This is a genomic window from Olleya namhaensis (assembly GCF_900114005.1).
Lineage (GTDB): Bacteria > Bacteroidota > Bacteroidia > Flavobacteriales > Flavobacteriaceae > Olleya > Olleya namhaensis.
Window position 1 is genome coordinate 1 of the sequence record NZ_FORM01000010.1, and the last position, 57671, is coordinate 57671.

At 32.3% G+C, this 57671-nt stretch carries 50 protein-coding genes and 2 tRNA genes (1 of these 52 running past the window's edge); 36 read left to right on the plus strand and 16 right to left on the minus strand.

Translation table 11 applies throughout. The features are described 5' to 3' along the window. Both BMZ09_RS14165 and BMZ09_RS14170 read right to left on the minus strand, forming a co-directional pair. Window positions 1–159: dodecin family protein (locus BMZ09_RS14165; RefSeq protein ID WP_090841975.1), on the minus strand; the 159-nt coding region annotated here is incomplete at its 3' end. 122 nt (window positions 160–281) lie between these two features. Continuing rightward, window positions 282–1184 (minus strand): NifU family protein, encoded by a 903-nt coding sequence (locus BMZ09_RS14170; RefSeq protein ID WP_090841797.1) that lies wholly within the window; start codon window positions 1182–1184, stop codon window positions 282–284. A 258-nt stretch (window positions 1185–1442) separates the two neighbouring features. Here BMZ09_RS14170 and BMZ09_RS14175 point away from each other — a divergent pair, with 258 nt between their 5' ends. From BMZ09_RS14175 to BMZ09_RS14195, 5 genes are all read left to right on the plus strand, one after another. Beyond that, window positions 1443–2453: a PorP/SprF family type IX secretion system membrane protein gene (locus BMZ09_RS14175; protein WP_090841799.1), complete on the plus strand. Its 1011-nt coding sequence runs from the start codon at window positions 1443–1445 to the stop codon at window positions 2451–2453. Between the two features lie 241 nt (window positions 2454–2694). Then, entirely contained in the window at window positions 2695–4857 is a 2163-nt protein-coding gene (locus BMZ09_RS14180; RefSeq protein ID WP_090841801.1) for a histidine kinase, read from the plus strand. 2 nt (window positions 4858–4859) lie between these two features. Continuing rightward, on the plus strand, window positions 4860–5231 hold the full coding sequence (locus BMZ09_RS14185; RefSeq protein ID WP_090841803.1) for a hypothetical protein: 372 nt from the start codon (window positions 4860–4862) through the stop codon (window positions 5229–5231). 1 nt (window position 5232) lies between these two features. After that, a complete protein-coding gene (locus tag BMZ09_RS14190; RefSeq protein ID WP_090841805.1) occupies window positions 5233–5967 on the plus strand; it encodes a LytR/AlgR family response regulator transcription factor in 735 nt (244 codons plus the stop codon). Window positions 5968–6037: 70 nt separating this feature from the next. Beyond that, a complete protein-coding gene (locus BMZ09_RS14195; protein ID WP_090841807.1) occupies window positions 6038–6553 on the plus strand; it encodes a gamma carbonic anhydrase family protein in 516 nt (171 codons plus the stop codon). Between the two features lie 134 nt (window positions 6554–6687). Here BMZ09_RS14195 and BMZ09_RS14200 read toward each other — a convergent pair whose 3' ends face one another. Both BMZ09_RS14200 and BMZ09_RS14205 read right to left on the minus strand, forming a co-directional pair. After that, window positions 6688–7053, minus strand: a complete 366-nt coding sequence (locus BMZ09_RS14200) for a hypothetical protein (RefSeq protein ID WP_090841809.1) — start codon at window positions 7051–7053, stop codon at window positions 6688–6690. Between the two features lie 30 nt (window positions 7054–7083). Next, window positions 7084–7878 carry a DUF2797 domain-containing protein gene (locus BMZ09_RS14205; protein ID WP_090841811.1) on the minus strand — a complete coding sequence of 265 codons (795 nt, stop codon included), beginning with the start codon at window positions 7876–7878 and terminating at the stop codon, window positions 7084–7086. 42 nt (window positions 7879–7920) lie between these two features. Here BMZ09_RS14205 and BMZ09_RS14210 point away from each other — a divergent pair, with 42 nt between their 5' ends. Both BMZ09_RS14210 and BMZ09_RS14215 read left to right on the plus strand, forming a co-directional pair. Further along, window positions 7921–9435 (plus strand): GH3 auxin-responsive promoter family protein, encoded by a 1515-nt coding sequence (locus BMZ09_RS14210; RefSeq protein ID WP_090841813.1) that lies wholly within the window; start codon window positions 7921–7923, stop codon window positions 9433–9435. Window positions 9436–9709: 274 nt separating this feature from the next. Then, entirely contained in the window at window positions 9710–10303 is a 594-nt protein-coding gene (locus BMZ09_RS14215; protein WP_143067833.1) for a hypothetical protein, read from the plus strand. 80 nt (window positions 10304–10383) lie between these two features. On the opposite strand, the gene clpX is transcribed toward BMZ09_RS14215, so the two are convergent. The 6 genes from clpX to BMZ09_RS14245 all read right to left on the minus strand — a co-directional run bounded on the left by clpX (window position 10384) and on the right by BMZ09_RS14245 (window position 15825). Then, entirely contained in the window at window positions 10384–11616 is a 1233-nt protein-coding gene (gene clpX, locus BMZ09_RS14220; RefSeq protein ID WP_090841817.1) for an ATP-dependent Clp protease ATP-binding subunit ClpX, read from the minus strand. 74 nt (window positions 11617–11690) lie between these two features. Next, window positions 11691–12365 (minus strand): ATP-dependent Clp endopeptidase proteolytic subunit ClpP, encoded by a 675-nt coding sequence (gene clpP / locus BMZ09_RS14225; protein ID WP_090841819.1) that lies wholly within the window; start codon window positions 12363–12365, stop codon window positions 11691–11693. 140 nt (window positions 12366–12505) lie between these two features. Beyond that, window positions 12506–13834 (minus strand): trigger factor, encoded by a 1329-nt coding sequence (gene tig / locus BMZ09_RS14230; protein ID WP_090841821.1) that lies wholly within the window; start codon window positions 13832–13834, stop codon window positions 12506–12508. Between the two features lie 131 nt (window positions 13835–13965). After that, window positions 13966–14319 carry a phage holin family protein gene (locus tag BMZ09_RS14235; protein WP_090841823.1) on the minus strand — a complete coding sequence of 118 codons (354 nt, stop codon included), beginning with the start codon at window positions 14317–14319 and terminating at the stop codon, window positions 13966–13968. Window positions 14320–14343: 24 nt separating this feature from the next. Continuing rightward, on the minus strand, window positions 14344–15105 hold the full coding sequence (locus BMZ09_RS14240; RefSeq protein WP_090841825.1) for an alpha/beta fold hydrolase: 762 nt from the start codon (window positions 15103–15105) through the stop codon (window positions 14344–14346). Window positions 15106–15111: 6 nt separating this feature from the next. Then, a complete protein-coding gene (locus BMZ09_RS14245) occupies window positions 15112–15825 on the minus strand; it encodes a pyridoxine 5'-phosphate synthase (RefSeq protein WP_090841827.1) in 714 nt (237 codons plus the stop codon). A 93-nt stretch (window positions 15826–15918) separates the two neighbouring features. Here BMZ09_RS14245 and BMZ09_RS14250 point away from each other — a divergent pair, with 93 nt between their 5' ends. The 8 genes from BMZ09_RS14250 to murI all read left to right on the plus strand — a co-directional run bounded on the left by BMZ09_RS14250 (window position 15919) and on the right by murI (window position 24206). Beyond that, on the plus strand, window positions 15919–16578 hold the full coding sequence (locus BMZ09_RS14250) for a CBS domain-containing protein (RefSeq protein WP_090841829.1): 660 nt from the start codon (window positions 15919–15921) through the stop codon (window positions 16576–16578). A 2-nt stretch (window positions 16579–16580) separates the two neighbouring features. Further along, window positions 16581–17450, plus strand: coding sequence for an NAD kinase (locus BMZ09_RS14255; protein WP_232782613.1), 870 nt, complete (start codon window positions 16581–16583; stop codon window positions 17448–17450). 98 nt (window positions 17451–17548) lie between these two features. After that, a complete protein-coding gene (porG, locus tag BMZ09_RS14260; protein ID WP_090841833.1) occupies window positions 17549–18238 on the plus strand; it encodes a type IX secretion system protein PorG in 690 nt (229 codons plus the stop codon). Between the two features lie 58 nt (window positions 18239–18296). Next, on the plus strand, window positions 18297–18980 hold the full coding sequence (locus tag BMZ09_RS14265) for an isoprenyl transferase (RefSeq protein ID WP_394364791.1): 684 nt from the start codon (window positions 18297–18299) through the stop codon (window positions 18978–18980). Beyond that, window positions 18913–21567, plus strand: a complete 2655-nt coding sequence (locus tag BMZ09_RS14270; RefSeq protein WP_090841835.1) for a BamA/OMP85 family outer membrane protein — start codon at window positions 18913–18915, stop codon at window positions 21565–21567. The genes BMZ09_RS14265 and BMZ09_RS14270 overlap by 68 nt, the downstream gene beginning before the upstream one ends. A gap of 232 nt (window positions 21568–21799) precedes the next feature. Next, a complete protein-coding gene (locus BMZ09_RS14275; protein WP_090841837.1) occupies window positions 21800–22807 on the plus strand; it encodes an OmpH family outer membrane protein in 1008 nt (335 codons plus the stop codon). Between the two features lie 43 nt (window positions 22808–22850). Further along, a complete protein-coding gene (locus BMZ09_RS14280) occupies window positions 22851–23360 on the plus strand; it encodes an OmpH/Skp family outer membrane protein (RefSeq protein ID WP_090841839.1) in 510 nt (169 codons plus the stop codon). 66 nt (window positions 23361–23426) lie between these two features. Next, complete coding sequence (gene murI / locus BMZ09_RS14285) at window positions 23427–24206, plus strand: glutamate racemase (RefSeq protein WP_090841840.1); 780 nt, start codon at window positions 23427–23429, stop codon at window positions 24204–24206. Window positions 24207–24414: 208 nt separating this feature from the next. Here murI and rpsU read toward each other — a convergent pair whose 3' ends face one another. From rpsU to BMZ09_RS14305, 4 genes are all read right to left on the minus strand, one after another. Continuing rightward, window positions 24415–24609 (minus strand): 30S ribosomal protein S21, encoded by a 195-nt coding sequence (gene rpsU / locus BMZ09_RS14290; protein ID WP_090841842.1) that lies wholly within the window; start codon window positions 24607–24609, stop codon window positions 24415–24417. A gap of 103 nt (window positions 24610–24712) precedes the next feature. Then, the gene (locus tag BMZ09_RS14295; protein ID WP_090841843.1) at window positions 24713–25576 is read right to left on the minus strand and encodes a sigma-70 family RNA polymerase sigma factor; all 864 of its coding nucleotides are present in this window, start codon (window positions 25574–25576) and stop codon (window positions 24713–24715) included. Between the two features lie 161 nt (window positions 25577–25737). Beyond that, window positions 25738–28401 carry an AsmA family protein gene (locus BMZ09_RS14300; RefSeq protein ID WP_090841845.1) on the minus strand — a complete coding sequence of 888 codons (2664 nt, stop codon included), beginning with the start codon at window positions 28399–28401 and terminating at the stop codon, window positions 25738–25740. A gap of 89 nt (window positions 28402–28490) precedes the next feature. After that, window positions 28491–29195 carry a queuosine precursor transporter gene (locus tag BMZ09_RS14305; protein WP_090841848.1) on the minus strand — a complete coding sequence of 235 codons (705 nt, stop codon included), beginning with the start codon at window positions 29193–29195 and terminating at the stop codon, window positions 28491–28493. 72 nt (window positions 29196–29267) lie between these two features. Here BMZ09_RS14305 and folK point away from each other — a divergent pair, with 72 nt between their 5' ends. Beyond that, window positions 29268–30404, plus strand: coding sequence for a 2-amino-4-hydroxy-6-hydroxymethyldihydropteridine diphosphokinase (gene folK / locus BMZ09_RS14310; RefSeq protein ID WP_090841849.1), 1137 nt, complete (start codon window positions 29268–29270; stop codon window positions 30402–30404). Beyond that, window positions 30394–30876, plus strand: coding sequence for a GyrI-like domain-containing protein (locus BMZ09_RS14315; RefSeq protein WP_090841851.1), 483 nt, complete (start codon window positions 30394–30396; stop codon window positions 30874–30876). The genes folK and BMZ09_RS14315 overlap by 11 nt, the downstream gene beginning before the upstream one ends. A gap of 78 nt (window positions 30877–30954) precedes the next feature. Here the strand turns inward: BMZ09_RS14315 and BMZ09_RS14320 are convergent, their stop codons facing one another. Beyond that, window positions 30955–31491 (minus strand): RNA methyltransferase, encoded by a 537-nt coding sequence (locus tag BMZ09_RS14320; protein ID WP_090841853.1) that lies wholly within the window; start codon window positions 31489–31491, stop codon window positions 30955–30957. Between the two features lie 99 nt (window positions 31492–31590). On the opposite strand from BMZ09_RS14320, the gene mutS reads away from it, so the two are divergent. The 3 genes from mutS to BMZ09_RS14335 all read left to right on the plus strand — a co-directional run bounded on the left by mutS (window position 31591) and on the right by BMZ09_RS14335 (window position 34481). Continuing rightward, window positions 31591–34203, plus strand: coding sequence for a DNA mismatch repair protein MutS (gene mutS / locus BMZ09_RS14325; RefSeq protein WP_090841855.1), 2613 nt, complete (start codon window positions 31591–31593; stop codon window positions 34201–34203). Between the two features lie 95 nt (window positions 34204–34298). Then, a tRNA-Gly gene (locus BMZ09_RS14330) sits at window positions 34299–34370 on the plus strand. 27 nt (window positions 34371–34397) lie between these two features. After that, window positions 34398–34481, plus strand: a tRNA-Leu gene (locus BMZ09_RS14335). Between the two features lie 175 nt (window positions 34482–34656). On the opposite strand, the gene BMZ09_RS16215 is transcribed toward BMZ09_RS14335, so the two are convergent. After that, window positions 34657–35145, minus strand: coding sequence for a hypothetical protein (locus tag BMZ09_RS16215; protein ID WP_177183546.1), 489 nt, complete (start codon window positions 35143–35145; stop codon window positions 34657–34659). A 408-nt stretch (window positions 35146–35553) separates the two neighbouring features. Between BMZ09_RS16215 and BMZ09_RS14345 the strand changes: the two genes are divergently transcribed. From BMZ09_RS14345 to BMZ09_RS14420, 16 genes are all read left to right on the plus strand, one after another. Beyond that, window positions 35554–36483: a polysaccharide lyase family 7 protein gene (locus BMZ09_RS14345; RefSeq protein ID WP_090841857.1), complete on the plus strand. Its 930-nt coding sequence runs from the start codon at window positions 35554–35556 to the stop codon at window positions 36481–36483. A gap of 79 nt (window positions 36484–36562) precedes the next feature. Then, window positions 36563–38869 (plus strand): chondroitinase-B domain-containing protein, encoded by a 2307-nt coding sequence (locus tag BMZ09_RS14350; protein ID WP_090841859.1) that lies wholly within the window; start codon window positions 36563–36565, stop codon window positions 38867–38869. 26 nt (window positions 38870–38895) lie between these two features. Continuing rightward, window positions 38896–39915 (plus strand): polysaccharide lyase family 7 protein, encoded by a 1020-nt coding sequence (locus BMZ09_RS14355; protein WP_090841861.1) that lies wholly within the window; start codon window positions 38896–38898, stop codon window positions 39913–39915. Between the two features lie 178 nt (window positions 39916–40093). Further along, window positions 40094–41977: an NADP-dependent phosphogluconate dehydrogenase gene (gene gndA / locus BMZ09_RS14360; protein WP_090841863.1), complete on the plus strand. Its 1884-nt coding sequence runs from the start codon at window positions 40094–40096 to the stop codon at window positions 41975–41977. 37 nt (window positions 41978–42014) lie between these two features. Beyond that, on the plus strand, window positions 42015–43289 hold the full coding sequence (locus BMZ09_RS14365; RefSeq protein WP_090841865.1) for an Nramp family divalent metal transporter: 1275 nt from the start codon (window positions 42015–42017) through the stop codon (window positions 43287–43289). A 271-nt stretch (window positions 43290–43560) separates the two neighbouring features. Further along, window positions 43561–45840, plus strand: a complete 2280-nt coding sequence (locus BMZ09_RS14370) for an alginate lyase family protein (RefSeq protein WP_090841867.1) — start codon at window positions 43561–43563, stop codon at window positions 45838–45840. Between the two features lie 59 nt (window positions 45841–45899). Next, window positions 45900–46271, plus strand: coding sequence for a cupin domain-containing protein (locus BMZ09_RS14375; RefSeq protein WP_090841869.1), 372 nt, complete (start codon window positions 45900–45902; stop codon window positions 46269–46271). Between the two features lie 378 nt (window positions 46272–46649). Further along, the gene (locus tag BMZ09_RS14380; RefSeq protein WP_090841871.1) at window positions 46650–49712 is read left to right on the plus strand and encodes a SusC/RagA family TonB-linked outer membrane protein; all 3063 of its coding nucleotides are present in this window, start codon (window positions 46650–46652) and stop codon (window positions 49710–49712) included. Between the two features lie 17 nt (window positions 49713–49729). Continuing rightward, complete coding sequence (locus tag BMZ09_RS14385) at window positions 49730–51157, plus strand: RagB/SusD family nutrient uptake outer membrane protein (RefSeq protein WP_090841874.1); 1428 nt, start codon at window positions 49730–49732, stop codon at window positions 51155–51157. An 18-nt stretch (window positions 51158–51175) separates the two neighbouring features. Further along, window positions 51176–52048 carry a PKD domain-containing protein gene (locus BMZ09_RS14390; protein WP_090841875.1) on the plus strand — a complete coding sequence of 291 codons (873 nt, stop codon included), beginning with the start codon at window positions 51176–51178 and terminating at the stop codon, window positions 52046–52048. Between the two features lie 32 nt (window positions 52049–52080). Then, the gene (locus tag BMZ09_RS14395) at window positions 52081–52986 is read left to right on the plus strand and encodes a polysaccharide lyase family 7 protein (RefSeq protein ID WP_090841878.1); all 906 of its coding nucleotides are present in this window, start codon (window positions 52081–52083) and stop codon (window positions 52984–52986) included. Between the two features lie 147 nt (window positions 52987–53133). Further along, window positions 53134–53835 carry a FadR/GntR family transcriptional regulator gene (locus BMZ09_RS14400; RefSeq protein WP_090841880.1) on the plus strand — a complete coding sequence of 234 codons (702 nt, stop codon included), beginning with the start codon at window positions 53134–53136 and terminating at the stop codon, window positions 53833–53835. Window positions 53836–53977: 142 nt separating this feature from the next. After that, window positions 53978–55279 (plus strand): MFS transporter, encoded by a 1302-nt coding sequence (locus BMZ09_RS14405; RefSeq protein WP_090841882.1) that lies wholly within the window; start codon window positions 53978–53980, stop codon window positions 55277–55279. 64 nt (window positions 55280–55343) lie between these two features. After that, window positions 55344–56108 (plus strand): SDR family NAD(P)-dependent oxidoreductase, encoded by a 765-nt coding sequence (locus BMZ09_RS14410; RefSeq protein ID WP_090841884.1) that lies wholly within the window; start codon window positions 55344–55346, stop codon window positions 56106–56108. 214 nt (window positions 56109–56322) lie between these two features. Then, window positions 56323–57345: a sugar kinase gene (locus BMZ09_RS14415; protein WP_090841886.1), complete on the plus strand. Its 1023-nt coding sequence runs from the start codon at window positions 56323–56325 to the stop codon at window positions 57343–57345. 10 nt (window positions 57346–57355) lie between these two features. Continuing rightward, window positions 57356–57671, plus strand: partial view of a bifunctional 4-hydroxy-2-oxoglutarate aldolase/2-dehydro-3-deoxy-phosphogluconate aldolase gene (locus BMZ09_RS14420; RefSeq protein ID WP_090841888.1) — the 5' end (the start) only. 350 nt of this gene lie beyond the right edge of the window; only the first 316 of its 666 coding nucleotides appear in the window; the start codon lies at window positions 57356–57358; the stop codon falls past the right edge of the window.

The window sequence follows — 57671 nt, forward strand, 5'->3', positions numbered from 1 at the left end:
AACAACTTCGCCATCTTTAACACTAGCACTTTGATCTTGTACATATACAGATCTAATGTTTTTAACGCTTTTAGAAGCATGCTTTACTGCTTTTTTAGTTGCGTCTTCCCAGCTTTTTTCTGAGTTTGATAATACTTCAATTACTTTTAATACTGCCATGATATTGTTTTTTTAAATTATTGATTCTTCCTTAAAATTACAAATATTAATACAATTATCAATAATTTGTGTGGGATAATAATTTAAAACAATAGATAAACAGTTTGTTTTATAGGTTGAAATTAACCATTTATAGCAACAACCGAATCAACTTTACCTGCTAACATTTCTTTTAGCATGTTTTCGATTCCGCTTTTTAAAGTATAAGTAGATGATGGACAACCACTACAAGCACCTTGTAAAATTACTTTCACAGTTTTTGTTGCTTCATCATAAGATTCAAATTGAATATTTCCTCCGTCACTAGCAACTGCAGGCTTAACATACTCTTCTAAAATGTTAATGATCTCTTTAGAGGTGTCATCAAGTGTTTCAAAATGTGCTTCAACTTTTTCAATCGATTTTTCTACAACTTCAGGAGCGTCTGGAGAAACAATTTCTTTTGCATCTTCAATATAAGTTCTTATAAATTCTCTTAGTTCAAAAGAGATATCACTCCATTCAGCGATATCATATTTTGTAATGGATACAAAGTTTTCATCAAAAAACACGCTTTTTACAAACGGGAAATGAAACAAAGCAGTTGCCATTGGTGATGGTTTCGCAGTTTCGATAGATGTAAATTCGTAAGATGCAGTAACTAATTTTTTGTTAGCCACAAATTTTAATACTGAAGGGTTTGGCGTGCTTTCCGTGTAAACGGTAACCGCAACTTTTTTAGTTTCAGCAGAATCAGACACAACCGATCCGCCTTCATTTAAATAAGATTCTATTTGTTCTGATACTTCATTTTTAACTGCATCCCATTCCACGATATTAAAGCGTTCAATAGCAATAAAATTACTAGAGATATATACTTTTTTTACAAATGGTAAATAGAACAGTTGTTGGGCTAAAGGAGAATCCTTTGCTTCGTCAATGTTGTTAAATTCAAAACTTTGATGTTTAGTTATAAACTGATTAAGTTCAAATTTAATTATAGTTGGATTTGAGGTTTCTTGAATTGAAACTTTGAAATTGCTCATAGTAACTTTTTTTTTGCAAAAATACTAAAGAAAAGTGTAGGTGTCTACTATATTTGAATTTTATAGAACTGTCAATTTTTAAAATTTTTATAGTTTATTTAAGAAAACATTTTTATCTTGAACCTTTAACTTTTAGGAGTGACGATTTAAGCAGTAAATTTATATATTTGAGACTGATTTGTACTTTTTAAGTTAAAAATGAGTTATAACCATAATAGCATTGCTATTTATTGACCGACCGACCTCGAAATAAGAATTATGAGATTAAAAAATGTATTTTTAATAGCAATTGTTGCTTTATTTAGCAGTCAATTTTCCACAGCCCAAGAGGGATTACCTATCTACTCTGATTATTTAACGGATAATTACTATTTAATTCACCCTTCTATGGCTGGTGCAGCAAATTGCGCCAAAATTAGAATAACGGGTAGACAGCAGTGGTTTGGAGATGATGATGCTCCTAAACTTGTTACAGCTAGTGTTAACGGTAGGATTGGTGATACACAATCAGGAATTGGAGCTATTGTTTATAGCGATAAAAATGGGTACCACTCGCAAACGGGAGCATACTTTACGTACGCACACCATTTAATGTTTTCTAGAAGTACGACGGATTTAAACCAATTATCTTTTGGTTTAAGTGCGGGAGCAATACAATATAAATTAGACGAAACTAGCTTTTTAGCTGATGGATTTGATCCAATAATTTCTGGAATAGAGCAATCTGCAACTAATTTTAATGTAGACTTAGGATTTTCTTATTTCTTATATAACTTTTATGCGCATGCAACTGTTAAAAACCTTTTGAAAAATGAAGGAGTTAATTTTAACGAGCAAGGGTTAAGTTATGATAATTTAAGAACGTACATTGTATCTGTAGGTAATACGTTTCAATTGGCAGGTAGCGATTGGAGTTTTGAACCGTCTGCAATGTTTATGTATAGAGATGCTACAGAAGAATCTTCTTTTGATTTAAACGTAAAAGCATACAAGCCAATGGATTTTGGTAAAGTTTGGGGAGGGTTGTCTTACAGACGTTCTTTAGATGGTGCCGAATTTGTTGATGGATCAGGAATTAGTAGTCAAAAATTACAATACATTACACCAATTTTAGGTGTAGAGGTTAATAACTTTATGTTTGCATATACTTATAGCTACCAATCTAACTCAGTAGTATTTAATAATGGTGGTTTCCATCAATTAACATTGGGGTATAATTTTAATTGTGGTAAAGCAAGATACAGTTGTGATTGTCCTGCGATCAACTAGTATAATCCTTATATAAAAAAAGCCTCGATTGTATCGAGGCTTTTTTTATGCCCAAAAGTTAAGCATGCTTTTTATTTTTTTGCTAACAATCTATAATGAGTGAACGGGTATGATAAATGAGTCAGTTTGGAATGTAAATGAGTTAAGTCTACTATTTAGTTCTATTTGATGGTTGTATCAGAAAAACGCATTTTATTTAATGATTTAAAGTGCGTAAGTTTATGTTTTATAAATATATTAAATGAAAAACCTTAAGTTATTACTTGCGCTTTTACTAGGTCTTATATCTCAGTTGGGAGTAGTTGCACAACAAGAGTTGGGTAAGCCCTTAGATGCCTCTTTTGAGGTGAAAGGGGTCGTGGTAGAAAGTAATAGTTTTAATCCTATATCTGGTGTTAATGTGCAAGTTAACGGAGGTGCTTATACTAGTACAACTATAAGTGGTCGGTTTAAGATTAAGGTTAAATATGAAGACGAAATCATGATAAGTCATAAAGACTTTCAAACCATTTACTATACTGTAAAAAGCAATGATGATATTAGGGTAGAGGTGGAAACGGTTGGTGATGATTCTGTGTCTTCCAAAATAGCAATTAAAGAAAGTAGTTTTAAAACAGCAATAGACTCAGCTTTATATTATAAGAAAATTTCAGCTGAAAAAAGTATTCAATTTATAGCTGATGGTCTCCCAAAAAGTAATTCGGTACAACAAAACGCAGAAGCTTTTCAGGTTTTAGGAGATGTTTATATGTATTGGAAACAATACGATTTGGCAATTACCAATTATAGGATTAGTTTAAATAATGTAAGCACTACTGATGTTAATTTAAAACTAGCAAAAGCTTATTTTTATAATAACAACCATCAAGAAAGTTTAGTAATATATGATCAATTAAAGACTAATAATTTATCCGAAAATCAAAAGGTAATACGCTACGAAGGTTTAGGAGATGTCTATGCTATGATTAACGAAAACAGTAAAGCTACAAAAGCCTATACTGAAGGTTTAAAAATAGCAACAACCAATAAAATTCAATTCAAAATAACCGATTTAAATTCTAAATTAGGTACCGTTTATAATACGGAAGGTGAAAAGAGAAAAGCAGAAGTGTTATTGGAAAACTCTGTTGTTATGGCTGCTCAGGAAAATAAAACTAGAGAAGTAGAACAGAAAGTTAAGTTTGCAGATTTCCAAAATGTAAATCAATCTTATGATGAGGAAATTGCAACTAGAAAAGAAATTATTAAAGATATAGATGTCATAGAAAAGGATTCTATTATTGCTAATGAAAGTAGTATTACCAAACAAAAGCAAAACTATAAAATTGGGAATGCTTATTTTTTGCAAAAAGACTATAAAGAAGCGATTCCGTATTTAGAAAAAAGTATAGAAGAAGCGGATAAAAAAGAAGATCTAACAGTTAAAAAGGATGCAACTAAAAAGTTGACTGATGCCTATGTGGAATCCGGTAATTTTAGTGAAGCTAAAAAAACCTTTGACGAATATGTAAAAACGGTTGATCAACTTTATATTAAAAAGGAACAGGAAATATCTCAAGCAGCGCGCTTTAATAAAAGCATTACAGAAAAGCAAAACCGAATTACAACACTAGAAACCGATCGTAAATTAACGCTAAGTCAAGTCGAGTTATCCGAAGAAAAAAACAAGAGACAACAGTTAATTATTTATTCTTTAATAGGTGGTTTATTCTTGCTAGCTTTAACTGCGTATTTAATGTACAAGTATATTAAACAGCAAAAATTGGCCAACAATTTATTAGCTTTAAAGTCTTTAAGAAGTCAAATGAATCCGCATTTTATCTTCAATGCATTAAACTCGGTTAATAGTTTTATTTCTACTAATGACGAGCGTACAGCAAATAAATACCTTTCAGATTTTTCAAAATTAATGCGCGCTGTTTTAGAGAATTCTGAAGAAGATTTTATTCCGCTTCAAAAAGAAATCGAATTGATAGAATTATATACCAAACTAGAGCATTTTAGGTTTAAGGATAAGTTTGAATATACAATAGACGTTGATAAAACTATAGATATCGAAGCATATCAGATTCCGCCTATGTTACTTCAGCCTTATATAGAAAATGCAGTCTGGCATGGACTACGTTATAAAGAAGACATGGGGTTATTACATATTTCGATAACCAAAAAGCAAAAAGGTGTTATTGCAATTACTATTGCAGATAATGGTATTGGACGTAAAAAGTCTAAAAGTTTAAAGACCGAAAATCAACAAAAGCACAACTCTAAAGGCTTAGGTAATATTAAAAAACGAGTATCTATTTTAAATCAGATGTATAAAGACAAAGTAGATGTGCTTATAGATGATAATGGGACTGAAGGAGATGTGGGAACTAAGGTGGTAGTAATTATAAAGAAGGATTAAAAATGAAAATTATAATACTAATTTCTAGTTTCTGTTTTTTGTTACTAGGTTGTAAATCTACCTATCAAAAAAAATGTCAAGAAACAGCATTAAGTCCACCTATTAGTATTAATTCTTATGAAGAGTTAATTAACTATGGTGATAATTTAAACAGAAAATTAGATTTAATAATTATGGATGGTATTCTTGTAGATGAATTTTTGTTGAAAAAATTTATTTTTAATAACCCAAATTATTATTTAGTATATTTCATTAATCTAGCAGACGTTAATACAAAAATATTAGATGGACCTCCAAATAGAATTTTGATTCTCAAGTCTAACCTATGTGGTAAATTAATAAAGAGAAAAGGACAGTACATAATACAAGAATAACATGACACTAAACGCAATACTAGTAGAAGACGAAGCCCAAAGTAGAGCAATACTAAAAAACTACTTAACCAAATACTGCCCTAAAGTCAATATTCTGGGCGAAGCAGCTAATATTAATGAGGCTTTGGAGTTGATTCGTACATTAGATTTGGATTTAGTATTTCTGGATGTAGAGATGCCTTATGGTAACGCATTTGATTTGTTAGACAAAGTTGGTGATCGTGATTTCGAAACAGTATTTGTAACCGCTTACAATAATTATGCAATGGATGCTTTAAATGCACACGCATCCTATTATTTAATGAAACCGATAGATATTGACGAGTTAATTAAAGCTGTAGACTATGTTTCCGAAATTAAGTCAAAGGAAGATGCTTTGCAGGACCAGGTCTTAATCCCAAAAACCAATACCGTAGCGGGCAAAATAACCATTCCACAACAAGACGGATTTGAAGTATTAAACACCAAAGACATATTGTATTGTAAAGCAGACGATAATTACACAGAGATCTATTTAAACAACAATAAAAAGAAAGTAGTTAGTAAGACACTAAAATATTTTGAAGACGCATTAACGCCATCAGGATTTGCACGTGTCCACAAAAGTTACCTTGTTAACGTGGGCGAGGTTGTTAAATACATAAAAGGAAAAGGCGGAAGTGTTGTTTTAAGCAACGGAAAAGAAATTATGGTATCTGCCTCTAAAAAATCAGACCTATTATCTTACTTTAAATAACCCAAGACACTAGTTTTAGTGTTTTGAGAAGCACAAATAAAAGTATCGAGAACAATAAAATAAATAACACATGCCAATTATAAAACCAGTAAACGGTAAAGCACCACAAATAACAGAAGATTGTTACATCGCAGAAAATGCAACCATTGTTGGAGATGTCCAAATAGGTAAGCAATGTAGTATTTGGTTTAATGCCGTATTACGCGGTGATGTTAATTACATAAAATTAGGAGATAAAGTTAATGTACAAGATGGTGCAGTTGTACACTGTACGTATCAAAAATACCCTACGATAATAGGTAATAACGTGTCCATTGGTCACAATGCTATTGTCCATGGATGTACAATTCATGACAATGTTTTGATAGGTATGGGAAGTATTGTAATGGATAATTGCGTTGTAGAAAGTAATAGTATTGTCGCAGCCGGAGCAGTTGTCACTCAAAATACAACCGTAGAGTCAGGAAGTATTTATGCAGGCGTGCCAGCAAAAAAAGTAAAAGATATTAGTCAAGAGTTAATCAATGGTGAGATAAACCGTATTGCTGATAATTACGTCAAATACTCCGGATGGTTTAAAGAGTAGTTTTTTTCCGCATTTAGCTTGCTAAAGTTGGGCGTTACCACAAGGGTCGCGTCGGAGTTTATCCTGAGCGTAGTCGAAGGGTTATATCTTTTTTTGCCATATATGGCAGCAAAAAAAGGATGCCATTACTACCGCTAACGCAGCATGTCGCAAGATTTAGATTCAATATTAAGGATTAGTTCTTCAACTGTGGATAGTGCATTGATGTCATCTTTAGATAAAAAGACGTCAAGAGTACTGTTGTTTTTGCTTAAAATAATCGGGTATTCAAAAGCGTGATTGGGGTGTTTGGTTTTAAACTCGTCCGTATGTAAAAACACAATATTTAAATTGGTTCTATTTCTAAAATCTTTCCAAATCGTATTTTCAGAAAATGTATTAAAAGTTAATGCGCATAAATTACAAGCATATGTTTTTGGGCTAAATAATTTATGCGCAATATCTATTGCCAGATTTTTAATTCCAGAGTCAGCATTGTAAACAAAAATTAATGTATTCATATACATTAAGTCGTTACACAATTGTAATAATTACAAAATAGTTATGTTAACAACAAGTCCTTCATTACTTCTAATATTACAAACAGTATCATCCTCAAAAATCAAATATTGACCTTTAATTCCTTTTAAAACACCAGTGTAATGTGCTGTTTTTGTAAAATTTAAAGACTTCGGTTTTGTTGGGTAGCGCAATACCGGAAATTCAATATTGGTTTCTTCATTATCTTCAATATAATACTGTTGGGCTTCGTCAGGAATGTATTGTTTCAGCTTATCACGCCATTCAATTAAATTTTCATCTTTAATCTCATTTTTTAACATCGTGCGCCAATTGGTTTTGTCACCAACATAATCTTTTAAAGCAACTTCAGTAATACCAGCAAGATATCTGTTAGGGACTTCTACAATTTCTATAGCTTCATGCGCGCCTTGGTCTATCCATCGTGTAGGGACTTGTCCTTTTCTAGTTACTCCAACTTTTACATTACTAGAATTAGCTAAATACACAATATGCGGTTTTAGTTGGACCTGCTTTTCGTAGTCTAAATCACGCTCTTCAATACCTAAATGTGCTTTACTTAATTCGGGTTTCATGATCCAATCTGCTGCTTGCGGGATCTCAAAAAAGCAACTTTTACAAAACCCTTGACGATAAATAGGCTTGTCTAAATGGCAGTTTAAACACTCGTATTTTACAAAACTAAATTCTAAGGTTTTGTTTAATAATTGATTAAGGTTTATAAAGTCATTTTTAAATACTAGATAGTAATTAATGGGTTTAGTAAACTCCGTTTGCATTTTTGTCAATACACCTTGGTAGGTCATAAAAAAAAGTATTATTTTTAAAACTTAAAGATACAAATAACTATGTCAATTCCTCTTGTTAATTCTATTGCTTCATGGTTTTTAAAGAAACGTTTTCATCAAATAGAGTTGTTTTTAAAGTATCCAAATGAGGTGCAACAAGAGTTGCTATTTAGCTTATTGGACATAGCAAAAGATACCGAAGTTGGTAAGCAACACGAGTTTGCTTCAATAAAAAACTACGCGACGTTTGCCAAACGTGTCCCCATCACAACTTACGAAGATTTTCAAGATAAGATAGAACGCTCTAGACAAGGAGAAAATAATATTTTCTGGCCTAAACCAATTAAGTGGTTTGCAAAATCTAGTGGAACTACCAATGCTAAAAGTAAATTTATTCCAGTAAGCACAGATAGTTTGGAGGATTGCCATTATGCAGCAAGTAAAGATTTGCTTTGCATGTATTTAAATAACAATGAAGACTCCCAATTATTTACAGGTAAAAGTTTACGGTTAGGTGGAAGTAAAGAATTGTATAAAGAAAACGGTACCGTTTTTGGAGATTTAAGTGCTATTTTAATAGATAACATGCCTTTCTGGGCAGAATTTAGTAGTACACCAAGTAGTAAGGTTAGTTTAATGAGTGATTGGGAAACTAAAATGGCTGCTGTGGTAAATGAAACCATTAATGAAAATGTGACTAGTTTGGCTGGTGTGCCTAGTTGGATGTTGGTGCTATTAAATAATGTATTAGACAAAACAGATAAAACAAGTTTGTTTGATGTGTGGCCAAACCTGGAAGTTTATTTTCATGGTGGGGTTAGCTTTAACCCATACATAGAGCAATACCGAAACATTTTACCTAAAAAAGATTTTAAATACTACGAAACCTATAATGCATCGGAAGGCTTTTTTGCTATTCAGGATCAAAACTACTCAGGAGATTTATTATTAATGTTGGACTATGGTATTTTTTACGAATTTATTCCAATGGATAATTATGGGACATTAGATCAAAAAGTCATTCCTTTAAGTGAGGTAGAGCTTAATAAAAACTATGCGGTAGTTATTACAACTAATGCTGGTCTTTGGCGCTATAAAATAGGGGACACAGTTAGATTTGTGTCTATTAGTCCGTATCGTATAAAAGTATCAGGTCGTACAAAACACCATATTAATGTTTTTGGAGAAGAGTTGATTATTGAAAATGCAGAAGATGCCTTAAAAAAGGTATGTAAAAAAACAAAATCAGAGATTGTAGACTACACTGCTGCTCCCATATTTATGGATGGTAAAGAGAAAGGCGCGCATGAGTGGTTAATCGAGTTTAAAACACCGCCTAAGGACATTGATTACTTTAATGAGTTGTTTGATAATGCACTTAAAAGTTTAAATTCAGATTATGAAGCGAAGCGTTATAATAATATGACCTTAAACAAACCAAAAATACATGTTGCTAGAACGCAGTTGTTTTATGATTGGTTAAAACAAAACAATAAATTAGGAGGGCAACATAAAGTACCAAGGTTATCTAATACACGTCAATATATAGACGAACTTTTAATATTAAATAAATAATAGAGTAACATTTAAATAAAGGGAGTGAATTTTTTTTTGTAAAGCGATTCTTTCGATTATCAAAATAACCTGCTATTTATTTGGTTATCAGTTAAATAAATGTTAATTTAGGCTTGCTATTAATCTGGCTTAAGGGAAGGTCACATTGAGTTTAATCAAAAAAACCACTTTAAACATTTGTCTAAAGTGGTTTTTTATTGTTTTTATTTAAAATATTGTAAAATAAATTTGTTTAACTTTAACTTGGAGTTTATAATTATAAATTTTAAACATTATGTCATTATTTAAAAAAATCACTTACCTATTCATAATCAGTATGTTTTTTGCTTGTTCTGATGAAAATCAAAACCAAAAAAATGAGAGTTCTATTGATAGTGTAGAGATTCAATCTAAATTCTTATTTAGAGAAGCATTGAAGGAATTAGATGCTAACTTTGAAAATTTTAAGAAAATTAATAATATAGAGCTAAGTGATGATTTAATTATTGGAAAAGAAAAAGATGGTTTTATTTTTAAAGATGATATTAAAAAACAATTAGTTATTTTTAAAACAAAGCGTATTGGTTTACTTACTGGTTACGATATAGTTGTATCGGACTTTAGTTTGTTAAAAGCAATTGACAATAACGGGTTTCCTATGTTGATAGTCAAAGGGTATTGTAATCAAACTAAAGAACCTTTAACTATCGGAATAGATGTTTTAAAATTAAAAGACGGTTACAGTTTAAGAGTGCAAGATCCAATCTCTAGTATTGTATGTAATGGATGCAGAAGAGGTTGTAATCCTAAACGTGATAGTGCAGGAGATGGTTATTGTACAGATTGTAAAATAACAAACAGTAATTGTTCTAAAACTGAAACTTTATAACTGGACAGTTATAATTAAAAATAAAAAACCACTTTAAACATTTGTCTAAAGTGGTTTTTTATTGTTTGTATACTCTTTAATTAAGAAACTGCTTTAAGTTTTTTAATTGTTGTTTTACTAAGCCTTTGCTCTGCGTATGCTTTTGTAACATTAAGTTTTTTAATATCGCCTCCAGGAAGCTCAAACATAGCGTCAGTTAGTATTTCTTCACATAAACTACGTAGTCCACGTGCACCAAGTTTATACTCGATAGCTTTTCCTACTATAAACTCTAAAGCACCATCTGTAATACTTAATTCAATATCATCCATTTGAAACAGTTTTTTATACTGTTTAATGATAGCGTTTTTAGGCTCAGTAAGTATCGCTCTTAATGTTTTACCATCTAAAGGATCCATGTAAGTTAAAACGGGAAGACGTCCAATTATTTCAGGTATTAAACCAAAATCTTTTAAATCTTTTGGGATAATATATTGTAACAGGTTGTCATGATCTACAACATCTTCTTTAATAGAAGCGCTATATCCAACTGCTTGCATGTTTAAACGTTTAGAAATAACACGTTCTATACCATCAAAAGCACCTCCTGCAATAAATAAGATGTTTTCTGTATTAACCTCTATAAATTTTTGGTCTGGGTGCTTACGTCCTCCTTTTGGCGGAACGTTAACTACAGTTCCTTCTAAAAGTTTTAATAAGGCCTGTTGCACACCTTCTCCAGAAACGTCTCTTGTTATAGATGGATTATCACTTTTACGTGCAATCTTGTCTATTTCGTCAATAAAAACAATTCCTTTTTCTGCTTTTTCTAAACTATAATCGGCAGCTTGTAAAAGACGTGTTAAAATGCTTTCTACATCTTCACCAACATAACCAGCCTCTGTTAATACTGTTGCATCAACAATTGCTAACGGGACATTTAACATTTTTGCAATGGTTTTAGCCATTAATGTTTTTCCTGTTCCTGTTTGTCCAACCATTATGATGTTAGATTTTTGAATCTCTATATCATCTGTAGTTGGTGGCTGTAGTAAACGTTTGTAGTGGTTATAAACTGCTACAGACATTACTTTTTTAGTGTATTCTTGACCAATAATATATTCGTCTAAGAATGATTTAATCTTTTTAGGCTTTTTAAGCATCATTTCTGCTGAAAGATCTTTGGAGTCTTCTTCCTTAGATTCTTCTAAAACAATTCCATGAGCTTGTTGTATGCATCTATCACATATATGCGCATCTAAACCGGCTATTAATAAGCTGGTTTCTGGTTTTTTTCTACCACAAAATGAACATTCTAATTCTTCCTTTGCCATCTTTTATAGTTAAAAGTGATTAGTTATAAGTTTCTGTGTTTTACAAAAACTTATAACTCACTATTATATAATTTTTACTTACGAGCTAAAATCTCGTCAATCATTCCGTACTCCTTAGCTTTATCAGCTTTCATCCAGTAATCTCTATCACTATCTTCATATACTTTGTCGTAATCTTGACCAGAATGCTTACTAATAATGTTATAAAGTTCTTCTTTTAGTATTAAGATCTCACGTGCAGTAATTTCTATATCACTAGCTTGTCCTTGAGCACCACCTAAAGGTTGGTGAATCATAACACGAGAGTGCGTTAAACCACTACGTTTACCTTTAGCTCCAGCACATAATAAAACAGCACCCATAGAGGCAGCCATACCTGTACAAATAGTAGCGACATCTGGTTTAATAAATTGCATTGTATCATAGATACCTAATCCAGCGTAAACACTTCCTCCTGGAGAGTTAATGTATATCTGAATGTCTTTATTAGCATCTGTACTTTCTAAGAACAATAATTGTGCTTGAATAATATTTGCTACTTGATCATTAATTCCTGTTCCTAAAAATATAATCCTGTCCATCATTAAACGCGAAAACACATCAAAAATAGCGATGTTCATTTGACGCTCTTCAATAATGTTAGGCGTTAAGTTAGTAGGATACATACTACTAATAATTTTATTGTAATATGTACTACTTATACCTTGATCCTTTATAGCGAATTTTTCGAATTCTTTTCCGTAATCCATAGTTTGAATAAGTGTTATTTTTATTGAAAAAATTAGGCGTTGTTTAGTCTTGCTAAACAACGCCTAAAGATAATGATTATTTTGTTAAACCTGTACTAATACAATCTTATCAAAATGATAAAAACAAAAAGTGAGGTTTATTATTTGTCACCGTAAACTTCTTTTACAAAAGCTTCATAAGACATTTCTTTAGCCTTGATGTTTGCTTTTTCTTTGTAAAGGTTAAGTAATTTTTGACTTACAACTTGTTCAGAAATACGTCTTACTTCGTCTTGATTACCTAATACACGTGCAGCAATATCATCTAATTCTTTATCAGAAGGATTAAGTTGTCCAAACTGTGCCATTTGCATTTTGATCATGTCTTTAGCATTAGTTTTTACGTCTTCAAAGTCTACTTTAAGATCATTGTCTGCCATTAATTTACCTTCGATAAGTTGGTAACGTAAGCTTTTTTCTGACTTTTCGTATTCTTCTTTTGCAGTCGCTTCATCCATTTCCTTTTCACCTGCTACTTGCATCCATTTTGTAAGGAATGCTGCTGGTAAATCAAATTTAGTATTGTCTACTAAGTATTCTGTAACATCGTTTAATAATTTTTGGTCAGATTGTTGTACAAATTGCTTTTCAGCATCTTCCTTAATCTTCGCTTTTAATTCTGATACAGATTTTACACCATCTTTACCAAATAATTTGTCAAATAACTCTTGGTCTAAATCTGCTAACGCACGACTATTAATTTCGTTAATTGTAAAAGTTACCTCGATGTCTAATCCATGTGCATCATCATGTGGTACTTTTAAAGCATTCATTAACTCATGATCATCTGCGTATAATCCTTTAGTTTTTAATGTAATAACATCACCAACTTTAGCACCGATAAATTTCTTTTCAGTTGCTTTACCTTTAAATTGATCTAAAGTTACAGTTAGCGTATTGTCTATTTCTTTTTCTTCGTTTTTGAAGGTTCCAGTAATTTCGCTATCCTTTTTAACTTCAGTTTCAGGAGTAATTTTTCCGTATTGTTTTTGGATGCGTTCAACTTGCTCATCAATCATTTTATCATCAGCAACGATGTTATAATGTGTAATGGCTTTTTTACTTGTTAAATCCACACTGAATTCTGGAGAAAGACCTAATTCAAATTCAAATGAAAAAGAATCTGAATCCCAGTTTATTTCGTCTTGTTGTTTAGGTAATGGTTGCCCTAACACATCTAATTTTTCTTCAGCTAAATATTTGCTTAGTGCTTCTTGAAGTATTTTGTTTACTTCGTCAGCTAATACAGATTTACCGTATTGTTTTTTTACCATTCCCATTGGTACTTGACCTTTTCTAAATCCTGGGATGTTAGCTGTTTTTCTGTAGTCTACTAATATTTTTTCAACTTTAGCGCTATAATCTTCTTTAGCGATATCTATTTTTACTACAGCATTTAATGCATCAATGTTTTCTCTTGTAATATTCATTATAAATGATATAAAGCCCTAAAATGGGCATTAACACTAGTTTTTTTTAATTAAAAAGGTGTGCAAAAGTACTACTTTTTTATAGTATTACAAAGTTTTTAACATGTTGTGTTACAGACTATTTTTAAGATTTAATTTGAATCTTTATCTGTTTTTAAAAACGATTGCAGTAACCATTGTAAAAGGGATAGTAAAATACTAAATAAAATAGCGGTCCATATACTGGATACAGCAAAGCCATCTATAAAGTTGTCTGCTAGTAAAATAATTAGCCCATTGACTACAAATAAAAACAAGCCAAGTGTTAAAATTGTAATGGGTAATGTTAGTAATATTAATATGGGTTTGACCAATAGATTTAATAAAGAAAGTACTGCAGCCACAATTATAGCGGTTGTGTAATTATCTATGGATACACCGTTTAATATATTGGCTATAGCAAATACGGCTATAGCGTTTAGTAGTAATCTTATAATAAGTTTCATAAACTAGGGTTTAGTTAATAGACTTTAATTTACAAAATTTGTTACAGCTTGATAAAAATCTTTTGGGTTTTCTGCATGTAACCAATGTCCTGCATTGGCAATAGTTATAATCTTAGCTTCAGGAAAATGATTTTTAATCAGGGTTTCATCTTGATTACCTATGTATTCACTTTTGTCACCTCGCAAAAATAAAGTATCTCCGTCAAATTTGGCGTGTAATGGAAGTGCTTCTCCAACTTCAGAAACATTTTCTGTTAACACATCTAAGTTTATTCTTAAGGCTAGTTTTCCTTTTTCGATCCAATATAGATTTTTTAGTAAAAACATGCGTGTACCTGCATCTGTTACATAATTTGCAAGTTGTTTGTCTGCTTGACCACGACTTTTTAAAGTGTCAAAATCTAAGCTGTTTAGACCGTCCAATATGGCATCATGATGGATTGGGTAAAAACGTGGAGAAATGTCAGCTATTATTAATTTGCTTACTAATTCTGGATATAGTGTTGCAAATAACATGGCTGTTTTTCCGCCCATGGAATGCCCTAAAAGTATGGCGTCCTTTATTTGGTGTGTGTCAAAGTAATTTTTTAAATCTTCGGCTAATGCTTCATAATAAAAAGCATCATCATGAAAACTACGACCGTGATTGCGCTGGTCTACCAAATGTACTTGAAAATGCTCAGCAAACTGATTACCTAACGTTTTCCAATTATCACTCATGCCTAAAAAACCATGAAGAATCACAAACGGTTTTCCTTCACCTATAATATTTGAATGTAACACCATACGTTTTTATTGTAATTTATTCTTGTACATATTAATCACATTTTCAACACCTAGATATAAACTTTCAGAAACCAAAGCATGTCCTATAGAGACTTCTAAAAGACCTGGCATATTTTGTTTAAAAAACTGAATGTTATCCAAAGATAAATCATGTCCGGCATTAACACCAAGTCCTAAGCTATTTGCTAATTCGGCACAAGCCGTATAAGGTTGTATGGCGTTTTGATTACCTAAACTATACTCATGCGCAAATGCTTCTGTGTATAATTCAATTCTATCTGTTCCTGTTGCTTTTGCTCCTTCGATTTGTGCTAAATCAGGATCTACAAATATGGATGTCCTGATACCTTTTTTCTTAAACTCAGCAATGACTTCGGTTAAAAACCCTTTATTTTTAATAGTATCCCAACCTGCATTACTAGTTAATGTATCAATACTATCTGGTACTAACGTGACTTGTGTAGGTTGTAACTCTAAAACCATATCCATAAACTTTGGAATTGGATTACCTTCTATATTATACTCCGTATGTACTACCGGTTTTAAATCATAGGCATCTTGATAGGTAATATGACGTTCGTCCGGTCTAGGATGTATGGTTACGCCTTCCGCTCCAAAACGTTGTACGTCTTTTGCAAACTGAACCACGTTTGGGGTGTTACCGCCACGAGAATTTCTTAAAGTAGCAATCTTATTGATGTTTACGCTTAATTTTGTCATAACTATACTATAATTTAAAACACAAAAATACAAAGTATAAGAGGCTTTTTGTGCTAATTTTTAATTAATTTGCAAAACAAAAGTTTTTATAAAATGAACCTTTCAGATTACGTAATAAATGATATAAAACCATTGCTAAACACGGGCTTAGTTAGTGATTTGCAACTGTTGTTTAACCAATTAACCTACTCTCATATTCCTATTGAAAATGAAGCGGGAGTTTATTTAGGATGTATCTCAGAGAATGACGCACATTGTTTTCAAAAAGTTGAGGTTATTTCTGATTGTGGATATGCTACCGAAGGTTTTTTTGTAAGAAACGATACTAATTGGTTAGATGTTTTAGAGGCGTTTGCCCAAAACTCCACTAATATTATGCCTGTTTTAGATAGCAGTAATAAGTATTTAGGGTATTATGAGCTTAATGATATTATTGGTTTGTTTAACGAAACACCTTTTTTTGCGGAGAACGGAGCGGTTTTAATCATAGAAAAAGGATTGATAGATTATTCGTTTAGCGAAATTAGTCAAATTGTAGAAAGCAATGATGGTAAGTTATATGGCGCTTTTATTTCTAAAATTGAAAACGATATTGCGCAAATTACTCTAAAAATAGGAAATGTTGGTTTAAGCGAAATGGTGCAAACCTTTAGGCGTTATAGCTATAATATAGTGTCAGGTCATGAGGAAGATAGTTATCTTGATGGTTTGAAAGAACGATCAGATTACCTTAATAAATACCTTAATATGTAATGGTGAAAGTTGCTGTTTATAGTCAATTTCAGAAAAAGAAACCATTAGCATCACTAGAAGTGTTATTAGATGTGTTTCAAAAAAAGAATATAGAGGTGGTTATTGAAGCTGCTTTTTATAAAGGTGTGTCGCCAAAGATTGAAGCCGATTATGCTACATTTATAACGTTAGATAACAGTTTTGACTTTCTGGTTAGTATTGGTGGTGATGGTACTATTTTAAGAGCAATAACTTTAGTTGGAGATTTAAATATCCCGATTGTTGGTGTTAATACCGGTCGTTTAGGATTTTTAGCTACGATCCAACATGAAGAGATTGAAGACGCGATCCAAAATATTTTAGATAAAAACTATTCAATCTCAGAACGCAGCTTACTTACTATTAAAAGTTCTGAGGATAATGCCGAAATTAATACTTGTAATTTTGCTTTAAACGAAATAGCTGTTAGTAGAAAAAATACAACTTCTATGATTACGGTTGAAACCGAATTAAATGGCGAGTATTTAACGTCGTATTGGAGTGATGGATTGATTATATCTACACCAACAGGATCCACAGGGTATTCTTTAAGTTGTGGTGGTCCCGTAATTACGCCTAACGCAGCAAGTTTAGTTTTAACGCCAATTGCACCGCATAATTTAAGTGCAAGACCGTTAGTTATTGAAGACTCTACAGTAATAACTTTAAAAGTAAATGGTAGAGAAAAGGAGCATTTAGTGTCTATGGATTCTAGAATTGCGACCTTAACTAACAAAACAACAATAACCATAAAAAAAGCCCCGTTTACTATCAAAATGATCGTTTTAAACAACGAAACTTTCTTGGATACACTCCGAAAAAAACTGCTTTGGGGAGAAGACAAGCGTAATTAAACAATAAAATCTTGTTAAATGTGTTTTTAAGTGTAACTATTTCAATCAAATTGTTATGGAGTAGTCTTATTTATTATATTTGCAAACTTTGAAGATTTATGAAGCAGTTTACCTTAGTCATACTAACATTTTTAAGCATACATTTTAGTAGTGCACAAATCAACGAGTTTGGGTTGTATTTGGGTGGTGCCAATTTTATAGGAGATGTTGGAGCTACAGATTATATTGCACCCAATCAATTAGCTATTGGAGCGATCTATAAATGGAATAGAAGCCCAAGACATTCTTACAGAGTGTCTTTAACTTTTGCTGACTTGGAAGGGATTGATACAAATTCTGATGATCCAAGTAGAGAAATAAGAGGTCTTGAGTTTAATAATCAAATCATAGAATTGACCGCAGGTGTCGAGTTTACTTTTTTTGATTTTAATTTGCATCAAGGCGGATTTATATACACACCTTACTTGTTTTCGGGCGTAAGTGCAATACAACACGATAGCTTATATTATGATAGTTTAGGAGACGTGCAAACGGAGGACTCTAGCAGTATTGCTATTGGTATACCTATGGTTGTGGGGTTTAAAGCTCTGGTTACACCTAATATTGTCTTGGCTTTAGAGGTTGGAGCACGTTATACGTTTTCGGATAATCTAGATGGTAGTGCACCAGACTCAAAAGAATTAGCTGATAGAAGTTTTGGAAATTTAAATAATAATGATTGGTATACATTTACAGGAGTAACATTAACGTATACTTTTGGAAAGAACCCATGTTATTGCGGATATTAATTTGAATATAGAAGATCACATACACAAGCAAAATTTGCCAAAGCATATCGCCATAATCATGGATGGTAATGGGCGTTGGGCAAAGCAAAAAGGAATGTTACGCGCTTTTGGCCATGAAAATGGAACTAAATCTGTGCGTCAAACAGTTGAGGCTTGTGCAGAATTAGGTATTAAACATTTGACTTTATACGCGTTTTCTACAGAAAATTGGAACCGACCTAAGTTAGAAGTGGATACGTTAATGCGATTATTAGTGTCTTCTCTTAAAAAAGAGATAAAGACCTTTAAGGACAATAATATTAAATTAAAAGCTATTGGTAATTTAAAATCATTGCCAAAAAAAGTATATAAAGAATTACAAGAAGTTATTGAATTAACTAAGGAAAATACGCACATGGATCTGACTTTAGCACTAAGCTATGGGTCTAGAGAAGAGCTATTAAATGCTGTTAAAGAAATCAGTACTAAAGTTAAAAATAATATAATTTCTACAGAAAGTATTGACGAATCGGTATTTAATGCACATCTTTACACGCAGAGTTTACCTGATGTTGATTTACTTATAAGGACAAGTGGAGAGCAACGTATTAGTAATTTTCTGCTATGGCAAATAGCCTACGCAGAGTTATATTTTACACCAGTACTTTGGCCAGACTTTACAAAGCAACATTTATATGAAGCTATTATTGAATATCAAAAAAGAGAACGACGATTTGGGAAAACCAGTGAACAAATTAGCTAAACAATTACCATTGAAAACAATATTAAACTACACTTTGTTAGTGATTACTTTTTTAAGTACGTTAACAATAAGCGCACAGGATTTAAGTTACGAAGACGGTAAGAAATATAATCTAGCAGAAATAACAGTTAAAGGAAATACTAGCTTTAGTGAGCAGACTATAATTGCCTATTCCGGTTTAAAAAAAGGAACAGAAATTATGGTTCCTGGTGAAGAAATTAGTGATGCCATAAAAAAATTATGGAAATCTAATTTATTTAGTGATATAGAAATGTATTTACTAAAGGTAGAAGGTGATAGTGCTTTTTTAGAAATAAGATTGTCAGATTTGCCAGAGCTTAAAGAGATTGTTATTACTGGTGTTAAAAAAGGTAAACACGAAACTATTTTAAAAGAAAATAAACTTTTAAGAGGAACAAAGGTTACTGAAAACTTAATTACAACTACAGAAAACTATTTAGAAAGCAAGTACAAGAAAAATGGTTTTCTTAATGCTAAGGTTAATGTAAATACTATCGAAGTTGTAAATGACTCTTTAGAAAAGCCTATAGTTAACATGATTGTTGCTATTAACAAAGGTGACAAAGTAAAAATTAAAAACATAGATTTTGAAGGGAATAGCGTTTTAAGTGATAAAAACCTTAGAAAAGCTATGAAAAACACTAAGAAGAAAAATCCAATTAGAGTTTTAAAGCGTTCAAAATTTATTGAAGCAGATTTTAAAGAAGATCTTACCAGTGTAGTCAATAAGTATAAAGAAATAGGATATAGAGATGCAAGAGTAATTTCTGATTCTCTAATTGACAACAACGATAAAACAGTATCTCTAAAAATTAAGGTTGAAGAAGGTGAGAAGTACACTTTTGGAGACATGACTTTTATTGGTAACACTGTTTATTCGGATGAGGCTTTAAGACGAAAGTTAAGAATTGTAAAAGGAGATACATATAATGGTGTAGAACTTCAAAAGCGTATTGCTGATGAAACTAAACCTGACGGAGATGATTTAACTAACTTATATCAAAACAACGGGTATTTATTTTCTACTATTAACCCAGTAGAAATTAATGCAGATGGTAATGTTATTGATATGGAAATTAGAATTTCTGAAGGTAAGCCAGTGTATTTTGACAGAGTAACAGTTGTTGGTAACCAAAAAACTAACGATCATGTTATCTATAGAGAAATTAGAACAAGACCAGGTGATTTATATAGTAAAGAAAATGTTGTAAGAACAATTAGAGAATTAAGTCAGTTAGGATTCTTTGATGCAGAGCAATTAACACCAAATTTTAAAAATCCAAATCCAGAAGAAGGTACAATTGACATGGAGTATGCTGTTGTAGAAGCAGGATCTAGTCAGATCGAACTTCAAGGAGGTTACGGTGGAGGTGGTTTTATTGGTACTTTAGGATTGTCTTTTAATAACTTTTCTATTAAAGATATCTTTAAAAAAGATGCTTATAAGCCAATACCAACAGGAGATGGTCAAAAATTAGCATTACGTTTACAAGCAAGTAGATTTTTCCAAACATATAGCTTCTCATTTTCAGAGCCATGGTTAGGAGGTAAAAAACCAGTACAGTTTTCTACATCTATTTCTCAAACAAAGCAATTTTTATATGATGCAACAACTGGTAATGCGGATAAGGACAGTCGTTTTAATATTACAGGTATAACATTTGGTTTAGCTAAGCGTTTATCAATTCCGGATGATTTCTTTACATTGTCTCAAGCGATAAGTTTTCAACATTACAATTTAAAAAACTATAATACAGGACTATTTACTTTTGGAGATGGGTATTCAAATAACTTGTCTTATACGTTAGGGCTAAGTAGAAATAATACGTTTAACGATCCAATTTTCCCAATGGGAGGGTCTAGTTTTTCTGCAACAGCAAAGTTCTCGTTACCATATTCAATATTTAATAGTACAGATTATAGTGCTTTAAAATCAGAAAGAGATACTAATGAAGCTATAGCTAATGATGCAGATGCTAATACTATTTTAAGAACAGCAGCAGCTAATAGGGTAAGTGAAATTGATCAAGAGCGTTATAAATGGTTGGAGTTTTATAAAATTAAATTTAAAGGAGATTGGTACACTAGACTAGTTGGTAAATTAGTATTACGTCCAAGTATAGAATTTGGTTTCTTAGGTGCTTATAACCAAGATAGAGGTGTTATTCCTTTTGAGCGTTTCTTTGTTGGAGGGGATGGTCTAGGAAGTTATAGTTTAGATGGTAGAGAAGCTGTTGCCTTACGTGGATATTCAAATCAAGCATTATCATCTGCTGATGGTGGTACTATTTATAATAAATTTTCTTTAGAGTTACGTTACCCTATTACCTTAAAGCAATCTGCTAAGATTTATGCGCTAGGGTTTTTAGAAGCAGGGGGATCTTATGATAATTTTAATGATTACGATCCATTTGCACTTAAGAGATCTGCAGGTTTAGGTTTAAGAATCTTCATGCCAGCATTTGGTTTATTAGGTATCGACTTTGGTCATGGGTTTGATCCACAGCCAGGAGAGACTTCTAAACATGGATGGGAAACACACTTTATAATTGGTCAACAATTTTAATTAATTATAGTTTAGCCCAATAAAACCAGTAAATTACAAACATCGTTTCTTTATTTTTTTATTTTTGGCACGATATTTTCTAATAACATTACAAGGATTTGATTAAAGAATTAATTTTTTTTAGAATTAAATTCGTTATTTTGAAAAAATTAACTCAAAAAATGACATTGGTATTATAATGTTTGTAATTAATTTGAGTTTATACTAAAGAAATATTTAAACAACATCCAAAATGAAATTAAAAGTTCTTATTGTATTGGTTATGTTAGCAGCAGGTTTTTCTGCTAATGCTCAACGTGGAGTTAGAATTGGTTATATAGATACTGAGTATATTTTAGAAAACATTCCAGAATATACAGAAGCTACAGGTCAATTAGAGAACAAAGTTCAGAAATGGAAAGCTGAAATTGAAACAAAGCTTAACGAAGTAAAATTAAAACGTGAGTCTTTAAATAATGAAAAAGCATTATTGACAAAAGAGTTAATTGAAGAACGTGAAGAAGATATTGTTTTTGAAGAAAAAGAAATCTTAGATTATCAGCAAAAACGTTTTGGTCCTAATGGAGATTTAATGCTTCAGAAAAGACAATTAATGCAGCCTGTGCAAGATCAGATTTTTCAGGCAGTACAAGATATTGCAAAAGCAAAGAAATATGATTTTGTTTTTGATAAGTCAGCAGACGTAGTTATGTTATATTCTGCAGAACGTTTTGATATGAGTGAGTTAATTATTAGAACAATCTCTAGAGCATCAAAACGTACCCAGGCTAAAAATAAGGCGGAACGTAAAAATGCAAAGGCTGAAGATGTAGTAGTTGAGATTAACGAAGAAAAGGAATCACGTCAAAAAGCAATAGACGAGAAGAATGCAGAGCGTGCAACTGCAGCTGAATTAAGAAAGAAAGAGATTTTAGATGCTAGAGAAGCTAAGAAAAAAGAAGCTGCTGACAGAAGAGCTAAGATTTTAGAAGAACGTGCAAAAGCAAGAGAAGATAAGTTAAAAGAAAGAAGTGGTGATCAAACAGAAACAGATAAGCCAAGTGTTGCTGATGATACCCAAAAAGATAGCCAAGAAGCAGCAGCTAAGTCAAGTGCTGATATTCTTGAAGAAAAAAGATTAAAAAGACTAGCGGATAGAGAAGCAAGAAAAGCTGAATTAGAAGCTAGAAAACAAAAAATCTTAGATGACCGTAAGAAAGCTAAAGAAGAAAATCAGAGCGGAGAAGACGAAGACAACTAAGACTAATACAAATAATTTATAACACACAAATACTATTTTAAAAATGAAACAATTCAAGACACTTTTATTTGCAGCAGCCTTATTTATTGGAGCGACAAGTTTTACTAACGCTCAGACTAAAGTTGCACATGTTGACACACAAAAACTTGTTGCGTCTATGCCAGCAATGAAAGCTGCTCAGTCAGAGATGGAGAAAATGGGAAAGACATTTGAAGCAGATATCCAAGAAATGGTAAAAGAATACCAAGCTAAAGCAAAATTATACGAAGCAGAAGCAGCTACAAAAACTAACGAGCAAAATCAATCTCGTGGTGAAGAGTTACAAGGAATGCAACAAAGTATCCGTCAGTATCAAGCAGACGCACAAACACAATTACAGAAAAAAGAATTTGACTTATTAAAGCCAATTACTGAAAAAGCGAAAGCAGCTATTTTAAAAGTTGGAACAGCACAAGGTTTTAACTATGTTTTAGATTCTTCTGAAAGTTCAGGTGTAATTATGGCTTCTGGTAAAGATTTATTATCTGATGTACAAAAAGAATTAGGATTTTAATTAGAATTCCTTTTAAATTAAAATTAAGCTGCCTAAATTTAGGCAGCTTTTTTTATGCTTAATTATATGAATAAACAACCTATAGGTATTTTTGATTCTGGAGTAGGAGGGACTTCTATATGGAAGGCGATACATGCATTGCTTTCAAAGGAGAATACAATCTATTTAGCAGACAGTGCAAATGCGCCTTATGGACCAAAAGGTAAGGAGGCTATTTTAGCGCTCTCTGAAAAAAATACTGAGTATTTACTTAATCAGAACTGTAAGTTGATTGTAGTGGCTTGTAATACGGCTACAACTAATGCTATTAGCTACTTAAGGCAAAAGTATGATGTGCCTTTTATTGGCATAGAGCCTGCTATAAAACCAGCTGCTTTACAAACTAAAACAAAAGCGATAGGCGTCTTAGCTACAAGAGGGACGCTAACTAGTCAATTGTTTTGTGATACAGCACAGTTGTATAGTAATGGTATTAAGATTATAGAGCAAGAAGGAGAAGGTATTGTACAGTTGATAGAAAGTGGTCACATTGACTCTGATCAAATGACAATGCTTCTTAAAACTTATTTAAAACCAATGTTAGCAGCTAATATAGATTATCTAGTCCTGGGCTGTACGCATTATCCATATCTAATTAGGCAACTATTGTCATTATTGCCTTCTCATGTAAAAATCATTGATTCAGGAGAAGCAGTAGCAAAACAAACAAAAGCAGTTTTAGAGCAACATAACTTATTAAATTTAAGTGATAGCAAGTCTGTGTTACAGTTTTACTCTAATGGTAATCCATTAGTAATGGAGAGTTTATTGGGAGATCCATACAAAGTAGACTATCTTAAGTTCTAAAATCCAATCAAAATGCGACTGTATGTTTTGATTGTTAATTCTAAATTTTATGCACAACTTATTTATATCAGTTGTTTTTAATAATCGCCTGAGGTAACTTTATGTTACAATGACTAGTTAAGAAAACAATTAATGTAATATGTTTTAAACAACAAAAAAACCACGACATTTTAAAATGCGTGGTTTTTTTATATAAAAGAAAAGTTATTTATATATTCTCTGCGTCTCTAAGACCTTGAATATAACTAGCTTTTTGAATCTGACGTCTGTTCTTTACAGATGGTTTTGTAAAGTATTGCTTGTCTCTTAAGTTTTGCATAACTTTTACATTTCTGTGCTTACGTTTGTAACGTTTTAGAGCACGTTCTATGTTTTCACCTTCTTTAATTTCAATTCTTAACATATCTAAATTTTAAATCTGGTGCAAATATCAATTAAATTAAAATATAATTCAAATTAATAATGCACTTTTTTTGTTATTTAATAGACTAAAGCGTTATTTAGGTTTATCCTAAATACGTTTTTAGTATTTTACTCTTAGAAGTTTGACGTAAACGTCTGATTCCTTTTTCTCTAATTTGTCTTACACGCTCACGTGTTAAGTCAAAAGTACGACCTATTTCGTCTAATGTCATTGCTGGTTGATCGCTCAATCCAAAGTTAAGTCTAATAACATCACTTTCTCTAGGAGTTAGTGTTTCTAATGCTCTATCAATCTCAGTGTTTAAAGATTCGCGCATTAAGTTGTTATCAGGGTTTGGAGACTCGTTAGAGCTAACTAAGTCATATAAGCTATAATCTTCACCTTCTTTTAAAGGCGCATCCATAGAGACGTGTCTACTAGAGATTTTCATAGATTGCTTAACATCACTAATTGTTAAATCTAATTCTTTTGCAATCTCAGATGCACTTGGAGGTCTTTGATTGACTTGCTCTAAGTGAGAGGTTACTTTTCTTATTTTGTTTATTGATCCAATTTTGTTTAATGGAAGTCTTACAATTCTAGATTGTTCTGCTAAAGCAGATAAAATTGCTTGTCTAATCCACCATACTGCATAGGATATAAATTTAAAACCTCTGGTTTCGTCAAATCGCTTTGCTGCTTTTACTAATCCAGCATTACCTTCGTTAATTAAATCTGGTAATGTTAAACCCTGGTTTTGGTATTGCTTTGCAACAGAGACTACGAAACGTAAGTTAGCAGTGGTTAATAAATCCAAAGATTTTTGACACCCTTCTCTAATCTTCTGTGCCAATTCAACTTCCTCCTCAGCGGTAATCATGGGAAGTTTGCTTATATCTTGTAGGTATTTATCTAGTGATTTTGACTCACGGTTGGTAACTTGCTTGGTAATTTTTAATTGCCTCATTCAGTCCGGATTATTTAATGTTATAGGTACAATGTAATGCTTTTATTGACATTTCCAAATAATTAACATATTCTTTTGAAATAAAAGCTCAAACGATTAAAATTCTGAAAAAAAAGACATAGTAACGATAAATAATTGTTAAAATTTAAAAATCTAACGTTTTACTCTTTCTTTTTACCAAATAGTCCTTTTATAACGTCTTTTACTTGTGTTTTTGGTTTAATGGAATCTGTTGATGTACTATCTTTAGGTTTGTTGTTATTTAGAATTCCTCCTAAAACATCGTTAACTACAGTGTTGGTTTGAGTGCTTGTGCTGTCTTTTGGTGTGTTTCCTCCAAGTATGCCTCCAACAACATCTGTGAGTTTGTCTTTACCTTTATTAATTAATTTTTGTTTTTCAATTTCTATTAATTGCGTGGTTAAATTTTTAACTCCGCTAGTTAAATCTGTAGTTACCTGTGGTTTTAATGTATTACCAGAAATAGATGCAGTTACGGGGATGGTTAAGGTATTTACAGCAGGGTCATTAATTTTATTTATCAGGTTGTTTACATCGCTACCTAAATATTTTGCAGGAACATCAAGTACTATTTGGTAATTCATGGTGTTGCTAAACGTATGTGATCCGCCAACCGTCATTTTAATATCTTTATATTTTATATCAAATGGCTTAACTGTTACTTGTCCGTTATCAAATGATAATTTGGTTTGCAGGTCTTTTAAATCCAGTTTGCTAAAATCTAAAAAGTTAAGCTTACTTTCTAACATAGAAAATAGTTGTTCATTTTTAGGTTCAATTTTAGTTGTAAGTAATTCCGCGAAAGCGTCACCTGTTATACTGTTTAATAACGGTGTGAAATCATCACCTAAGCTTCCTGATAAATTAATCGTACTGTTTAATTTACCTTCTAATATTTTGGTTATCGGAGCTAATGCTTTTAGTAAATTTAAGTCATTAAACGATTGAGCGATATCAAAGTTTTTAGCACCAACATTCATATTAAAAGTTGGCTTTGTGCTTTTAGTATCCACAAGTCCTTCTAGGGTTAGGTTTCCGTTAAATATGCTAGAGGTAACGTTTTTTAGTTGTGCTTTTTCGTCTGCTATTTTAAGATCTCCTTTGACATCTTTTAATATTAGATTATCATAATAAACTGTTTTTGCATCTGCTGTTATGCTGCAGTCTAAAAAAGCGGGTATTTTTAATGCAGTTGCAGGTTCTGTACTTTGATTTACTGGGGCGTCGCTACCACCTTCTACCATAAAATCACTTATTTTAAATACATTAGATTTTACGTTAAAGTCTCCTTGTAGTTTTTTATCACTTAATAAAAATCCTAGTAAGTTATTTATAGTCCCAGTTGCATTTAGGTCAGTATCTCCTGTTGTAGCTATAAATTGGTCTAAGGTAATCGTGCCCGGATTAAAATTTACTGCTGCTTTTGTTATGTTTATTGGGTTAACGATATCTGCTGATGAAAACACAAAATCAGAAACACTTATAGCACCATTGTTTTTAATACGTGTGTATGCATTTGTTTCGATTGCATTCATATCAAAATTAGTATTAAGATCTGCTTTTAAAATACCTTCTAGTTTATTGGTTAACTCTATAGGGTATGCTTTTGTCAAGTTACCTAGATTTAAAACACCATCTAAATGCGCGTCTACTAACATGTTTTTGGTTAAATTTTTAATAGTTGCAGAACTTTTGAATTCGTCTTCATCTATTTTAAAATTTAAAGTATTTATTTTAACGTACGTATCATCCGTAATACCTGTTTCGTTTTTAATTTCAACATTAATACTAATATTCTCGACACGTTTTGGAAGGTCGTCAAACTTGAAAGACGCATTATTAGAAAGGATATTGATATCTAAGGTTGGTATTTTAGTTTCTGTAACTTCTCCTTTAATTACTCCATTGATTTTAAAATTTCCGGTAGTATCTACATTGTCTAAGTTTTTAGCGTAACTTTTAGGTATAACTGCCAAAAAGTCCTTGAAAGTAGATCCTGGATTTTCAAAAGAAATATCAATATTTTGTCCAGCTTCTATTAATTGAACAAATCCTTTAAATTCTAAAGGTAAATCATTAATTAAGGCTTTATTTTCTTTAAAAGTATATTTACTGTTTGCTAGATCTAAGTCAATTAAAGCATCTAGTTTTAAGCTATTATTACTTAAGTACTCTGTGCCATCCATGCTAAAAGAAACGTTGGCTTCTGTATTTGTATCTAGTTCTGATAAATTTCCTGAAAAGATTCCTTTTCCAGAGTGGTTTAAATTTGCGATTTTGAAAATAGTTATAGTGCTTTCGTCTAAATAATTAAAAGCGCTATTAGTAATCTTATAGCTTTCGATGTCAAAAGCAAAACCAGTGCTATCTGCATTTGTAGTACTAGTTTTGGTGTTGTTTGGTTTAGCTATGCCCCAATTTACAGCGCCAACTGCATTTGTTTTTAGATTTACAAGTGCATTGTCAATAGCTATAGCGTTTACAATTAATGGTTCTTCATCCATTTTTTTAAACAATTCCTTAATGGACATGTCTAAAGATAAAAAATCGATTTTTGCTAAAGTATCATTTTTAAAAGGCTCGAAAGTAGTTATAGTAAGGTTGTCTAATGTGACGTTAGCTTGCGGAAAGCTACTAATAAAACTTAAATTTACATCGTCAAAAGTGACGGTAGCATTAACATTTTGATTAATGTAAGTGCGCACCATATCCTTGATTTGGTTTTGGAAAATAAATGGACTTGCAATTAATAATGCTATTAGTATTAGTAATGATATACCTACTATTTTAAGTTTTTTCTTCATCAAATTATCTGTTTGTTTACAATTTATTTACGCTTAATCTAGCTAAATAGTTGCCCAAACAAAAGTATTTAATAAAAGTTTAGCATTTGTTAAACCAGTTGTATTTCTTCGTTTGTTTTAAGCTTGAAACGTTTTCTAAAAAGGTAAACACCTAAATATAAAAACGGAGTATCTAATATGGCTATTAGTACTTTAAAAATAAAACCGCTAATTAGTAAGCCGGCAAATCTGTCCCAACTAATCTCTCCAAACGAACACAGTAAAAATAGTACAGAAAACGTGTCTACAAATTGAGATAAAAAGGTTGAGAAGTTATTACGTAGCCAAAGGTGTTTGCCTTTAGTGATCCGTTTCCAAAAATGATATATCTGAATGTCTACTAATTGTGCAAGGAGATACGCCATCATGCTGGCAAAAACAGCAATCATGGTGTTTCCAAAAACAGTTGAGAATAAATTATCGCCAACGGGAGACCAGCTTGTAGCGGATACGGCATTGGCGGAGTACACAATTAAAAGAGAAAAAACAGAAGCAAATATGCCACCAATTACAATTTGGTTGGCGCGTTTTTTACCATAAATCTCGCTTATTAAATCGGTAATTAAAAAAGTGATTGGGTAAGGTAGTATTCCAACGGAAATCTCAAATAGTTTAGCGCCAAAAATGTTAATATCCAATGGGTACCAATAAAAAAACTTTTGAAATATAAGGTTAGAAACGACTAGAGAGGTTATAAAAAGCGCACCTAGAAGCAGATAGATTTTTTGAGCAAGTAATTTGTCTTTTAAGGTCATAAAAACTTATTAACAGATTTGATAAAGATAAGAACTAAGTGAATTTCTTTTAGTTATTTTGCTGAAGAAATTATGCAAGAGATCAAAACCGTACACATAGCACTAGGAAGTAATAAAGGCGATAAGTTTAAAAACTTGCAAAACGCTGTGGATGCTATATTTGCGGAAATAGGTAACATAGTCAGTATTGCTAAAGTGTATCAAAGCAAAGCTAGTGGTTTTGAAGGTGATGATTTTTTAAATACATGTATTGCGGTAAGCACTTTGCTAAAACCTAAAAAAGTACTGAGTGTATTGTTGCAAATTGAAAAAAAATTAGGACGAACTCCAAAACAGTCCGAAGGGTATGAGTCTAGAGTAATAGATCTTGATATTATCTTTTTTGAAGATGAAATTATAGCAGAAAAAAATCTAATTATTCCACATCCTGAAGCGCATAAAAGACGTTTTGTTTTAGAGCCTCTTCAATTAATTGCAGGAGATGTTATGCATCCAGAATTAGAGTTATCAGTTTCTGATCTGTTAGCTAATTGTGAGGATACAGTTGCATTAGAGCAGATTAAGATTTGGTTAAAGAACCCTAATAAGCAATTTGATTTTTCTAAACATAATTATATTGCTATCGAAGGTAATATTGGTGCAGGAAAAACAAGTTTAACTACTCAGATATCTAAAGACTTTAATGCTAAACTTGTTTTAGAGCGTTTTGCAGATAATCCGTTTTTGCCAAAATTTTATAAGGAGCCGCAACGATACGCGTTTACTTTAGAGATGTCTTTTCTTGCAGATCGATATCAGCAAATTACTGACGACTTAGGGCAATTGGATTTGTTTAAGGATTTTATTGTCAGTGATTATGATGTGTTTAAATCCTTGATTTTTTCTAAAATAACACTGCAGCCAGACGAGTTTAAGTTGTATCGTAAGCTGTTTTACTTAATGTATAAAGACATTGCAAAGCCAGATTTATATGTGTATTTATATCAAAACACAGAGCGTTTGCAGGCTAATATTAAAAAACGTGGACGTAAATACGAAAGTGATATCGAGGATGAGTATTTAGATAAAATTAATGCGGGTTACTTAGATTTTCTTAAAAGTCAAACCGATTTTAACGTCAAAATAATTGATATTTCTGACAAAGATTTTGTGAAATATAGAGCGGATTATTTATGGTTATTAGATCAAATTTGTAGTGATGACGCCTAAAATAATTGCATCCGAAGCTATTTTGATTGTTGGTTTAAAAGCAGACTTGTCTTTTATGACTAATGCTCAAGGTACAGGTAATTTGGCTAGACAATTTATGCCTAAACGTAATCAGATTTTAAATCGTGTTGGGACTGATAAGTTTTCAATTCAGATTTACAATCAATTTGATTTAAAGACAATGTCTCCAAATACGGTTTACGAAAAGTGGGTGGGAGTAGCGGTGTCTGATTTTAAATCTATTCCAGAGGGTTTGGAAACATTAACTATAAATGAAGCTAAGTATGCTGTTTTTAATTTTGAAGGAAAGCCAGAAGAGTTTCTAAAGACTTGGCAGGCTATACATACTGGTTGGTTGCCAAATTCAGGATATAAATTAGACGATAAACCTCATTTTGAAAAACTTCCAGAAGATTACCATCCCTCTAATGCTTTTGTAAAAGAGGAAATTTGGGTGCCAATTAAAGACTAGTTTTTAAAATGTTAAGGTTGTTTCGGTTTTGTAATCTATCACAAATAAGTAAAAGGGATTGGTTAGGTAGGCGGCTTTTTATGCTTTAGCTTTCAGTTTACTAAACAAATCCCAAGTAACAACACCACAACTAACACTTATGTTTAGTGAGTGTTTAGTTCCAAATTGAGGGATTTCAATAACAACATCGCTTGCTGTAACAACATCTTGAGCTACACCTTTTACTTCATTACCAAAAACTAAAGCGTATTTTGTATTGTCTTCAACTTTAAAATCGTCTAACATTGTTGCGTTTTCAGCTTGCTCAATAGCGCAAATAGTGACATTTTCAGATTTTAATTTTTCAACCAAATCCATCGTATTTTCAACATATTCCCAAGCTACGGTGTCAGTGCTGCCTAAAGCTGTTTTGTGTATGTCTTTATGTGGCGGCGTAGCAGTAATTCCGCAGAGATAAATTTTTTCAACTAAAAAAGCATCACTAGTCCTAAACACACTCCCAATATTATTTAAACTTCTAATGTTGTCTAAAACAATAATTATTGGTGTTTTTTCGGCAGATTTAAAGTCATCAACACTTAATCGGTCTAATTCGCTGTTTTTTAGTTTTCTCATCAAAATAATTGTGAATAATTATCAATAACTAAACTTAAATAGACTTCTTAAAAAATCAATATTTAGTTACATTGCAAACTTAATAAAAACGTATATCCTTTGGCAACAAAAAGCAAAAAAGTCACTCCGTTAATGAAGCAATACAATGCCATCAAGGCTAAGTATCCTGATGCAATGTTATTATTTAGAGTAGGGGATTTTTATGAGACCTTTGGTAAAGATGCTATAAAAGCAGCTGGAATTTTAGGAATAACACTTACTAAAAGAGGCGCAGGTAGTGAAAGCGAAATAGAACTAGCAGGTTTTCCGCATCATTCTATAAACACGTATCTACCTAAGTTAGTTAAGGCTGGAGAGCGTGTTGCAATCTGTGACCAACTAGAAGATCCAAAGCAGACCAAAACTATTGTAAAACGTGGTGTGACAGAATTGGTAACACCAGGAGTAGCTTTAAATGACGAAGTGCTGCACTCTAAAACCAATAACTTTTTATGTTCTGTATACTTTGGTAAAGTCAATATTGGGATTTCGTTTTTAGATATTTCAACAGGAGAGTTTTTAACCTCACAAGGAAATCAAGAGTATATAGATAAGCTCCTTCAAAATTTTAGTCCAAGTGAAGTTTTAGTAGCAAAACCAAAACGTAACACATTTACAGATTATTTTGGAGCTGATTTTCATACCTTTAATTTAGAAGATTGGGTATATCAAACGGATTATGCTAATGAGACGTTGTTAAAACATTTTGATACTAAGTCTTTAAAAGGATTTGGGATAGAAAATTTAAAAGAAGGTATTATTGCTTCGGGCTCTATACTTCATTATTTAGGCGAAACACAGCATAACAAACTAGAACATATATCGTCAATTTCTCGTATTGCAGAGGACGATTATGTTTGGATGGACCGTTTTACTATCCGAAACTTAGAGCTATATAATTCTACTAATAACAATGCAGTAACATTGTTAAATATTATAGACAAGACTATTTCTCCAATGGGAGGGCGTCTTTTAAAACGTTGGTTAGCGCTACCTTTAAAGCAGATTGATCAAATCAAACAACGTCATGAGGTGGTGTCATATTTAAAAACGGATGGTGTCGTATTGGATAAGATTCAGCATCATATTAAATTAATAGGCGATTTAGAACGTTTGATTTCTAAAATAGCAACGCAAAAGGTTAGTCCACGAGAAGTAATTCAACTTAAAAATTCTTTAGAAGCTATAATTCCTATAAAGGAATTGTCTTCTAATTGCGATAATGAATCGCTTAAAGTTATTGGGGATAATTTACAGAGCTGTGATGTGCTTCGCGAAAAAATTAAAGAAACATTAAACGAGGAAGCTCCTGTAAATATTTTAAAAGGAAGTTCTATTGCTGCAGGCTTTTCTGCAGAGTTGGATGAGCTTAGAGCATTGTCTACCTCAGGAAAAGATTATTTAGATAAAATGCTACAACGCGAAAGTGAGCGTACAGGGATTACGTCCTTAAAAATTGCATCTAATAATGTTTTTGGGTATTATATAGAAGTAAGAAATACACATAAAGATAAAGTTCCGGAAGAGTGGATCCGTAAACAGACCTTAGTAAACGCAGAGCGTTATATTACGGAAGAGCTAAAAGAATACGAAGCTAAGATTTTAGGCGCAGAAGAGCGTATCATGGCAATCGAGCAAAAGTTATTTGCTGATTTGGTACAATGGATGAATCAGTACATAAAGCCCGTACAACAAAACGCATATTTAATTGCTAAAGTAGATTGCTTATGTGGTTTTACACAATTAGCATCAGATAATAATTATGTGTATCCTACTTTAGATGAGTCTCACGATTTAGATATTGTGGACGGACGTCACCCGGTAATTGAAAAGCAATTACCAATAGGCGAGCCATATATTGCTAATAATGTGTTTTTGGATAGAGAAGCGCAACAAGTGATTATGATTACGGGGCCAAACATGTCTGGTAAGTCAGCTATTTTGCGTCAAACAGCTTTAATAGTACTGTTGGCTCAAATAGGAAGTTTTGTGCCCGCAAAAGCAGCTAGAATAGGTGTGGTAGATAAAATATTTACACGTGTTGGTGCTAGTGATAACATATCGATGGGAGAGTCTACGTTTATGGTAGAGATGAATGAAACCGCATCGATCTTAAATAACATCTCAGACCGTAGTTTAGTCTTGTTAGATGAAATTGGAAGAGGAACAAGTACTTATGACGGAATATCTATTGCTTGGGCTATTAGCGAGTATCTTCATGAGCACCCAGCAAAGCCTAAAACGTTATTTGCAACACACTATCATGAGTTAAATGAAATGACGGAGACCTTTGAGCGTATTAAAAACTTTAATGTGTCCGTAAAAGAGTTAAAAGATAATGTGCTGTTTTTACGTAAGCTTGTTGAAGGTGGTAGCGAACATAGTTTTGGTATACATGTCGCAAAAATGGCAGGAATGCCACAACAGGTATTAAGACGCGCAAATCAGATCCTTAAAAAACTTGAGAAAAGTCATTCAAGCGAAGAATTGACAGATAAAGTAAAATCTATGCAAGATGAAATGCAATTAAGTTTCTTTAATTTGGACGATCCATTACTTGAAAACATAAAAGAAGAGATCTTACATATCGATATTGACACCTTAACACCGGTTGAAGCCTTGATGAAGCTAAATGAGATCAAACGTATGTTGGTGAAAAAGAAGCAAGTATAAATTATTTTAAAATTTTTTCAAAAAAAGCTTTGTACTTCGTATAAAAGTTCTAAATTTGCAACCGCAATACGATATTGCACGTTCATACAAAGACTGCGAAAGTAGCTCAGGGGTAGAGCATCACCTTGCCAAGGTGGGGGTCGCGGGTTCAAATCCCGTCTTTCGCTCTGAGACTTTCTTTATAATATACCAATGCTGAAGTGGTGGAATTGGTAGACACGTTGGACTTAAAATCCAATGTCCATTAGGACGTACGGGTTCAAGTCCCGTCTTCAGTACTAGACCTCTTGTTAATCATAGATTTTCAAGAGGTTTTTTTATGCAATAAACTTAACCTTTTAATAGGCGTGATATAGTTGCTTATATTTTTTAAGTAATGCCATAAAAAAACCTTATCAAATATTTGATAAGGTTTTTTTTGCTTGTAAAACAAGACTGTTATTTAAAACGGTCTTAGTTCATTTTCTTTTTTAGGTCTTTTCCTGCTTGTTCAACAGCGCTTCCTGTTTTAGCAGCAGCTTCTTTTGTTGCATTGGCAGCATCAGTACCCATTTTTTTAGCACCGTCTACAGCGTCAGTACCCATTTGTTTTGCACCATCAACTGCATCAGTAGCTAATTTTTTAGCACCTTCAGCTGTGTTCTTTACTGCATCACCTGTTGCATTAGCAGCATCCTTTACAGCGTCTCCTGTTGCGTTAGCAGCGTCGTTTAAAGCATCACCTGTTGCGTTAGCCGCATCTTTTACAGCGTCTCCAGTAGCGTTAGCAGCATCACCTAAAGCATCACCTGTTGCATTAGCAGCGTCTTTTACAGCGTCACCAGTTGCGTTAGCAGCGTTTTCTAATGTGTTTCCTGCTTTCTCAGCATTCTCTTTTACTTCTCTACAAGAAGTGAATAATACAGCAGTAACAAGAACTGCACTTAATAATACTTTTTTCATTGTTTCCTATTTTAGTGTTATAATGTCAAAATTAACAAGTTAATTGTAAAATACTATTCTATTTATAACAAAATTTTAACATTTGGTCATTTAATGCCCGTTTTAGAGGTGTTTAGGTGGCTTTCAGAATGGATAGTTTGGCTTTGTTGCGTTTTCTGTTGTTAAATACATGGCTTTAGTGAATCTTTATGTCAAGTAAAAACGTTACAACAGCTTGATTAGTTCAATTTAATAATAATTAAAGAACTACTACTTATTTTTGCTTAAAAGTGAGGTTTTGATATCTTTTTCAAGCGACTTATTGAGGAATAATTAGTTTTGTATACTATTTATTGAGTTTATTGTTTTATTGGTGTTATAAAATACCCTATATTTGGTAAACCAGATTGGTAAACCAATTACTATATTATGAAGAAATTACAGATTCATTTGTTGTTAATGTTAGTTTTTTGCGCTTGTAGCAGTGATGAGCAATCAGTGTCTACTGATACGATGTCGCAGCCGACATTAGTTAATGATAATGAGCCTGAAGATACTGATTCAGACGTCGATGCTACAACCTATGCAGACATCAATTTTACTAACTGGAAAGTAACCTTACCTATAGATGAAAACAATAATGGGAGTCCGGATGAATACCAACCGTCTCAATTAGTCAATTTTGGATACCAAACTTTAGCACCTGTAATGCCTTATATGTATGATGACGAATCTGATGCGTCATTAATGTTTTATACATTTCCAGATATTTCAACATCAAATAGCTCTTTTTCAAGAACCGAATTAAGAGAGCTTATTAATCCTGATAGTTCTAGTGATAATTGGACGTTGCTGGAAGGAGGAGAAATGGTAGGGCGTTTAAAAGTCACGTCTGTATCAGAAAACACACAATCTAGTGATGATTATCATAAAGTAATAGTCATGCAAATTCATGGTGTTATTTCTCCGGAAGATATGAGTGTTCATGGTTTTTCATCCAATAATGGCCCGCCTTTAATTAAAATTTATTGGAAAGATGGTTATGTTTGGTCCCATAAAAAATCACTAATAGATGAAGCCACTTCTGGTGATGATTTGTTAGAAACATCAAATAATACGTGGGCAGATATTAAAGTAAATTTAGGTTACGTGGGTAATGATGCTTTTGATTTTAGAATTACAGCAAGTGATGCTAAAATTGTGGTTCAATTAAATACAAATACACCTCATATCTATGAAGATATTAGTTTAGACAAATGGCCTTATCAAAACTACTTTAAAGCAGGTAATTATTTAACAACTACAGATGCAGATGCATTTTCTTATGTTAAATACTACAATTTAAATGTCACACATTAAGCTATAAAAATTTAAGGCCTTTTAATACAAAAGGCTTTTTTGTATTAAAAATAAATAACAACGCATTAATTATTCTTTTATGAAAAAAATAGTATCCATTGTAATCTTATCCCTGTTACTAGTTGCTTGTGGTAAAACAGAAATTGCTAGTTTAAACACCGTCTCTAATATAGAAGAGCTAAACACAGCTATAAAAGATGCTAAGCCAGGAGATAATATTGTTTTAGCAAACGGAACATACAAAGATTTTGAGATTAAGTTTACAGGAGAAGGAACAGAGGATAAGCCTATAACGCTAAAAGCTGAAACTGCTGGAAAAGTGTTTATAGAAGGAGAATCTAGTTTAGAAATTAGTGGAGATTATTTAGAGGTTAGTGGTTTGTTTTTTAGAAACGGACATTCTCCTAAAACCAATGTAATCGCATTTAGAACAAGTGCGAAGGACGTTGCAAATTACAGTAAAGTTACAAATTGTGTGATTTTAGATTTTAATAACTTAGAGCGCGATCAAGACAACCTTTGGGTGCAGTTTTATGGAAAACATAACGAGTTAAGTAATTGTTATATCGCTGGAAAAACAAATGGTGGTCCAACGGTTAGAGTAGATTTAAAAGGAAATCAAAGTATAAGAAACTTTCATAAAATTGTAAATAACCACTTCGGACCAAGACCACGTAAAGGTGGTGCTAGAGGAGAAACTATTCAATTAGGAAGTAGTTTTACATCTATGAGCCCAAGTAATACGACTATTGCTAACAACTTATTTGAAGAGTGTAATGGTGAAGTCGAAATTATTTCTAGTAAAACTAATTTCAATATTATTAAAAATAATGTGTTTTATAAAAGTGAAGGGTCTGTAGTTACACGTCACGGAAACTACGTTACTGTTGATGGTAATTATTTTATTGGAGATGGTGTAAACGACCAATATGGTGGTATTAGAATTATTAACACAGGACATTGGGTAATAAACAACTTGTTTTACAAAATCAAAGGGAAAAACTTTAGAAGTCCAATTGCTATAATGAATGGAATTCCAAAATCACCATTAAACAGATACAACCAAGTTACAGATGTTGTAGTTGCTTACAATACGTTTGTAGATTCAGATTCGCCTTGGCAATTTGGAGTTGGTACTAATATCGCGCAAGCAGATGTATTGCCAAAGTCAGAAATTAGATCTGCAAGACCGTTAAGAACAGAGGTTGTAAATAATGTAATTTATAATTCTGTTGGTGATGCAAACCCAATTATAGAGCATGATAAAGCGGATGGTGTTACTTTTAAAAGTAATATTATTTACAATAACGGCGTTAAAATTGAAAACAGTCATGGTTTAATTTCTAAAGAATTAACGTTAACAGATATCGGTACAGATCTTTCTGTTCCAACGTCTGGATATGATGATGTAGAAATTTATAATGGTTTTGATTTTAAAACAATAACGGAAGATTTATTAGGAAATTCAAGAAGTAAATCAAATCAAATTGGAGCAATAGTAAATTCAGGAAGTGTTAATTTAGACCTTTTGGATAAATCAAAATATGGTACGGATTGGTATTCAAATGTAGTTGGCGCTAAAGATCCTACGACATATACGGTGGCTAATACTTCAGAATTAGTAGCCAAACTTAAAGCTGCAGAAAGTGGTGATATTATAGCTTTAACTGATGGTGTTTTTAATATTTCAGAATCTTTAGTTGTTGACAAAACAATCACAATTCAATCTAAAGGAAATTCTGAAATTATATTTGAAGGAGCAGCTAATACACCAGCATTCTCTTTAAATCCTTACGGAAAATTAACTCTAAAAAACATCAAATTAAAAGGTAATGGTTCTAATTATGCGTTTGCTAGTTTAAAAGAAAACATGTCTAATCATTTTGGTTTAGAAGTTGTGGATTCTGAAATCAGCAATTTTAATTATGCTTTAAGGGTTTATAAGCAAGCCTATTCTGAAGAAATCACTTTCAAAAACACAGCTATTTCAAACTGTGAAAATGGTATCGAATTATCTGAAGAAACCAACGACAGAGGAGATTACAATACAGAGTATTTAACTATTAATAACTGTAATTTTGATAATGTAAAACAAAATGTTGTCGATTATTATAGAGGTGGTTATGACGAGTCTACCATTGGAGGGAATCTTTTAATCACAAATAGCACTTTTACTAATTGTGGTGCAAAAGAGAAAAACAAAAGATTACTAAACCATAACGGAATTGTAAATGTGAACATTAACAATAACACATTTAAAAACAATAATGTAAAGTTTGTTTCTATTCTTTGGGGGGCAAAAAATAATGTAGAATCAGAAAACACAGTAACTAATTCAGGACAGATTAAGACTGAAGAAAATTTAGTTATGACATTAATGTATTAATTCAATCACTTTAAATTTATTATTAGATGAAGAAATCGCTATACACCTTCGTTATACTTTTAACGCTTATATCTTGTAAAGACGAAGCAAAAAAGACAGAAACAAAAGCTCAAGTTGAAACTGATGCACCAGTAAAATATCCAAGTGACGTTATTCCATTTATGGACCAGTGGAAAATCCTTTTAGGTGACGGAACCTATCAAGATAACTTAGTAGGCTTCCAGAAAGACGATTTTTTTTATGTGGAAAACGATGGTAAAACGGATTGGGTAGTGTATAAAACACCAAATTCTGGTATTACATCAAGAACATCTAGTAATACTAGAACAGAGTTAGGTGAAAAAAAACATTGGATTCCTGAAGAAGGAGGTAAACTAACTGGAACATTAAAAGTGCAGCATGTGTCTACAACAGGGCATGCTAATGTTGCATCGTCTTACTCGGTAGTTGTTGGGCAAATTCATAGCGACGAAGGTCATGAGAATGAACCCTTAAAAATCTTTTATAAAAAATTCCCGGGTCATACAAAAGGCTCTGTGTTTTGGAATTACGAAATCAATACGGAAGGTGATAACTCTGGAAGATTTGATTACTCAACGCCAGTTTGGGGTTATGATTTTTCAGTTAAAGGATCTGATGAAACAACTAGTCCGGCAGAACCAAAAGATGGTATTGCTTTAGGTGAAGAGTTTAGCTACGAAGTAAATGTGCATAAAGGTATTATGTATCTAACGTTTACAAGTAAAGGGCACGAAACTATAAAATTTACAAAAAGCTTAATTAAATCAGAATTTGCAACCAAAGCGCAAATTCCGCAACAAATTATTGATGTATATGCATCAAGAAGAGCGGTTGGCGTGGAACGAGAAATTGCTTATGCTGGCGAGATCAACTATTTTAAACAAGGCGCTTATAATCAGGCAAACGGAAAATCTACAAAGTCTGAAACTTATGGTGGAGACATTGTAAAACAGTACGCAAACGGAAGTTATGCTGAGGTTTGGTTTAAAGAAGCAACAGTAGGCGCATCTACAGAGCCTAAATAGAAACTGCATTGCACAATTTAGCATAATAAATGTCTGGTTGGGTGCGGTTGAAGCAGCACTTTTTGAATCGCAAATGTGGTAATAAAATATTGACATGTCTATAATGGTAAATTAGTCGGACAATGCAGAGTTTGTAAAGGTGTTACATCTGAAAATTAAAAACAATAAGTATAAGCAGATGAAAAAAGTTATATTCATAATGGGAGTCTCGGGGTGTGGAAAAAGCACAGTCGGGAAATTATTGGCTCAAGAATTAGATATTCCTTTTTTTGATGGAGACGATTTTCATCCAGAAGCTAACATAAAAAAAATGTCTAACGGACAACCTTTAAATGATGATGATAGACAAGGTTGGTTAGAAACACTAAATGATTTAGCTAAAAAGCAATTAACTGAAAATAGCTGCGTAATTGTATGTTCTGCTTTAAAGCAGAAATACAGAGATACTTTAAGTTTACATATTAAAACCGAAACAAAATGGGTGTATTTGTCAGGGTCTTTTGATCAGATATTTGAAAGATTAAATAGTCGTGATAACCATTTTATGCCATCAGAGTTATTAAAGTCACAGTTTGATACATTGGAAGAACCAAAAGATGCTTTAAGAGTGGATATTGGCTTGACTCCAGAAAACATTATAAAAACGATAAAACACGAATTAATGAATACTTCGGAATTTGGATTATTTGGTTTAGGTGTCATGGGTAAAAGCCTATGCCGAAATTTAGCTAACAACGGATTTAAAATAGCAATGTTTAATAGGCATGTTGATGGTGTTGAAGTTGATGTAGCTAAAAATTTTAAAACTAACTATCCGGAATTATCTGAAGCATCTGCTTTTGATGATATTTCTGCTTTTGTAGCATCTTTACAAACACCTAGAAAAATAATGTTGATGGTGAATGCAGGAAAAACAATAGACTTTGTTATTGAAGATTTGTTACCTCATTTATCAAAAAACGATATTTTAATTGATGGCGGAAATTCTAATTATTTAAAAACGAAAGAACGTTGTGATTATTTAAAAACGAAAGGCATTCATTTTATTGGTACCGGAGTTTCAGGAGGCGAAGAAGGGGCTTTAAAAGGACCATCGATAATGCCAAGTGGCGATTTAGATGCATACAATAATGTGAAGCCTTTTCTAGAAAAAATTTCGGCAAAGGATAAAAATAATTTGCCCTGTTGCACGTATGTTGGGCCGGAAGGTAGTGGTCATTTTATAAAAATGGTGCACAATGGTGTGGAGTATGTAGAAATGCAATTATTAGCAGAGGTTGTTACCATTTTAGAAGCATCTGGTCAAAATTTAGATCAGATAGCGGATGTTTTAGACACTTGGAAAGCCACTGCAGATAGCTATTTGTTAGAAATCACTATAGATATTCTTAGAAAAAAAGAAGGCAACGAATGGTTAGTAAAAAAGATATTAGATAAAGCAGGTAATAAAGGTACAGGAAACTGGACAACTATAGCTTCCGCGGAACTTGGTGTACCAAGTACATTAATTGCTTCAGCTTTATTTGCTAGATATACGTCGTTTTATAAAGACGAACGTATTCAGTTAAATAATAATTTTAAAACTGAAACTACTTCAGATTTAAATCTGTCTACAACCGAAATTTTAGAAGCATATCAATTTGCTAGGATTATAAATCATTACCAGGGATTTAAGCTAATTAATGAAGCTTCAAATAAATTCTCATGGGATTTAAATTTAAGTGAAATTGCTAGAATCTGGACAAATGGTTGCATTATTAGATCAACGCTAATGGAAACATTAGTTGAGGTCTTTAAAGAAACAACAAACATTTTAACCAATCCAGAAGTTATTACTTCAATAAAAAAGTACAAGGCTTCTGCTAAAAAAGTGGTTTCGCAATGTGTACTAAATGATGTTACGGCATCTTGTTTATGTGAATCTATTCAATTTTTAAACGGAATAACTACTGTAAATTCTTCAGCAAATATAATCCAAGCACAGCGCGATTATTTTGGAGCGCATACTTACAAAAGAATTGATGATGATGGAGTCAAGAGCCATCATACCAATTGGAATTAAAAAACAAACTAACCAACCCTTAAACTAACTACATATTATGGATGCAACAACGCCAAATAAATCACTAATCAAAAAAATCATAGCACTAGTATTGGGCTTTGGTCCTGGAATTTTTGCAATAGGTTACACTATTGGAACAGGTAGTGTTACCTCTATGATTGTTGCGGGAAGTAAGTTTAATATGCAATTACTTTGGGTGTTATTATTAAGTTGCTTGTTTTCGGGTATTTTAATGTTTGCATATGGTAATTATGCTTTGTTAACAGGCGAAACTGCACTTTACGGATTTAAAAAACATTTTAAATATGGTAAAATATTAGCAATTCTAATTATTGTAGGTATTACGTTTGGGCAATGGAACTCCTTAATGGGGATCTTGGGAATTTCTTCTAATATTATTTTTGAAATTTTATCCGTAAACTTTGAAGGCTTGGCTGCTTATAAATATGAAACCGTTTTAATTACAGCTATAGTGATTATCGTTACTTTTTACCTATTAATGTTAGTTGGTAAGTATACCTTCTTTGAAAAAATACTTGTGATTTTTGTAACCTTAATGGGGTTATCTTTTGTGTTATCTTTATGCTTTGTACAGCCGCTTCCATTGGATGTTGTAAAAGGGTTAATACCTACAATACCAGATGTTGTTGGTGGTAAAATGTTGGTTGCTGCTTTTGTTGGTACAACTATGGCTTCGGCTACATTTTTATCGCGCCCTCTTTTTGTGAAAGGTAAAGGATGGACAATTAAAAATTTAGATCAACAAAAAAAGGATGCTATTACTGCTGCAATTTTAATTTTTATAATTAGTGGTGTGATAATGGCTGTTGCTGCAGGTGCTTTGTTTTATCAAGGTAGAGAAGTAACACATGTCTTAGATATGGCAAATACTTTAGAGCCAGTTGCTGGTAAATGGGCTGTGACAATCTTCTTTTTTGGGGCTTTAAGTGCAGGTTTATCTTCTATTTTTCCATGTTTGTTAATTGCACCATTATTAGTTGCAGATTATCAGTCTGGAGAATTAGATACCAATTCTCGTCAGTTTAGAATAATTACTGCTGTAGCATGTTTGGTAGCTTTAATAGGTCCAGCTTTTGGAGCTAATCCTATTGAGATTCAAATACTGTCTCAAGTCTTTAATGTGTTTGTATTACCTCTAGTAATTATTGGAATTATAATGATGGTAAACAACAAAAAAATTATGAAGTCTTACAAGACAAGTCTTTTTGTAAACATTGGTTTGTTTGCGGCTTTACTTTTTTCTTTAGTGATTTCTTATAACGGTATTGTTGCACTAACAGAGTACTTTTAAGATAACCAGTCTTTTGGGTTATTATCAAAATAGTATAGATTAGAGTTAAATGTGAATATGTTTTTTTTGGTTAACAGTAAAAACCTCGTATATTGGTAAACCAATTTGGTAAACCAATTTTAATTAGTGATGTGATTTATCATAATAACTAAGTTAAAACACAAGGGTTTCTCTAGAATGATGTTAAGAGTATTTACAATTATAATTTTAATGACATTGCTTTAAGCTAAGTCAACAATTAATAAATAGGAATTATTACTTATAACTAATTATGAAGTTAACACAAAATATTATTTTAAAGTTTGCTACAGTTGCACTTGTTTTTACGATGTATTCATGTAAAAAAGAAACTAATGCTGTATCCAAAAATAATGCTACTACACAAACAGATCAAGCACATCCTAAGCTTATTTTAACAGCGCAAGGTGTTAAAGATATTAGAGCGCAATTGGGTGATATTCCAATTTTTGATGCCACTTTAGAAGCTGTTAAAGAAGAAATAGATGCTGAAATTGCACTAGGAATTGATACGCCAATACCTGTAGATTATTCTGGTGGATATACGCATGTACGTCATAAGCGTAATATGATAGTTATGCAAAAGGCTGGAGTGTTATACCAAATTTTAGACGACGAAAAATATGCTAAATATGTAAAAGACATGTTGATGCAATATGAGGCGTTGTACAAAACATTACCATTACACCCTAAAACAAGATCTTACGCTAGAGGTAAACTATTCTGGCAATGTTTAAATGATTCTAATTGGTTAGTGTATGTGAGTCAGGCTTATGACTGTGTTTACAATTATTTGTCTGAAGACGAACGTGTCAAATTAGAAACTAATTTATTCAAACCATTTGCAGATCATATTTCAATAGATAGTCCTCAGTTTTATCAAAGAGTACACAATCATAGTACTTGGGGTAATGCTGCGGTTGGAATGATTGGTTTAGTTATGGGTGATGAAGAGTTGTTAGACCGCGCTTTGTACGGTATTAAAGGTTTAAAATTAGATACAAAAGAAAAAGATGATGATGGTGGTTTTTTAAATAAAGATGGTAAAGCAGGATTCTTAGCAAATATCGAGGAGCCTTTTTCTCCAGACGGTTATTATAATGAAGGGCCATATTACCAACGCTACGCGATGTATCCTTTTTTAATTTTTGCTGAAGGTTTGCATAACGTCAAACCAGAATTGAAAATATTTGAATATAAAGAAGGGGTTTTACTTAAATCTATAAATACATTATTGAATTTGTCTGATGCAGATGGAGATTTTTTTCCACTTAATGATGGTCAAAAGGGAATGTCTTATTATACAAGCGCTTTAGTTACAGCAGTTGATATTTCGTATCATTTTGGAATTCAAGATGCAGGATTATTATCAATAGCCTCTAAACAAGATCGTGTATTATTAGACGATTCAGGGTTGGCGGTTGCATTAGGTATTAAGAATGGTAAATCGGAACCTTTCAATAAACAATCTATTAACCTGTCTGATGGACCAAAAGGGACACAAGGAGGTGTTGCTATTTTGAGAAACGACGATGTAGAGTTGGTGTTTAAGTATGCTGCTCAAGGGTCAAGTCACGGGCATTATGATAAGTTGTCGTATTCTTTATACGAAAAAGGAGAAGAAGTTATTCAAGATTATGGTTTAGCGCGTTTTGTTAATATCGAACAAAAAGGAGGTGGTAATTACCTAAAGGAAAACAAGACTTGGGCAAAACAAACTATTGCACACAATACGGTAACACAAAATGAAACATCTCATTTTAATGCCAAATATGAAATAGGTAGTAAGCATCACTCGGTGTTAAACTATTTTTCTTCAGAAAATCAAAATGTGCAAGTTGCAAGTGCTAAAGAAGTTAATGCTTATCCAGGGACGGAAATGCTGCGTACTATGGCAATTATTAAAGACGAAGATTTTGAAAAACCATATGTGTTAGATATTATGAAGGTGACTTCGGATAAAGCTAATAAGTATGATTTTCCATATTACTTTTTAGGACAAGTAGTGCAAACAAATTTTAAGTATAGCGTACCTAAGGTATTAACTGCTTTGGGGGATAAAAACGGATATCAACATCTATTTGTAGAAGGGACTGCAAAAGCGTCTAGCGATAATAGTAAATTATCATGGTTAAATAAAGGTAAGTTTTACACTTTAACATCTGTAACTAATGATAAAGATCAATTGCTTTTTACTAGAATTGGAGCAAACGATCCAGAATTTAATTTAAGAAGAGAGGCAGCATTAATGTTGAGACGCAAAGATTCTAAAAACACAATTTTTGTATCTACTATCGAAGCGCACGGAAGTTATAGTCCAGTTACAGAATCTGCAATAAATTCTAACAGTAACATAAAAGAATTAAAAGTGGTTTTAGATTCTGCAGATTATACGGCAGTGCAGATTACTAATATAAAAGGTAAGGTCAAACTGTTTATAACATCAAATGAAGAAGACTCTAAAAAAGTAAAACATAATGTAAAAATTAATGATAAGAATTATGAGTGGTCAGGTTCTTATTATTTTGAATAAATAAAATAAATGTCAGACTGAGTGCAGTTGAAGTGCTCAAAAAATTAAATATAAATATTATGAAAAGATTTAGCGAAAAGTACATAGTAACAAAAGACATGGAATGGGAAGTGCTTGGTGGAGGAGTATCAAGAAAATTTTTAGGTTACGATAATCAAATAATGATGGTGAGTGTTAAATTTGATAAAGGGGCTTTAGGAGCGCCACATCAACATTTTCATACGCAAGCGACTTATTGCGTGTCAGGTAAATTTGAATTTGAAATTGATGGTGTAAAGCAAATAGTAGAAGCCGGAGATGGTGTTTATATTGAGCCTAATTTACTACATAGTGCGGTTTGTTTAGAAGAAGGACAGTTAATAGATACATTTAGTCCTGTAAGAGAAGACTTTTTAACTGGCGTTGGTCCATCTTATTTTGCAGATAAATAAATAAAGCATTTAGTTGTTTTATTGTTTTCTAGTCTAGATGTTACTAAATACTAGTAAATCAGCAATACAACGCGCTAATGTTTGCTATTTTAACACCAATATCCTCTATTTTAACATTTAAAAATTACGAAAACGTTGTAATTAACAAAATTTTATATATATTTGGTAAACCAGATTGGTAAACCAATTCCTATCAGGTGTTTAACCACAAAAAAAGGATAGGTTTTAAAGCCTACCCTTTTAATAAAAATACTTCTTCGACGGGAAGTAATTATGTTAAAAACATAACATTACAAAAGTAGCAAACATATTGATACTTGCCTAATAATTGTGTTTTTAGTAAAACAAATTAATTAACTAATAACTTAAAAATTAATTATGAATTTAAAAGCTAAATCGGCACTATTTGCAATGCTCTTCATGTGTATTGCTGCTTTTGCGCAAGACAGTGTAACAATAAAAGGAGCAGTGGTTGATGCAGAGTACAGCATGCCATTGCCTAATGTAAATGTTATTATTGTAGGAACTAGTACTGGGGCAAGTACGGATTTTGATGGTAACTATCAAATACAAGCCAAAAAAGGAGATGTTATACAATTCTCATATATTGGATATACTGCAAAGACCGTTATTGTTGGTGCTCAAACAACCGTTAATGTAGCTCTAGGTGTAGATGCTAATACTTTGGAAGAAGTAGTAATTGTTGGGTACGGAACACAAAAGAAAAGTCATTTAACAGGTTCTATATCTAAAGTAACAAACGAAGATTTAGATCAGATTGCTGTTTCTAGAGTAGATGATGCTTTAGTAGGACAAGTTTCTGGTGTAAATATCGCAGCAACACAAGGGGAAGCGGGTTCTGCTCCTACGATTAGAATTAGAGGTACAGGTTCTGTATCTGGTAGTTCTGATCCATTAATTGTTGTTGATGGTCTTGTTGTTGATAATGATTACTTAGGGTCGTTAAATATGAATGATGTTGCTTCTTTTGAGGTGCTTAAAGATGCAGCTTCTGCTGCTATTTATGGTTCTCGTGGAGGTAATGGAGTTATCATGATTACAACTAAAGAAGGTAAATCAGGAAAAACAAAATTCACATATAATACGTTAACAGGTTTTAAAGAAGCAAGACAAAGTGAAGATTACTATTTTTCAGTAGCAGAAACTGCTGCTGCAGAATTAGCTGCAACTGGAACATTGTCTGATAGAACAAAATACAAGCAGTTAATAGGTATTGATAACGACTGGCAAAATATTATTTTTGATGGTGGAGTTATTACTACACACTCATTTAGTGCTAGAGGTGGAGATGATAAAACTAAATTTAGTACATCTTTAGGGTATATTCATGATGAAGGTGTATTATTAACTGATGAAGTTAAAAACTATAGTTACAAATTAAGATTAGATACTAAGTTAACAGATAAGCTTTCTATGGGGATTAATCTTAACCCTTCTTTTAATGATAAAAGACGTTTTGATGGATCAACTCATGATATTTTAAGACAGACCTCTTGGTTACCTGTTTATCATGATGAAAACACAATTAGATTTGTAGACAGAGGGACTTATCCTGATGTTCAAGTTGGTGATTACGCAACACAACGTCATTTTGATAATTATGATTTATATGGAGACGGTAGTACATTAGTAGATATTAGTAATACGTCTAATACAAATCCAGCTGCAAAAGTTTTAGAGCGTCAAAGAAACGAGTACAAGCTTAAATTAAGAGCTAGTTTATATGGTAAATATGACTTTAATGATAATTTATCATTTAAAAGTACAATTGGAGGAGATTACCAAAATACAGTTAGAGAAAGAAATCAAGGTCCTTTAGCTAGTCGTAATGGTGAGTCTGCAGTTCAATATGATGAAGAAGTACTTAACGTATCTAGATTAGTTTCTGATAATTTCTTATCATATAATAAAGGATTTGGTAATCATGATGTTTCTGCAGTATTAGGGGCGTCTTCAGAATTACAAAAAGGAGAGTATAAAGCAACTAGATTAACAGGTTACAACTCTGAGTTAGAAGGTACTTTAGGTGGTACTACAACTGTTGGAGCTGGTAACCAATTTGAATATAAGCAAGCTTTGTTTTCTTATTTTTTAAGAGTAAACTACGCATATGATGATAAGTATTTAGCATCAATCAGTTTAAGACGTGATGGAAGTTCTGTTTTTGGAGAAGACAATAAATATGGAACATTTCCAGCAGCATCTTTAGGTTGGAATATTTCTAAAGAAGACTTTTTGTCTGAAAGCGAAGTAGTTAATAATCTTAAATTTAGAGTGAGTTATGGTGTTACAGGTAACAATGCACTAAGAATAGCTTCTAACTCTGTGTTAGATAACAATGCATTAATTAACTATTACCCATCATTATCTTTAGCGTCTAATTTTAGTTATGCAGGAGATTCGGCTATAAGTGCAATTAATATTGCTAACCCTGATTTAAAATGGGAACGTTCTGTCGAAATAAATCCAGGTATTGATTTTGGTCTTTTTAATAATAGAATTACAGGTTCTGTAGATGTGTACAAGCGTACAAGTGATCAATTATTATTATCTAACCCTATATCTAACACAACTGGATTTAGTGAAGCTTTAGTAAATATTGGTAAAGTGGAAAACAGAGGTATTGAATTAGAACTTAGAACTAAGAATGTTAATACTCAAGATTTTAAATGGACATCAACAATGTTGGCTTCTAGAAATAAAAATGAGTTAATTGACTTTGCAGATTCTAATGGTCAAATTTTAAATGTAGATTCTAAAAGAGCTGCAGAATGGATAAATCAAGTTGGTCAGCCAATATCTTCATTTTACGGTTGGGTAGTTGAGTCTGATATTCCATTAGAGTATATCGCTAATCCATACCATCCAATCGGAGGGGAAGCACAAGATGTTTATGTAAAAGATTTAAATGGTGATGGTGTAATTGATGATGATGATAAAACTAAATTAGGAGATCCTTACCCGGATATTGTATGGAGTTTTACAAACGATTTCCAATTTGGAGATGTGGATTTAAGCTTTATGTTTCAAGGTAGTCATGGTGCAGAGGTGAGAAATATGGGAGATCAATATTTATTTAACCATTTTAATTCTTCTCAAGATTTTATTTCTTCAACACCAAACCAACAATTTATAAAGCAGAAAATATTTACTGATGATATTATTCAAGACGCTTCATACGTAGCTTTAAGAACTGTAAGTATTGGGTATAATTTTACTGATAAATTATTAGATAAAACATTATTTTCTAAAGCAAGAGTGTATGCTACAGGGCAAAACTTATTGTATGTAACAGCAAGTGATTATACAGGTTTTAACCCAGAGTCTGTAGATAATACGTCGGCTACTACTTACGGGTATCAAAGAGGAGGTTCTCCTATTCAAAGAACAATTTCTGTTGGATTAAACCTAGAATTTTAATTTTAAAAAAAGATAAAATGAAAAAATATATAAAAATATCGACGGTTTTATTGGTCGTTTTATTAGCCTCTTCTTGTGAAGATTTTTTATCACCAGAACCAACATCTGTATCAAATGCAGAAACATTTTTTGAGTCTGAAGCTGATTTAGAACTGGCAGCAATAGCAATGTATGATGCTATGCAAGGAGTAAACTCTACATCAACAAATGACAATCACGGTGCGCAGGTTGATTTTTACGTTCAAGAAATGTTAAGCGATAATACAAGATCAAAGAATGTAGGGGGAGAAGGAGAGTCTGCTCAATTTGAAAGCTTTACTGTAGAAGCAACAAATGGTATTGTAGATGATTATTATAGAAGTAATTATCAAACTATTTATAGAGCTAATGTTGTTTTAGAAAACTTAAGTGTAGCTGGTAGTGCTGCTTCTAGATTTGAAGCAGAAGCTAAATTTGTTAGAGCATATGCTTACTTTAATTTAGTACGTTCATTTGGAGATGTGCCTTTAGTAACAAGTGTAATTGGTATTGCTGATACAGCAATCCAATTTACAAGAGTAGATTCTGATTTAATTTACGATGTAATTATTGATGACTTAACAACAGCAGTTGCTGGTTTAGATAATACGTATAAAACTAGAGCGTCTAAAGCTGCAGCGCAAGCTTTATTAGCTAAAGTGTATTTAACAACAGGTACTAATTATGGTTTAGCACAAACATTATGTGAGTCTGTAATGGGTGCAGGGTTTGTTTTAGAACCAAATTTTAAAGATGTGTTTTATTCTGAATTAAATAACGAGATTATTTTCGCTATAGACTATGTAGGTGATTCTTCAGCAGATAGTCAAAACTTTTCTGCAGAATGGTTAAATGCAGTAGGTAGAACAGCAGGTGTTAATTATACAACTCAAGAAGTTAGAGATGCATTAGATGCTCTAGGAGGAGACAGAACATTATATTCTTATAGACAAGATCCTTTATTATTATCTCAATTTCAGGTAGCTAAATTTATACCAAATGGAGATGATACATTAGGTATTGCAGCGACTTCAAGTAATCCAACGTTAGCAGGTAATGATTTAATAGTACTTAGGTATGCAGATGTTTTACTTATGCATGTTGAAGCTATTATGGCAGGACAGCAATCAACATCAGCACAAGCAGCTTTAGATTCTTTTGAAGAAGTAAGATTACGTGCAGGATTAGTTGGTGATGCGGATGGTACAATTACTAAACAAGAATTACTAGATGAAAGACGTGTAGAGTTAGCTTTTGAAAATCAGCGTTTTTTCGATTTAGTTCGTTTTAATGTAGCTCAAGATGTACTTTCTACTTTTTCAGATAATAACGGTTATAATTTTAGTGTTTCAGATTTGTTATTACCAATCCCACAAAGAGAAATAAACTTAAGTCAAGGTGCTTTAGGGCAAAATCCTGGTTATTAATTTTAAAAATATTGTAAGATGAAAAAACAAGTAAAAAAAATAATTTGGATTGCAACCTCTATAGTAATGGCAGCGTCAATCCAATCATGTGACGAATTTGAAAAATTTGAGCCTATAGGTGCTAACTCTATTGCAGATGCTACACCTCCTACAGCTAGTTTTTCTTATTCGCAAGGAGAAGGTACAAATGGAGATGAATGGATGAATTATTCTTTCGGAAATTTATCTGCTAGCTCAACAACATATAGTTGGGATTTAGGAAACGGAACAACATCAACAGAGTTTGAACCAACAACAGTTTATCCAGCAGAAGGTATGTATACTGTTACTTTAACTGCTTCAGATGATTTAGGAGTTTCAAGTACATTTACAGAAACAATTGAAGTAGTTGAACCAGAAGTGCCTTTAGCTATAGTACCTACTATCGGAGAACAAGGTTTCGAAGATGGAAGTGACGCTTGTGGTACTGCTGCAGACGGACGTGATTGTTGGAGAAATAGTGATTTAGGAGGTGTTATTCAGATTACTTCAAGCCCTGTTCACGAAGGTTCTCAAGCAGCTAAGTTTCCTTCAGCAGGAGATCGTGTTGCTTACCAAGAGTTAACTGTTTCACCTAATTCAGATTACACTTTAACGTATTTTTATACTTTAAAGACTAATAATCCTGGTTCTATAACTGTTTCAGTTTTAGCAGGAGGTGGTCATACAGATTTAACAACTGCATTAGCTGCAACTATTGAAGATTTCGAAGGTTCAGATCAAACAAGTTCTAATGACTATGTTGCTGCGAATGTTATGTTTAATTCAGGAGCAAATTCTACAATTTCAATTCTTGTAACAAATCAAGGAGAAGAAGCTAGAATTGATAATTTTGCTATCATGGCAAACTAATAATTTAATAAAACATTTAAAGACTGAAACATATGCGTATAAAACTTAAATTAATTGTCTTGTTTGTGTTTGTTTCAGTTTTAAATGCTAACTGTCAATCTAGTAAGGTTGTTACAGAAGATGATACAGAAACTAAAACTAAAAAGAAGAAGAAAAAAAAGAAGAAGTTTAAACTTCCGGAAATAGATTTAACACATTGGAAAGTAACGACACCTGCGGGTGATGGAAAAAAACCTCAAGAGGTTTCTCCTCCAGAGATAATGGATTATGCCACTAATGAAGCTTTAAAGCCTTATATGTATAATGATTCTACAAGAGGAGCTATCGTTTTTTATGCTTTTCCTAGTAAAGCAACTACTGCCAATACAAAATATTCTAGATCAGAGCTTAGAGAACAAATGGTGTCTGGTGAGAATAATGTTAATTGGACATTTAAAGAAGGTGGTTACATGAAAGGAAAACTAGCTATTGATGATATATCAAAAGATAGTAAAGGTAAATATCACCGTGTCATAATCATGCAAATTCATGGTAGATTAACAAATGAACAGCGAGACTTAATAGGTGAAAAAGATAATAATGCACCTCCAATGCTTAAAATTTATTGGGATAAAGGTAAAATTAGAGTTAAAACTAAGGTGCTTAAAAATCTAAATGCTACGCCAGAACAAATGTTACATGAAGATGCATGGGGCGATGATGAAGGTTTTAATTTTGAACAGGAAGTTGGTTTTAGGAAATTTACATTAGAAGTAGAAGTTTCGGATGGTAAAATGGTTGTTATTTTAAATAAAAATGAGTTTAAAGTATATGATAATATCCATATGAAAAAGTGGGGCATTTTTGAAAACTATTTTAAGGCAGGAAACTATTTGCAAACTAGAGATGAAGGTGCGTTTGCTAAGGTTAGATATTATGACCTAGAAGTAAAACATTAATAATATTTTGATTAGTCTTTTTAATTAAGTTAAGCTTTGGAGGTCTTATATAGACCTTTAAGTTTAGCTTAATAATTATTAAAAGAATATTGTTAAGTTTTTAGTAAATTTACCAATGATAAATGATACTTAAAATATATAATTTATATGAAGTTAGAGGTCCTTACAAAAAATGAAAATTTTAGTATTCAGAAGCAAATTATTGCCAATATAAGAGATTTAATAAATGTTAAAAATCTTGAGCCAGGGGATAAATTACCAGCGGAACGTGTACTGTCAGAAAAATTTGAAGTTTCTAGAAGTAGTGTAAGGGAAGCAATTCAAAAATTAGAATTTTATGGGTTATTAAAGTCTATTCCTCAAAGTGGGACGTTTGTCGCAAATATTGGGGTTATTGCATTAAATGGAATGATCGAAGATATTTTAAGATTGGAAGATCCTGAATTTAAATCGTTAGTAGAAACTAGAATTCTTTTAGAACTTAAAACAGTAAAGTTAGCTGCTTTAAGACGTACAGAAGAAGATTTAATTAAATTGAAAGAAGCTTTAGATGCTTACAGTAATAAAGTAAAAAACAAAGAGGATGCTGTTCAAGAAGATTTATTATTTCATCTGGCAATAGCAAGAGCAAGTGGTAATAGTTCTATGAATACGTTCATGTTAATTATTACGCCTGAAATTATAACAAATTTTGAAAAGTATCATGTTTGTCATAAAGGGTTATCAGCAAGTGCAATTACTGAGCATCAATTAATTTTTGATGCGATAAAAAAACAAGATCCGGTTGAAGCTAAAAAAGCAATGAAAAACCATTTTAACGAATTATACAAATACTGTTATAATTTATAGAAAAAATAAATAATAATTTAAGATATAAGGACTTAAATTACAATAAATCAAAATTTTAGAAAAATAGTCTATTAGACTTATAGTTAGTGTTTTACTATCTATAGGCTTAGAATTTGTATTTTAAAATTTTTAAAAAAAGGATATGAAAACAAAAGGATTAAGATGGTGGGTAGTAGGACTTGTGGCTTTGGCTGCAGTTGTTAATTACATAGATAGACAAGCTTTTGGAGCACTATGGCCTGACATTGCAAATGACTTATTTCCAGAGATGGATAAAGATGGACATAAAGTTATTTTTGGAACCATATCTACAGTTTTTATACTATCGTATGCTGGTGGTCAAGCGCTTTTTGGAAAAATATTTGATTGGATTGGTACAAGAATGGGTTTTGCACTTTCTATTGGTGTGTGGTCTATTGCAACGATGTTGCATGCCTTTGCTCAGGGAATGTTAAGTTTTTCAATTTTCAGATCAATATTAGGTTTAGCAGAGGCAGGTAATTGGCCTGGAGCTGCTAAAGCAAATGCAGAGTGGTTTCCAACAAAAGAAAGAGCACTTGCACAAGGTGTTTTTAATTCTGGAGCAGCAATTGGAGGTATAGTAGCGTATCCAGTTATTGGATTACTATCTGCTTATTTAGAGTGGAAAGCTATTTTTATAGTTGTGGGAGCGCTAGGATTATTATGGTTATTACCTTGGTTATATATTGTGAAATCAGGACCAAAAACACATCCTTGGTTATCGGATGATGAAAGAAAGTATATTCTTTCTGGACAAAAAAATCAAGATATTGATGAAGATGGTAATTATGATGACGGATATGTACCTACTACAACTGAGTTATTAAAACATAAAGAAAGTTGGGGAGTTATTATTGCTTCTGCAGCATTAGATCCTATTTGGTGGTTATTTATAGTTTGGATACCAATCTACTTGTCTGAAGTATTTGGTTTAAATGTTAAAGAGATTGCATTTTCTGCATGGTTACCTTATGTTGGAGCTATGATTGGTGCATGGGCAGGAGGGCTTATTGCACAAAATAGACTTACGGCTGGTTGGTCAGTAGATAAGACAAGAAAAATGGTTATTACTTTAGGGTGTTTAATTATGATTCCTTGTTTCTTTTTATTAAAAGCACCTGGATCAGCAACAACAGCAGTTATTATTATGGCAGTATTGCTTTTTGGTTTCCAAATTGCTATTGGTAACATACAGACACTGCCTAGTGATCTTTTTGGAGGAAAAATAGTTGGTACGCTATCTGGTTTTGCAGGTATGGCAGCTAAGCTTGGTGCAGCAGGATTAACTCTTTTAGTGACGTTTATTACTACAGGAGGTAATTATACACCTGCATTTTTAATAGGAGGAGCATTAGCAATAATTGCGTTATTATCGGTTTGGGTATTATGTCCTAAAATCGAACCATTAAAACCTAGAAATTAAATAAGAATAGTTAATCTATTTCAATATTAAAACAAGAATAAATTAAAATTAAACACATATAAAAATGAGTAATACAAACGGAAAAGTAGCTATAGTAACAGGTGCCACAGGAGGAATCGGTTTTGAAGTAGCAAAAAGATTAGGAAAAGATGGATATACTGTAGTTTTAAACGGTATTGATGATAAAGCTGGAGCTGAAAAATTAGCGCAATTAAAAGCTGATGGGATCACTGCAGAATATTACGGTTTTGATGTAACTAGCGAAGAGCAAGTAACAGCTAACATCGTTAAGATTGGTGAAAAATATGGTAGAATTGATGTGCTTGTAAACAATGCAGGTGGATTAGGTGGTCGATCTAGATTTGAAGAAATGACAACTGAGTTTTACAGAAATGTAATGGCTTTAAACTTAGATTCAGTATTTTTTGCTTCAAGAGCAGCTATCCCTTTCCTTAAAAAAGGAGAGCACCCTTCAATAATTAACTATACATCTAATGCAGGATGGACTGCAGGTGGACCAGGTGCAGGTATTTACGGTACGTCTAAAGCAGGTGTACACGCAATTACTAGAGCTTTAGCTAAAGATTTAGCTGAATATGGTATTAGAGTTAATGCAGTGTCTCCAGGGACTATTGATACACCTTTCCATGCACAGATTAAAGCAACTAAGCCAGAGGTTTTTGCTTCTTGGGCAAACAATATTATGTTAGGTAGATTAGGTCAGCCAGAAGATGTTGCTGGAGTAATCTCATTCTTAGCAAGTAAGGATGCGTCTTTCATTACAGCTGAAACGATCCAAATTGGTGGTGGTCAAGCTTTAGGAATTTAATTTTAAGTATCTTAGTTAGAAATAAATCAGACTTAGTTCATTATTACAAGTAATGAGATAATAGATTTAACTAACTAATGTTATAAGTTATAGTAAACTGGATAGTTTTATTTTTTGTACAATTTTTTTTTAACGTCTATTGATTGTTAAAAAAAGGTTTTAAAAAATAAAACTATTTGGTTTTTTTAAATAGAATAGTAATCAAATTTATAAAATGAGTAAAATTGTCACATTCGGAGAAATTATGTTAAGGCTCTCGACAGAGCGTCACTTAAGATTTTCTCAAGCAAATAAATTCGCTGCTTCCTATGGTGGTGGAGAGTTTAATGTAGCAGTATCATTAGCAAATTATGGTATTCCTGCCGAGTTTGTTACCAGGTTACCTGATAACGAAATTGGCGCTTGCGCGTTAAAAGAAATGCGTAAATTTAATGTAGAGTCCAAAAACGTGATTTATGGTGGTGACCGATTAGGTATTTATTATCTAGAAACGGGAGCTGGTACACGTGGTAGTAATGTAGTTTATGATAGAGCACATAGTTCTATGTCAACAATTACTAAAGGCGCTATAAACTGGGAAGACGTCTTAAAAGATGCAACATGGTTTCATTGGAGTGGGATTACCCCTGCAATTTCTCAATCTGCTGCTGACGAATGTCTAGAGGCTATAAAAGTTGCTCATAAATTAGGGATTACTATTTCTTCAGATTTAAATTATAGATCTAAATTATGGCAATATGGTAAAGAACCAAATCAAATAATGCCAGAGCTTTTAAAATATAGTAATATTATTTTAGGAGATATTGATACAGCATTTTTCATGCTAGGTAAAGATAAGGTTAATCCTAATTACCAAAATGAAAAATCATTACCCATCTTATACGATCAAATATTTAAATCGTGTCCTAATCTAAAAACAGTAGCGACGACCTTAAGGTATTCTGTTAGTGCATCTCACCAGCGTATTGGTGGTATCTTGTATGACGGAAAATCTGTGTATAATGCAGATGTTAAAGAAGTGACACCGGTAGTCGATAGAGTTGGTAGTGGAGATGCTTTTATGGGAGGATTAATTTACGGATTAGTAAACAATGATAACGATAAACAGCGTGCTTTAAATATTGCAGTAGCAGCTTGCTGCTTAAAACACACCATTTCTGGTGATTGTAATTTAATAACACTAGCTGATATCGAAAAATTATTAAGTGGAGATTCCTCAGGGAAAGTTTCCAGATAAAAAATACAAAATGGCAAATTTTACAAGAATACAAGTAGCAGAAGTTATGAAGCAAACAGGATTAGTTCCTTTGTTTTATAATGACGATATAGAAATTAGTAAATCAGTCGTAAAAGCTGTTTATGATGGTGGTGCACGTTTATTAGAGTTTACAGCTCGTGGCGATTTTGCTCACGAAGTTTTTGACGCTTTAAGTAAGTATGTAGCAAAAGAATTACCAGGAATGATAATGGGAGTTGGGTCTGTTACAGACGCTGCTTCAGCATCTAGATATATGGCTTTAGGAGCTAATTTTATTGTTACCCCAGTTTTAAGAGAAGACATAG

Excerpts from the sequence above, each read along its gene's own strand:
- BMZ09_RS14170 (WP_090841797.1), bottom strand. The coding sequence starts at position 1,184 with ATGAGCAATTTCAAAGTTTCAATTCAAGAAACCTCAAATCCAACTATA.
- BMZ09_RS14175 (WP_090841799.1), top strand. The coding sequence starts at position 1,443 with ATGAGATTAAAAAATGTATTTTTAATAGCAATTGTTGCTTTATTTAGC.
- BMZ09_RS14180 (WP_090841801.1), top strand. The coding sequence starts at position 2,695 with ATGAAAAACCTTAAGTTATTACTTGCGCTTTTACTAGGTCTTATATCT.
- BMZ09_RS14185 (WP_090841803.1), top strand. The coding sequence starts at position 4,860 with ATGAAAATTATAATACTAATTTCTAGTTTCTGTTTTTTGTTACTAGGT.
- BMZ09_RS14190 (WP_090841805.1), top strand. The coding sequence starts at position 5,233 with ATGACACTAAACGCAATACTAGTAGAAGACGAAGCCCAAAGTAGAGCA.
- BMZ09_RS14195 (WP_090841807.1), top strand. The coding sequence starts at position 6,038 with ATGCCAATTATAAAACCAGTAAACGGTAAAGCACCACAAATAACAGAA.
- BMZ09_RS14200 (WP_090841809.1), bottom strand. The coding sequence starts at position 7,053 with ATGAATACATTAATTTTTGTTTACAATGCTGACTCTGGAATTAAAAAT.
- BMZ09_RS14205 (WP_090841811.1), bottom strand. The coding sequence starts at position 7,878 with ATGACCTACCAAGGTGTATTGACAAAAATGCAAACGGAGTTTACTAAA.
- BMZ09_RS14210 (WP_090841813.1), top strand. The coding sequence starts at position 7,921 with ATGTCAATTCCTCTTGTTAATTCTATTGCTTCATGGTTTTTAAAGAAA.
- BMZ09_RS14215 (WP_143067833.1), top strand. The coding sequence starts at position 9,710 with ATGTCATTATTTAAAAAAATCACTTACCTATTCATAATCAGTATGTTT.
- clpX (WP_090841817.1), bottom strand. The coding sequence starts at position 11,616 with ATGGCAAAGGAAGAATTAGAATGTTCATTTTGTGGTAGAAAAAAACCA.
- clpP (WP_090841819.1), bottom strand. The coding sequence starts at position 12,365 with ATGGATTACGGAAAAGAATTCGAAAAATTCGCTATAAAGGATCAAGGT.
- tig (WP_090841821.1), bottom strand. The coding sequence starts at position 13,834 with ATGAATATTACAAGAGAAAACATTGATGCATTAAATGCTGTAGTAAAA.
- BMZ09_RS14235 (WP_090841823.1), bottom strand. The coding sequence starts at position 14,319 with ATGAAACTTATTATAAGATTACTACTAAACGCTATAGCCGTATTTGCT.
- BMZ09_RS14240 (WP_090841825.1), bottom strand. The coding sequence starts at position 15,105 with ATGGTGTTACATTCAAATATTATAGGTGAAGGAAAACCGTTTGTGATT.
- BMZ09_RS14245 (WP_090841827.1), bottom strand. The coding sequence starts at position 15,825 with ATGACAAAATTAAGCGTAAACATCAATAAGATTGCTACTTTAAGAAAT.
- BMZ09_RS14250 (WP_090841829.1), top strand. The coding sequence starts at position 15,919 with ATGAACCTTTCAGATTACGTAATAAATGATATAAAACCATTGCTAAAC.
- porG (WP_090841833.1), top strand. The coding sequence starts at position 17,549 with ATGAAGCAGTTTACCTTAGTCATACTAACATTTTTAAGCATACATTTT.
- BMZ09_RS14265 (WP_394364791.1), top strand. The coding sequence starts at position 18,297 with ATGGATGGTAATGGGCGTTGGGCAAAGCAAAAAGGAATGTTACGCGCT.
- BMZ09_RS14270 (WP_090841835.1), top strand. The coding sequence starts at position 18,913 with ATGAAGCTATTATTGAATATCAAAAAAGAGAACGACGATTTGGGAAAA.
- BMZ09_RS14275 (WP_090841837.1), top strand. The coding sequence starts at position 21,800 with ATGAAATTAAAAGTTCTTATTGTATTGGTTATGTTAGCAGCAGGTTTT.
- BMZ09_RS14280 (WP_090841839.1), top strand. The coding sequence starts at position 22,851 with ATGAAACAATTCAAGACACTTTTATTTGCAGCAGCCTTATTTATTGGA.
- murI (WP_090841840.1), top strand. The coding sequence starts at position 23,427 with ATGAATAAACAACCTATAGGTATTTTTGATTCTGGAGTAGGAGGGACT.
- rpsU (WP_090841842.1), bottom strand. The coding sequence starts at position 24,609 with ATGTTAAGAATTGAAATTAAAGAAGGTGAAAACATAGAACGTGCTCTA.
- BMZ09_RS14295 (WP_090841843.1), bottom strand. The coding sequence starts at position 25,576 with ATGAGGCAATTAAAAATTACCAAGCAAGTTACCAACCGTGAGTCAAAA.
- BMZ09_RS14300 (WP_090841845.1), bottom strand. The coding sequence starts at position 28,401 with ATGAAGAAAAAACTTAAAATAGTAGGTATATCATTACTAATACTAATA.
- BMZ09_RS14305 (WP_090841848.1), bottom strand. The coding sequence starts at position 29,195 with ATGACCTTAAAAGACAAATTACTTGCTCAAAAAATCTATCTGCTTCTA.
- folK (WP_090841849.1), top strand. The coding sequence starts at position 29,268 with ATGCAAGAGATCAAAACCGTACACATAGCACTAGGAAGTAATAAAGGC.
- BMZ09_RS14315 (WP_090841851.1), top strand. The coding sequence starts at position 30,394 with ATGACGCCTAAAATAATTGCATCCGAAGCTATTTTGATTGTTGGTTTA.
- BMZ09_RS14320 (WP_090841853.1), bottom strand. The coding sequence starts at position 31,491 with ATGAGAAAACTAAAAAACAGCGAATTAGACCGATTAAGTGTTGATGAC.
- BMZ09_RS16215 (WP_177183546.1), bottom strand. The coding sequence starts at position 35,145 with ATGAAAAAAGTATTATTAAGTGCAGTTCTTGTTACTGCTGTATTATTC.
- BMZ09_RS14345 (WP_090841857.1), top strand. The coding sequence starts at position 35,554 with ATGAAGAAATTACAGATTCATTTGTTGTTAATGTTAGTTTTTTGCGCT.
- BMZ09_RS14350 (WP_090841859.1), top strand. The coding sequence starts at position 36,563 with ATGAAAAAAATAGTATCCATTGTAATCTTATCCCTGTTACTAGTTGCT.
- BMZ09_RS14355 (WP_090841861.1), top strand. The coding sequence starts at position 38,896 with ATGAAGAAATCGCTATACACCTTCGTTATACTTTTAACGCTTATATCT.
- gndA (WP_090841863.1), top strand. The coding sequence starts at position 40,094 with ATGAAAAAAGTTATATTCATAATGGGAGTCTCGGGGTGTGGAAAAAGC.
- BMZ09_RS14365 (WP_090841865.1), top strand. The coding sequence starts at position 42,015 with ATGGATGCAACAACGCCAAATAAATCACTAATCAAAAAAATCATAGCA.
- BMZ09_RS14370 (WP_090841867.1), top strand. The coding sequence starts at position 43,561 with ATGAAGTTAACACAAAATATTATTTTAAAGTTTGCTACAGTTGCACTT.
- BMZ09_RS14375 (WP_090841869.1), top strand. The coding sequence starts at position 45,900 with ATGAAAAGATTTAGCGAAAAGTACATAGTAACAAAAGACATGGAATGG.
- BMZ09_RS14380 (WP_090841871.1), top strand. The coding sequence starts at position 46,650 with ATGAATTTAAAAGCTAAATCGGCACTATTTGCAATGCTCTTCATGTGT.
- BMZ09_RS14385 (WP_090841874.1), top strand. The coding sequence starts at position 49,730 with ATGAAAAAATATATAAAAATATCGACGGTTTTATTGGTCGTTTTATTA.
- BMZ09_RS14390 (WP_090841875.1), top strand. The coding sequence starts at position 51,176 with ATGAAAAAACAAGTAAAAAAAATAATTTGGATTGCAACCTCTATAGTA.
- BMZ09_RS14395 (WP_090841878.1), top strand. The coding sequence starts at position 52,081 with ATGCGTATAAAACTTAAATTAATTGTCTTGTTTGTGTTTGTTTCAGTT.
- BMZ09_RS14400 (WP_090841880.1), top strand. The coding sequence starts at position 53,134 with ATGAAGTTAGAGGTCCTTACAAAAAATGAAAATTTTAGTATTCAGAAG.
- BMZ09_RS14405 (WP_090841882.1), top strand. The coding sequence starts at position 53,978 with ATGAAAACAAAAGGATTAAGATGGTGGGTAGTAGGACTTGTGGCTTTG.
- BMZ09_RS14410 (WP_090841884.1), top strand. The coding sequence starts at position 55,344 with ATGAGTAATACAAACGGAAAAGTAGCTATAGTAACAGGTGCCACAGGA.
- BMZ09_RS14415 (WP_090841886.1), top strand. The coding sequence starts at position 56,323 with ATGAGTAAAATTGTCACATTCGGAGAAATTATGTTAAGGCTCTCGACA.